The sequence below is a fragment of the Nonomuraea sp. NPDC004580 genome (assembly GCF_040609855.1).
GTDB lineage: Bacteria > Actinomycetota > Actinomycetes > Streptosporangiales > Streptosporangiaceae > Nonomuraea > Nonomuraea salmonea.
The window spans coordinates 1-55,350 of sequence record NZ_JBEXLH010000057.1 but is presented as its reverse complement, the minus strand read 5'-3'; the positions used below and the strand labels follow the sequence as shown (position 1 = coordinate 55,350).

The 55,350-nt window shown below is 71.0% G+C and carries 46 protein-coding genes and 1 tRNA gene; 26 read left to right on the top strand and 21 right to left on the bottom strand.

Annotation, left to right across the window (positions count from 1 at the left end; all coding sequences use genetic code 11):
* The 3 genes from ABZW11_RS37085 to ABZW11_RS37075 form a co-directional block, all read right to left on the bottom strand.
* On the bottom strand, window positions 1–311 hold a 311-nt coding region (locus ABZW11_RS37085), incomplete at its 3' end, for a site-specific integrase (protein WP_355427934.1).
* 15 nt (window positions 312–326) lie between these two features.
* The gene (locus tag ABZW11_RS37080; RefSeq protein ID WP_355427931.1) at window positions 327–986 is read right to left on the bottom strand and encodes an NUDIX hydrolase; all 660 of its coding nucleotides are present in this window, start codon (window positions 984–986) and stop codon (window positions 327–329) included.
* Window positions 983–2,650 carry a CTP synthase gene (locus ABZW11_RS37075; RefSeq protein WP_345401630.1) on the bottom strand — a complete coding sequence of 556 codons (1,668 nt, stop codon included), beginning with the start codon at window positions 2,648–2,650 and terminating at the stop codon, window positions 983–985. The genes ABZW11_RS37080 and ABZW11_RS37075 overlap by 4 nt, the downstream gene beginning before the upstream one ends.
* A 110-nt stretch (window positions 2,651–2,760) precedes the next feature.
* Here ABZW11_RS37075 and ABZW11_RS37070 point away from each other — a divergent pair, with 110 nt between their 5' ends.
* The 3 genes from ABZW11_RS37070 (at window position 2,761) to ABZW11_RS37060 (ending at window position 5,524) form a co-directional block, all read left to right on the top strand.
* Window positions 2,761–3,405 (top strand): DapH/DapD/GlmU-related protein, encoded by a 645-nt coding sequence (locus ABZW11_RS37070; RefSeq protein WP_355427928.1) that lies wholly within the window; start codon window positions 2,761–2,763, stop codon window positions 3,403–3,405.
* A 47-nt stretch (window positions 3,406–3,452) separates the two neighbouring features.
* The gene (locus ABZW11_RS37065) at window positions 3,453–4,580 is read left to right on the top strand and encodes a nitronate monooxygenase family protein (RefSeq protein ID WP_355427925.1); all 1,128 of its coding nucleotides are present in this window, start codon (window positions 3,453–3,455) and stop codon (window positions 4,578–4,580) included.
* 173 nt (window positions 4,581–4,753) lie between these two features.
* Window positions 4,754–5,524 carry a GntR family transcriptional regulator gene (locus ABZW11_RS37060; RefSeq protein ID WP_355427922.1) on the top strand — a complete coding sequence of 257 codons (771 nt, stop codon included), beginning with the start codon at window positions 4,754–4,756 and terminating at the stop codon, window positions 5,522–5,524.
* Here ABZW11_RS37060 and ABZW11_RS37055 read toward each other — a convergent pair.
* Window positions 5,502–7,871: an FAD-dependent oxidoreductase gene (locus tag ABZW11_RS37055; RefSeq protein ID WP_355427919.1), complete on the bottom strand. Its 2,370-nt coding sequence runs from the start codon at window positions 7,869–7,871 to the stop codon at window positions 5,502–5,504. The genes ABZW11_RS37060 and ABZW11_RS37055 overlap by 23 nt on opposite strands.
* A 68-nt stretch (window positions 7,872–7,939) precedes the next feature.
* On the opposite strand from ABZW11_RS37055, the gene ABZW11_RS37050 reads away from it, so the two are divergent.
* Window positions 7,940–8,845: a phosphotransferase gene (locus tag ABZW11_RS37050; protein ID WP_355427916.1), complete on the top strand. Its 906-nt coding sequence runs from the start codon at window positions 7,940–7,942 to the stop codon at window positions 8,843–8,845.
* Window positions 8,846–8,861: 16 nt separating this feature from the next.
* Window positions 8,862–9,467 carry a DUF4126 domain-containing protein gene (locus ABZW11_RS37045; RefSeq protein ID WP_355427913.1) on the top strand — a complete coding sequence of 202 codons (606 nt, stop codon included), beginning with the start codon at window positions 8,862–8,864 and terminating at the stop codon, window positions 9,465–9,467.
* A gap of 91 nt (window positions 9,468–9,558) precedes the next feature.
* Here the strand turns inward: ABZW11_RS37045 and ABZW11_RS37040 are convergent, their stop codons facing one another.
* Both ABZW11_RS37040 and ABZW11_RS37035 read right to left on the bottom strand, forming a co-directional pair.
* Window positions 9,559–10,359 carry an alpha/beta hydrolase gene (locus ABZW11_RS37040; RefSeq protein WP_355427910.1) on the bottom strand — a complete coding sequence of 267 codons (801 nt, stop codon included), beginning with the start codon at window positions 10,357–10,359 and terminating at the stop codon, window positions 9,559–9,561.
* The gene (locus ABZW11_RS37035; RefSeq protein ID WP_355427907.1) at window positions 10,360–11,154 is read right to left on the bottom strand and encodes a glucose 1-dehydrogenase; all 795 of its coding nucleotides are present in this window, start codon (window positions 11,152–11,154) and stop codon (window positions 10,360–10,362) included.
* Between the two features lie 102 nt (window positions 11,155–11,256).
* Here ABZW11_RS37035 and ABZW11_RS37030 point away from each other — a divergent pair, with 102 nt between their 5' ends.
* Window positions 11,257–11,862 carry a hypothetical protein gene (locus tag ABZW11_RS37030; protein WP_355427904.1) on the top strand — a complete coding sequence of 202 codons (606 nt, stop codon included), beginning with the start codon at window positions 11,257–11,259 and terminating at the stop codon, window positions 11,860–11,862.
* A 110-nt stretch (window positions 11,863–11,972) separates the two neighbouring features.
* Here the strand turns inward: ABZW11_RS37030 and ABZW11_RS37025 are convergent, their stop codons facing one another.
* On the bottom strand, window positions 11,973–12,737 hold the full coding sequence (locus tag ABZW11_RS37025) for an alpha/beta hydrolase (RefSeq protein ID WP_355427901.1): 765 nt from the start codon (window positions 12,735–12,737) through the stop codon (window positions 11,973–11,975).
* A 59-nt stretch (window positions 12,738–12,796) separates the two neighbouring features.
* Here ABZW11_RS37025 and ABZW11_RS37020 point away from each other — a divergent pair, with 59 nt between their 5' ends.
* Window positions 12,797–13,333: a PadR family transcriptional regulator gene (locus tag ABZW11_RS37020; RefSeq protein ID WP_355427898.1), complete on the top strand. Its 537-nt coding sequence runs from the start codon at window positions 12,797–12,799 to the stop codon at window positions 13,331–13,333.
* A gap of 204 nt (window positions 13,334–13,537) precedes the next feature.
* Here ABZW11_RS37020 and ABZW11_RS37015 read toward each other — a convergent pair whose 3' ends face one another.
* Both ABZW11_RS37015 and uvrB read right to left on the bottom strand, forming a co-directional pair.
* A complete protein-coding gene (locus tag ABZW11_RS37015; protein ID WP_355427895.1) occupies window positions 13,538–14,182 on the bottom strand; it encodes a PepSY domain-containing protein in 645 nt (214 codons plus the stop codon).
* Between the two features lie 443 nt (window positions 14,183–14,625).
* A complete protein-coding gene (uvrB, locus tag ABZW11_RS37010) occupies window positions 14,626–16,734 on the bottom strand; it encodes an excinuclease ABC subunit UvrB (protein WP_355427892.1) in 2,109 nt (702 codons plus the stop codon).
* A gap of 233 nt (window positions 16,735–16,967) precedes the next feature.
* On the opposite strand from uvrB, the gene ABZW11_RS37005 reads away from it, so the two are divergent.
* From ABZW11_RS37005 to ABZW11_RS36975, 7 genes are all read left to right on the top strand, one after another.
* Entirely contained in the window at window positions 16,968–18,614 is a 1,647-nt protein-coding gene (locus ABZW11_RS37005) for an SPFH domain-containing protein (RefSeq protein ID WP_355427889.1), read from the top strand.
* Entirely contained in the window at window positions 18,614–19,855 is a 1,242-nt protein-coding gene (locus ABZW11_RS37000) for an SPFH domain-containing protein (protein ID WP_355427886.1), read from the top strand. The genes ABZW11_RS37005 and ABZW11_RS37000 overlap by 1 nt, the downstream gene beginning before the upstream one ends.
* A gap of 9 nt (window positions 19,856–19,864) precedes the next feature.
* Window positions 19,865–20,638 (top strand): sporulation protein, encoded by a 774-nt coding sequence (locus ABZW11_RS36995; RefSeq protein WP_355427883.1) that lies wholly within the window; start codon window positions 19,865–19,867, stop codon window positions 20,636–20,638.
* A gap of 222 nt (window positions 20,639–20,860) precedes the next feature.
* On the top strand, window positions 20,861–21,877 hold the full coding sequence (locus ABZW11_RS36990; RefSeq protein ID WP_355427880.1) for a hypothetical protein: 1,017 nt from the start codon (window positions 20,861–20,863) through the stop codon (window positions 21,875–21,877).
* On the top strand, window positions 21,874–22,491 hold the full coding sequence (locus ABZW11_RS36985) for a hypothetical protein (RefSeq protein ID WP_355427877.1): 618 nt from the start codon (window positions 21,874–21,876) through the stop codon (window positions 22,489–22,491). Before ABZW11_RS36990 ends, ABZW11_RS36985 begins: the two co-directional genes overlap by 4 nt.
* Window positions 22,492–22,504: 13 nt before the next feature.
* On the top strand, window positions 22,505–23,305 hold the full coding sequence (locus tag ABZW11_RS36980; RefSeq protein ID WP_355427874.1) for an inositol monophosphatase family protein: 801 nt from the start codon (window positions 22,505–22,507) through the stop codon (window positions 23,303–23,305).
* A 106-nt stretch (window positions 23,306–23,411) separates the two neighbouring features.
* Window positions 23,412–23,654 carry a hypothetical protein gene (locus ABZW11_RS36975; protein WP_355427871.1) on the top strand — a complete coding sequence of 81 codons (243 nt, stop codon included), beginning with the start codon at window positions 23,412–23,414 and terminating at the stop codon, window positions 23,652–23,654.
* Between the two features lies 1 nt (window position 23,655).
* On the opposite strand, the gene ABZW11_RS36970 is transcribed toward ABZW11_RS36975, so the two are convergent.
* A complete protein-coding gene (locus tag ABZW11_RS36970; protein ID WP_355427868.1) occupies window positions 23,656–24,828 on the bottom strand; it encodes an SLC13 family permease in 1,173 nt (390 codons plus the stop codon).
* Window positions 24,829–24,885: 57 nt separating this feature from the next.
* On the opposite strand from ABZW11_RS36970, the gene ABZW11_RS36965 reads away from it, so the two are divergent.
* Window positions 24,886–30,453 (top strand): TIR domain-containing protein, encoded by a 5,568-nt coding sequence (locus tag ABZW11_RS36965; RefSeq protein ID WP_355427865.1) that lies wholly within the window; start codon window positions 24,886–24,888, stop codon window positions 30,451–30,453.
* On the opposite strand, the gene ABZW11_RS36960 is transcribed toward ABZW11_RS36965, so the two are convergent.
* From ABZW11_RS36960 to polA, 8 genes are all read right to left on the bottom strand, one after another.
* Window positions 30,450–31,856: a glycoside hydrolase family 43 protein gene (locus ABZW11_RS36960; RefSeq protein WP_355427862.1), complete on the bottom strand. Its 1,407-nt coding sequence runs from the start codon at window positions 31,854–31,856 to the stop codon at window positions 30,450–30,452. The two genes, ABZW11_RS36965 and ABZW11_RS36960, sit on opposite strands and share 4 nt — an antisense overlap.
* 53 nt (window positions 31,857–31,909) lie before the next feature.
* Window positions 31,910–32,512 (bottom strand): dephospho-CoA kinase, encoded by a 603-nt coding sequence (gene coaE / locus ABZW11_RS36955; protein WP_355427859.1) that lies wholly within the window; start codon window positions 32,510–32,512, stop codon window positions 31,910–31,912.
* 55 nt (window positions 32,513–32,567) lie between these two features.
* A complete protein-coding gene (locus tag ABZW11_RS36950; RefSeq protein ID WP_355427949.1) occupies window positions 32,568–33,035 on the bottom strand; it encodes a GNAT family N-acetyltransferase in 468 nt (155 codons plus the stop codon).
* Window positions 33,036–33,048: 13 nt separating this feature from the next.
* Window positions 33,049–35,121, bottom strand: coding sequence for an alpha/beta hydrolase (locus tag ABZW11_RS36945; RefSeq protein ID WP_355427946.1), 2,073 nt, complete (start codon window positions 35,119–35,121; stop codon window positions 33,049–33,051).
* Between the two features lie 92 nt (window positions 35,122–35,213).
* Window positions 35,214–36,368 carry an epoxide hydrolase family protein gene (locus tag ABZW11_RS36940; RefSeq protein WP_355427856.1) on the bottom strand — a complete coding sequence of 385 codons (1,155 nt, stop codon included), beginning with the start codon at window positions 36,366–36,368 and terminating at the stop codon, window positions 35,214–35,216.
* A gap of 350 nt (window positions 36,369–36,718) precedes the next feature.
* Window positions 36,719–38,200: a 30S ribosomal protein S1 gene (rpsA, locus tag ABZW11_RS36935; RefSeq protein ID WP_355427943.1), complete on the bottom strand. Its 1,482-nt coding sequence runs from the start codon at window positions 38,198–38,200 to the stop codon at window positions 36,719–36,721.
* Between the two features lie 192 nt (window positions 38,201–38,392).
* Window positions 38,393–39,487, bottom strand: a complete 1,095-nt coding sequence (locus ABZW11_RS36930; protein ID WP_355427853.1) for a polysaccharide deacetylase family protein — start codon at window positions 39,485–39,487, stop codon at window positions 38,393–38,395.
* Between the two features lie 72 nt (window positions 39,488–39,559).
* Window positions 39,560–42,250, bottom strand: a complete 2,691-nt coding sequence (gene polA, locus ABZW11_RS36925) for a DNA polymerase I (protein ID WP_355427850.1) — start codon at window positions 42,248–42,250, stop codon at window positions 39,560–39,562.
* 80 nt (window positions 42,251–42,330) lie between these two features.
* Here polA and ABZW11_RS36920 point away from each other — a divergent pair, with 80 nt between their 5' ends.
* The 6 genes from ABZW11_RS36920 to ABZW11_RS36895 all read left to right on the top strand — a co-directional run bounded on the left by ABZW11_RS36920 (window position 42,331) and on the right by ABZW11_RS36895 (window position 47,490).
* Window positions 42,331–42,726, top strand: coding sequence for a hotdog fold thioesterase (locus ABZW11_RS36920; RefSeq protein ID WP_355427847.1), 396 nt, complete (start codon window positions 42,331–42,333; stop codon window positions 42,724–42,726).
* A gap of 588 nt (window positions 42,727–43,314) precedes the next feature.
* A complete protein-coding gene (locus ABZW11_RS36915; protein WP_355427844.1) occupies window positions 43,315–44,457 on the top strand; it encodes a branched-chain amino acid ABC transporter permease in 1,143 nt (380 codons plus the stop codon).
* Window positions 44,458–44,473: 16 nt separating this feature from the next.
* Window positions 44,474–45,472, top strand: a complete 999-nt coding sequence (locus ABZW11_RS36910; protein ID WP_355427841.1) for a branched-chain amino acid ABC transporter permease — start codon at window positions 44,474–44,476, stop codon at window positions 45,470–45,472.
* Window positions 45,462–46,406 (top strand): ABC transporter ATP-binding protein, encoded by a 945-nt coding sequence (locus tag ABZW11_RS36905; protein WP_355427838.1) that lies wholly within the window; start codon window positions 45,462–45,464, stop codon window positions 46,404–46,406. The genes ABZW11_RS36910 and ABZW11_RS36905 overlap by 11 nt, the downstream gene beginning before the upstream one ends.
* Before the next feature lie 95 nt (window positions 46,407–46,501).
* The gene (locus ABZW11_RS36900; protein WP_355427940.1) at window positions 46,502–47,236 is read left to right on the top strand and encodes an ABC transporter ATP-binding protein; all 735 of its coding nucleotides are present in this window, start codon (window positions 46,502–46,504) and stop codon (window positions 47,234–47,236) included.
* Window positions 47,237–47,310: 74 nt separating this feature from the next.
* On the top strand, window positions 47,311–47,490 hold the full coding sequence (locus ABZW11_RS36895) for a hypothetical protein (protein ID WP_355427835.1): 180 nt from the start codon (window positions 47,311–47,313) through the stop codon (window positions 47,488–47,490).
* Between the two features lie 109 nt (window positions 47,491–47,599).
* Here the strand turns inward: ABZW11_RS36895 and ABZW11_RS36890 are convergent, their stop codons facing one another.
* On the bottom strand, window positions 47,600–48,892 hold the full coding sequence (locus ABZW11_RS36890; protein WP_355427832.1) for an ABC transporter substrate-binding protein: 1,293 nt from the start codon (window positions 48,890–48,892) through the stop codon (window positions 47,600–47,602).
* 179 nt (window positions 48,893–49,071) lie between these two features.
* Here ABZW11_RS36890 and ABZW11_RS36885 point away from each other — a divergent pair, with 179 nt between their 5' ends.
* Window positions 49,072–49,935 carry a hypothetical protein gene (locus ABZW11_RS36885; protein ID WP_355427829.1) on the top strand — a complete coding sequence of 288 codons (864 nt, stop codon included), beginning with the start codon at window positions 49,072–49,074 and terminating at the stop codon, window positions 49,933–49,935.
* A 104-nt stretch (window positions 49,936–50,039) separates the two neighbouring features.
* Here the strand turns inward: ABZW11_RS36885 and ABZW11_RS36880 are convergent, their stop codons facing one another.
* Together ABZW11_RS36880 and ABZW11_RS36875 are read right to left on the bottom strand one after the other, a co-directional pair.
* Window positions 50,040–51,341 carry an ABC transporter substrate-binding protein gene (locus tag ABZW11_RS36880; protein ID WP_355427826.1) on the bottom strand — a complete coding sequence of 434 codons (1,302 nt, stop codon included), beginning with the start codon at window positions 51,339–51,341 and terminating at the stop codon, window positions 50,040–50,042.
* 529 nt (window positions 51,342–51,870) lie between these two features.
* Window positions 51,871–52,434: a response regulator gene (locus ABZW11_RS36875; RefSeq protein ID WP_355427937.1), complete on the bottom strand. Its 564-nt coding sequence runs from the start codon at window positions 52,432–52,434 to the stop codon at window positions 51,871–51,873.
* A 129-nt stretch (window positions 52,435–52,563) separates the two neighbouring features.
* Here ABZW11_RS36875 and ABZW11_RS36870 point away from each other — a divergent pair.
* The 4 genes from ABZW11_RS36870 (at window position 52,564) to dapD (ending at window position 55,023) form a co-directional block, all read left to right on the top strand.
* A tRNA-Leu gene (locus tag ABZW11_RS36870) sits at window positions 52,564–52,646 on the top strand.
* Between the two features lie 67 nt (window positions 52,647–52,713).
* Window positions 52,714–53,475 carry a helix-turn-helix domain-containing protein gene (locus ABZW11_RS36865; protein WP_355427823.1) on the top strand — a complete coding sequence of 254 codons (762 nt, stop codon included), beginning with the start codon at window positions 52,714–52,716 and terminating at the stop codon, window positions 53,473–53,475.
* A 134-nt stretch (window positions 53,476–53,609) separates the two neighbouring features.
* A complete protein-coding gene (locus ABZW11_RS36860; protein WP_355427820.1) occupies window positions 53,610–54,032 on the top strand; it encodes a pyridoxamine 5'-phosphate oxidase family protein in 423 nt (140 codons plus the stop codon).
* A 25-nt stretch (window positions 54,033–54,057) separates the two neighbouring features.
* The gene (dapD, locus tag ABZW11_RS36855) at window positions 54,058–55,023 is read left to right on the top strand and encodes a 2,3,4,5-tetrahydropyridine-2,6-dicarboxylate N-succinyltransferase (RefSeq protein WP_355427818.1); all 966 of its coding nucleotides are present in this window, start codon (window positions 54,058–54,060) and stop codon (window positions 55,021–55,023) included.
* The last annotated feature ends 327 nt before the right edge of the window (window positions 55,024–55,350 follow it).

Here is a 55,350-nt window from a genome sequence, read left to right as displayed (position 1 = left end):
CGTACCTCGTGGGCGGGGTCGTGGGCCGTCACGCCTTCGCGCAGGGCGAAGCGGTGCAGCCCGCGCACGGCGGAGACGGCGCGGGCCGCGGAGCTGGCCACGAGGGCGGGGTGCTCGCCGTCGCCCTCGCGCAGCGCGGCGAGGAAGGCCTGGACGTCGGCCTCCCCCACCTGGTCGAGCTCCAGGCGCCCGCGCGCCCGGAGGTGGTCGACGTAGCGGCGCAGGTCACGGCGGTAGGACGCGAGCGTGTTGGCAGCCAGACCTCGTTCGACCGCGAGATGGGCGAGGTAGCTGGAGAGCACTGCCTCCACGAACAGGTCCTTCCGTCACGCCTCCGGAGCGTCGGCGGGGCGCAACAGGGCGAACCCCTCAACCGATGCCGCATATGCGGCGAGGATACCGGCCACGGCCGTGGAATTGTGGATCATTCCCATGAGGGCCTTCTCCACCGCGTCGGCCAGCGGCACCCATTCGATCGGCATGCCGATCTCCTCGTGCCGCTGGACGAAGTCGTTCTCCTCGTCGGGGATCCTGGTCAGGCCGCGGGCGAGGAACACCCTGACCCGCTCGTCGGTCATGCCGGGCGACGAGCGCAGGTCGGCCAGGGTGTACCAGGTCTCGGCGCGGTAGCCGGCCTCCTCGGCGAGCTCTCGCGCGGCGGTCTCGACCAGCGGTTCGCCCGCCACGTCGCGAATCCCTGCGGGCAGCTCCCACATCAGGTGGCGGGTGGGGTGGCGGTATTGCCTGATGAGCAGGACGCGGTCGTGCTCGTCGAGGGCGAGCGCGGCGACGGCTCCTGGATGGACGACGTAGTCGCGCTCGGCGACCTCGTCGCGGGGCATCCTGACCGTGTCGGTGACGACGTCGATGATGTGGCCCTTGAAGCGGTGGCGGGATTCGACGACGTCCCATGACTCGGGCGTGTCCGCGATCAGCCGCCCGCCCGCGGCGCCCTGCGGCGACGAGCCGTTGGGGTGGCCGTTCACGGGTGCACCTTGGCGCTGCCGACGCGGCTGTCGGCGTAGACGAGCGCGGCTCCGACGAGGCCCTTGAACATCGGGTTGGCCCTGGTGGGCCGGGAGCGGAACTCGGGGTGCGCCTGGGTGCCGATGAAGAACGGGTGGATCTCGGGGGGCAGCTCGGTGTACTCGACCAGCCGGCCGTCGGGCGACAGGCCGGAGAAGACCAGGCCGACCTGCTCGAGCCGCTCGCGGTAGGCGTTGTTGACCTCGTAGCGGTGGCGGTGGCGCTCGTCGGCCTTGGCCTTGCCGCCGTAGAGGTGCCTGGCCAGCGTGCCCTCGCCGAGCTTGGCGGTGTAGCTGCCGAGCCGCATGGTGCCGCCCATGTCGCGCTCGCCGGCGATGACGTCCTCCTGGTCGGCCATGGTGGAGATGACCGGGTGCTTGGTGTCGGGGTCGAACTCGGAGGAGTTGGCGTCCTCGATGCCGGCCATGTTGCGGGCGGCCTCGATGACCATGCCCTGCATGCCGAGGCAGATGCCGAGCAGCGGGATCTTGTTCTCGCGGGCGTGGCGGATGGCGCCGATCTTGCCCTCGATGCCGCGGACGCCGAAACCACCGGGGATCAGCACGCCGTCGACGCCGTCGAGCTCGCGCTCGGCGCCCTCGGGGGTCTCGCAGTCGTCGCTCTTGACCCAGCGGATGTTGACGCGGGCGTCGTTGGCGAAGCCGCCGGCGCGCAGCGCCTCGGTGACCGAGAGGTACGCGTCCGGCAAATCGATATATTTCCCGACGAGGGCGATCGTGACTTCCTTGGCCGGGCGGTGCACCCGGCGCAGGAGCTGCTCCCACTCGGTCCAGTCGACGTCGCGGAAGGGCAGGCCGAGCCGGCGCACGACGTACGCGTCGAGGCCCTCGGCGTGGAGCACCTTGGGGATGTCGTAGATGGAGGCCGCGTCGACGGCGGAGACGACGGCGTCCTCGTCGACGTCGCACATCAGGCTGATCTTGCGCTTGATGGCCGTCTGCACCGGCCGGTCGGAGCGCAGCACGATCGCGTCGGGCTGGATGCCGATGCTGCGCAGCGCGGCCACGCTGTGCTGGGTCGGCTTGGTCTTGAGCTCGCCCGACGGCCCGATGTACGGCAGCAGCGACACGTGCAGGAAGAACACGTTGTCGCGGCCCACCTCGTGCCTGATCTGGCGGACGGCCTCCAGGAACGGCTGCGACTCGATGTCGCCGACCGTGCCGCCCACCTCGGTGATGACCACGTCCACGTCAGGACCGGCCATGCCCCGGATGCGGTCCTTGATCTCGTTGGTGATGTGCGGGATGACCTGCACGGTGTCGCCCAGGTATTCGCCGCGGCGCTCCTTGGCGATGACGTTGGAGTAGACCTGCCCGGTGGTCACGTTGGCCGAGCCGAGCAGGCTGGTGTCGAGGAACCGCTCGTAGTGGCCGACGTCGAGGTCGGTCTCGGCACCGTCGTCGGTGACGAACACCTCGCCGTGCTGGAACGGGTTCATGGTGCCGGGGTCGACGTTGAGGTAAGGGTCGAGCTTCTGCATGGTGACCCTGAGACCGCGCCCCTTGAGAAGGCGACCGAGGCTGGATGCCGTGAGCCCCTTGCCGAGACTGGAGGCGACACCGCCGGTGACGAACAGATGCTTGGTTTGCGATGCGCTGCGCAAAGGGGCTCCCGTGGCTCGAGGTGTGGTCGAAGTGTCCACGGGCTCTCAGGATATCAAACAACGCCCCTCACATGCCCGAACGGCTTGACCTAGCGGTAACTTTGGTCCCTATGTCACTCGTTCGGCGGGCTTTGGGCGCGTTGATTCACCTTACGTACACGGCGGTCCGGCACGCCGGGGCGATCACTCCGTCCACTCCCGCGGGCTACCGATTCGCCCGGCTCGGCGACGGTGTCAGCATCGCCTTCCCCCCTGGCGCGATCTTCGGCGAGCAGTGGATGGAGATCGGCGAGCACACGCTCGTGGGCGAGCGGGTGTCGCTGTCGTGCGGCATGATGCCGGGGCACGACCTCGGCGACGGCCCCATCCTGCGCATCGGCGGCGGCTGCTCGATCGGCAGGGGCTCGCACATCGTCGCGCACCAGTCCATCGACATCGGTGACCACGTCTTCACCGGCCCGTACGTCTACATCACCGACCAGAACCACGTCTACGACGACCCCGAGGTGCCGATCGGCCGGCAGTGGCCGCGCAACAGCCCGGTCTCCATCGGCGCGGGCTCCTGGCTGGGCGCGGGCGCGATCATCCTGCCGGGCACCACGCTGGGCCGCCAGTGCGTGGTGGCGGGCGGCGCGGTGGTGCGCGGCGAGTTCCCCGACCACAGCGTGGTGGCCGGGGTGCCGGCCAGGCGGGTCCGCGGCTACACGCCCGAGCTGGGCTGGCACGCGCCCGTCACGTTCGACGCGACGACCTGAGCTCCAGGGGATGGACCGAACAACCTTCTGACCGTTAGCGTCGGTTCATGCGCACCGCGATAAGTGAGCGTTTGGGGATCGAGTTTCCGCTCTTCGCCTTCAGCCACTGCCGCGACGTGGTGGCCGCCGTCACGAACGCGGGCGGGTTCGGGGTGCTGGGCGCGGTCGCGTACTCGCCCGAGCAGCTCGACACCGAGCTGACGTGGCTGGACGAGCGGGTGGGCGGCCGGCCGTACGGAGTGGACGTTCTCGTCCCCGGCAAGATCGACTCATCGGCGCACGACCGGCGCGTGCACCTCATGGACGCCGTCCCCGACCGGCACCGCGACTTCGTCACCCACCTTCTGAACAAGTACGGCGTCAGCGCCCCTGGCCGGCCGATGAGCGCGACCGCCGACGAGATGGGCCGGCGGGTCACCGCGGCCGGCGCGACCGGGCTGATCGACGTTGCGCTGAAGCACCGGATCGGACTGATCGCCAGCGCCCTTGGCCCGCCGCCGCCCGAGATGGTGACGAAGGCCAGGGAGGCGGGCGTGCCGGTGGCGGCCCTGGTGGGCACCGTCGAGCACGCGCGCAGGCAGGTCGAGGCCGGCGCCGACCTCATCGTGGCGCAGGGCACGGAGGCGGGCGGCCACACCGGCGACGTCTCCACGATGGTGCTGGTGCCGCAGGTCGTGGACGCGGTCGCGCCGGTGCCCGTGCTGGCCGCGGGCGGCATCGCGTCAGGGCGGCAGATGGCTGCGGCCATGGCGCTCGGCGCGGAGGGCGTGTGGTGCGGCTCGCTCTGGCTGACGACCGAGGAGGCCGAGACCTCTCCGGCGGTCAAGCGGAAGCTGCTGGCGGCCTCGTCACTGGACACCGTACGGTCGCGCTCCCGAACGGGGAAGCCGGCCCGCCAGCTCAAGTCCGCCTGGACCGAGGAGTGGGACTCCGGGCAGGAGAGCCCCGGCCCGCTGGGCATGCCGCTGCAGCTGCTGCTGGCCGAGGGCGCGATGGCGCGGATCGGGGCGGCGGCGGAGAAGGGCGAGCCCGGCGCCGTGGAGCTGGTCAACTACTTCGTCGGGCAGGTCGTCGGCCAGCTCGACCAGGTACGCCCGGCCAGGGATGTCGTCTACGACCTGGTCAGCGAGTTCGGCGAGGCGGTCGAACGCCTGGGCCGCCTCACGGCGGACTGACGCGGCCGGGCGACGCGGCGGGACGGCCGGGCGACGCGGCTGGACGACGCGGCGGGACGACGCGGCGGGACGGCCGCACGGCTGAGTGACGGCGGGGGCGAACGCGGCTTCCCCGCCCTTTTCGCCCACCCCCAAGGCGTTGCCAAGCCGGCGGCAAGAGGTACCCTGCGCCTGTGGTCGGGACCCCGCCTGAGCTGGAGCGCGGCACCGGCGTCCCCGCGCACGTGCAGATCGAGCGCTGGCTGCTCGACTCGATCGCCGGCGGCGAGCTGGCGCCGGGTGACCGGCTGCCCGGCGAGCGGGAGCTGGCCGGGCGGCTCGGCGTGAGCAGGATGACGCTCAGGCAGGCGCTCTCCACCCTCGAACGCGACGGCGTGCTGCTGCGCGTGCCCGGCAGGTCGGGCGGCGCGTTCGTGGCGAAGCCGCCGCCGGGGCCGCGCATCGAGTGCGACCTGACGGGGCTGGCCGGGTTCACCGAGCAGATGCGCCGCGCCCACCTGCGGGCCGAGGCACGCGTCCTGCGGGCCGCCACCGTGCCCGCGCCGGCCGCCGCCGCGGTGGCGCTCGGCGTCCCGGCGGGCGAGCCGGTGCACGAGGTGGCGCGGGTGCGCTCGGCGGGCCGCTCCCCTGTCGCGCTGGAGCGCTCCTACTTCCCCGCCCTGCCAGGACTGCTCGACCAGGACCTGACCGGCTCCCTGTACGACCTGCTCGCCGCCCGCTACGACCTGCGCCCTCGCACGGCGGTCGAGCACCTCGACCCGGTGGTCGCCGAGCCGGCCGACGCGGCGGAGCTGGGCATCGAGGCGGGCGCGCCGCTCATGCTGATCGAGCGCACCGCCTACGCGGCGGGCGGCGTCCCCGTGGAGTACGCGCTCGACCTGTTCCGCCCCGACCGGGTGCGCATCTCCGTACGCAGCGGCGTCACGGCACCACCGGCCCCTTGACCACGGTGCCGGGCACCCACCGGCCCTCCACCTCGATCTCGACGGGCGCGCCCGGCGCGCTCTCGTCCGCGGGCAGGTAGGCGTGGGCGATGGAGGCGCGGGCGGTGTAGCCGTAGCCGCCGGAGGTGACGCGGGAGACGACGCGGCCGGCGAGGCGTACCGGCTCGTTGCCGAGGGCGACGGCGCGCGGGTCGTCCAGCGTCAGGCAGCGCAGCCGGCGCGCGGGCCGGGGGTCGAGCGCGTCCTTGCCGAGGAAGTCCTTGTCCGGTTTGACGCAGAAGCCGAGGCCCGCCTCGTACGGTGTCGTCTCGGGTCCGAGGTCGGCGCCCCACACCCGGTAGCCCTTCTCCAGGCGCAGGCTGTCGATGGCCCGGTAGCCGCCGGCCACCAGCCCGTGCGGCCGTCCCGCCGCCCAGAGCGCCTGCCAGAGCGCGAGCCCGTACTCGCTGGAGCAGTACAGCTCCCAGCCGTGCTCCCCCACGAACGTCACCCGCAGCGCCAGCACCGGCACGTCCGCCACGGTGAGCTCGCGCGCCGTCATGAACGGGAGGCCGGCGGGCTCGGGCGTCAGCCCGGCGAGCACGTCGCGGGCCCGCGGCCCCCACAGCGCGAAGCAGGCGTACTGGCCGGTGACGTCGGCGATCCTGACGTCCGCGCTCGTGCGGGCCGCCTGCTTGCGCAGCCAGCCGAGGTCGTGGGCGCCGAACGCGGTGCCGGTGACGACGAGGAACTCCCGCTCGCCGCGCCGGGTGACGGTGAAGTCGCACTCGATGCCGCCGCGCCGGTTGAGCGCCTGCGTGTACGTGACGGCGCCCACGTCGCGGGCGACCCGGTTGTCGCACACCCATTCCAGCAGCTCGGCGGCGTCGGGCCCGGTCACCTCGATCTTGGCGAACGAGCTCTCGTCGAACAGCCCGGCCGCCGTACGCGTGGCGCGGTGCTCGACCCCGATCGCCGACGACCAGGACCGCCCTGCCCATCCCGCGGGCCGCTCGTCCTCGCCCGGCAGCTCGTTCGCGGTGTAGTAGTTGACCCGCTCCCAGCCGGACTTCTCGCCGAAGGCGGCGCCATGGGCGGCGTGCCAGCCGTAGGCGGGCGAGACCCGCAGCGGCCGGCCCGCCGAGCGCTCGTGCCCGGGGTAGCGGATGTCGTAGTACGTCTCGTAGTTCTCGACCGCCCGCTTGAGCGTGTACGACGGCGAGCGGTAGTGGCGGCCGAAGCGGCGCACATCCATGTGCCACAGGTCCATGCCGGGCTCGCCCTCGACGATCCACTCGGCCATGACCTTGCCGATGCCGCCCGCGCCCGCGATGCCGTGCGCGCAGAACCCGGCCGCCACGAAGAACCCGCCGACCTCGGTCTCCCCCAGGCAGAACTCGTTGTCGGGGGTGAACGCCTCGGGCCCGTTGATCAGCTTGCGGATGCCGACGTCGGCCATCGCGGGCACGCGGACGCGCGAGTTGTCGGAGATCTCCTCGAACCTGGGCCAGTCCTCGGGCAGCAGGCGGCCGTTGAAGTCGGCGGGGATCGCGTCGTACGCGTCAGGCCCGGCGGTCCAGGGGGCGCAGCGGCGCTCGTAGCCGCCCATGACCAGGCCGCGCACCTCCTGCCGGTAGTAGACGAGCAGGTCGGGGTCGCGCAGCGTGGGCAGGTTCGCGTGGTCGTGGAAGGCGTCGGTCACCACGTACTGGTGCGACATGGGCACGATCGGGACGCGCACCCCGGCCATGCGGCCGATCTCGGCGGCGAACATGCCGCCGCAGTTGACCACGATCTCGCAGGCGATGTCGCCCTGGTCGGTGCGCACGCCGGTGACCCGGCCGCCGGTCACGTCGATGCCGAGCACGCGGGTGCCGGTGCGCAGCTTCGCGCCGCCCGCGCGGGCGCGCTCGGCCAGGGCGTAGCAGAGCTGCGACGGGTCGATCTGCCCGTCCGTCGGCAGGTACGCGGCTCCGACCACGCCCTCAGGGTCCATGAGCGGGAACAGCTCGGCCGCCTCGGCCACCGAGATCTCCTCAAGCGGCAGCCCGAACGTGCGCGCCCAGCCGATCTGGCGGCGGATCTCCTCCATGCGCTCGGGCGTGGAGGCCAGCTTGATGCCGCCGCACTCGGTCCAGCCGGCGTCGAGCGTGCGGTAGAGCTCGACGGAGTACTGGTTCATCCTGGTCAGCGTGGGGTCGGCGCGCAGCTGGCCGACGAGCCCCGCCGAGTGGAAGGTGGAGCCGCTGGTCAGCGCGTCGCGTTCGAGCAGCACCACATCGCGCTCGCCGAGCTGGGTGAGGTGGTAGGCGACGGACGCGCCGCCCACCCCGCCGCCGATGATCACGATGCGGGCCGAGTCGCTCATGGTCGCGAGGCTAACCCGCGTACCCTGAAAGGTCTAGACCGTTTAGGACGGCGGAGCTAGCATCGAGCATGGCCGCGCCAGAGGTGCTCGATCGCATCCCCTTGCTGTCCGGCGTGCCGCGCTCCGTGGAGGAGTTGCCCGGCGGGCTCACCAACCACAACTACAAGGTCACCACCCCGCGTGGCGCGTACGTCGTGCGCGTGCAGGCCAGCGACGGCGCGCTGCTGGCCATCGACAGGGACGCCGAGCACGCCAACTCGCTCGCCGCGGCCGCGGCGGGGGTCGGGGCGCCGGTGCACGACTACCTGCCCGACCTGGGCGTCCTGGTCGTGGGGTACGTCTCCGCGCGCACGTTCACCGAGACCGACCTGCACGACCCGGCCAACCTGCCCCGGGTGGCCGAGGCGTGCCGGCGGCTGCACGCGGGGCCGCGCTTCGTCCGCGACTTCGACATGTTCGACGTGCAGCGGCGCTATCTGGCGATCGTCCGCGAGCGCGGCTTCCGGCTGCCGCCCCGCTACCTCGACTTCATGCCCGTCGTCGCCCAGATCAGGGCGTGCCTGGCGGTCAGGGACGAGGGCACCGTGCCGTGCAACAACGACCTGCTGCCCGGCAACATCCTCGACGACGGCGAACGCCTGTGGTTGATCGACTACGAGTACTCCGGCAACAACGACGCCTGCTTCGAGCTGGGCAACGTCTGGAGCGAGTCCGACCTGCCGCCCGGCCACCTGGAGGAGCTGGTCACCGCCTACTACGGCCGCCGCCTGCGCCACAAGATCGCCCGCGCCCGGCTGCTCGGCCTGATGTCCAAGTACGGCTGGACGCTGTGGGCCTCCATCCAGGACGGCGCCAACGACACCATCGACTTCGACTTCTGGTCGTGGGGCATGGAGAAGTACGACCGGGCGCTGAGCGAGTTCACCGATCGCGCGCTCGGCGATTTCATGGACGAGGCGGCCAGACCGGACTAAGAGGCAGACTAAAGGGATGCTCGCCGCTCTGACCGGTCTGGGCCTGTCCACGGCCGCCGGCCTCAACGCCTACATCCCCCTCCTGGTCGTGGGCGTGCTCGCCAACGTCACCGACGCCGTACGCCTGCCCGACGGCTACACCTGGCTGTCGCACTGGGGCGTGCTCGCGATCATCGCCGTGCTGCTGGCCGCCGAGCTGGTGCTGGACAAGGTGCCCGCGATCGACAGCGTCAACGACATCATCCAGACCGTGGTCCGCCCGGCCTCCGGCGGCGTGGTCTTCTCCGCCACCGCGGCCGCCGCCGAGTTCGAGCGCTCCGCGTGGATGACCGAGAACCCGTGGGCGGGGTGGCTGATCGGCATCGTGGCGGCGCTCGCCGTCCACGCGGTCAAGTCCCTCGTGCGCCCGGTGGTCAACGCGGGCACGGCCGGGTTCGGCGCGCCGGTGCTGAGCACCGCCGAGGACGCCGGATCTGTCGGGATGAGCCTGGTCGCGGTGTTCGCGCCCGTGCTGGTGATCGTCGCGCTGCTCGTGCTGGCCGTGGTCGCCTGGCTGCTGATCCGCCGGGTGCGCCGGGCCCGCGCCCGCCGCAGAGAGGTCCACCCGCCTCGGCGGGTCTAGAGGCGGGTCCAGAGCCGGTTTCAGAGGCGGCTCTTACAGCGGCTTTTCAGCGGCTTTTCGAGCGGCTTTACATATGGCTTCATAGGCGGCTTCATAGGCGGCGCAGCCAGCCCTCCACGGCGGATACGAAGTCCTCGGGACGTTCCTCGTGCAGCCGGTGGCTCGCGCCCTTCCAGCACAGCACCGCCGACGCCGGGTCCTTGAGCAGCCCGCTCTCCCACTGCGCGCGCCCCGGATCGGCCCAGATCGACAACACCGGGCACCGCCTGCGCGCCAGGTAGTCGTCGCTGGCCGGGCGCACGCCGATGGCGTCCCCGGTGACGAACATGGCCTCGAACGCCTCCGCCAGCACGTGCGGCGGCATGCCGTACAGGCGGCGTTTGTGCCAGCGCCTGATGAGGGCGGGGGTGGCGGCGTTCGTGCACCACTCGTCGATGCGCTCGGCGGCCTCGTGCGGCCGCTCGCCGCGCAGGCCCGCGATCATCCGAGGGAAGCCGGCGGCGATCTCGGCGCTCATGCCGTAGCCGGGGTCGAGGGTGACGAGCGCCCGCACCCGCCGGGGATGCTCGACGGCCAGGATCGAGACCACCTGGCCGCCCATGGAGTGGCCGACGGCCACGACCTGCGGGATGCCGAGCCGGTCGAGCAGGGCGTCGAGGTCGGCGGCCATCGCGCGCGGCGTGTTACCGGTCTCGGGGACCGACGAGTAGCCGTGGCCGCGCAGGTCGACCGCGATGACGCGGTGCCGTTCCGCGAGGGCGTCGATGTGCCAGGACCACTGGTGGGAGTCGGTGCCCCAGCCGTGCACGAGCAGCAGCGGCGGCGCGCTCATGGTGTCGCCGTCGTCGGTGTAGAAGAGACTGACGTCGGGTTCGACCTGCGCGTACGGCACCTAGCCTCCGTTCTTCGGCGCCAGCGCGGCCTCGCCCGCCGTCCAGCCGCCGTCCACGGCCAGCTCGGCGCCCGTGACGTACGAGGCGGCGTCGGACAGCAGGAACGCGATCGCCTCCGCGACCTCCTCGGGCTCTCCCCACCGCCCGGCCGGGGCCAGCGCTAACGTGCCCTCCCCCGACACCGCGCCCAGCGGCAGGGTCATGGGGGTGACGATCATCCCGGGATGGACGGAGTTGACGCGGATGCGGTCCTTGGCGAACTCCACCGCCGCGATCTTGGTGAGCCCGCGTACGCCCCACTTCGACGCCCCGTACCCGCCGGTGCCCGGCAGCGCGAACAGCCCCGCGACCGACGACAGGTTGACGATCGCGCCGCCGCCCGACGCCCGCATGGCGCCGAGCACCGCCTTGAGCCCGAGGAAGGTGCCGGTCAGGTTGACCCGGATGACCCGCTCGAAGTCGGCCAGTGACTGCTGTTCGATGAGCTGGGCGGTGGCGATGCCGGCGTTGTTGACCAGGCCGTCGAGCCGCCCGTACGCGTCCACCGTCTCCTCCACCACGGCCGCCCAGGCGTCCTCACTCGTCACGTCGTGGGCGACGAACCTGGCGTCCAGCTCCTTGGCGGTGGCCGCGCCCTCCTCGGCGAGCACGTCGGTGAGCACGAGACGGGCGCCTGCCGCCGCACACCTCCGGGCGGTCGCCGCTCCCATGCCCCTCGCCCCGCCGGTGATGATGACGACCTTGCCGTCCAGCACGCCTGCCCCGCCCTTCGTGAGCGTGATCCCTGCCGCCATGTCAGCACAGCGCCCGCTCCCGATCAAGGGCTTGCTAGGGACGCTCATCGCGCGGCGCGCCCGATCGGCACTATCCTTCAAAGCAGCAGCACCGAGCAGGAGGTGGCGGAGATCAGCGAGTTCCTAGTCGTCGTCCTTGTGGTCCTGGCGTTCCTCCTGCTTCTGGGCGGGCTGGGCATCTGGCTGCTGGTCAAGCTGGGCAAGAAGGCCGCGGTCAAGGCCAGGGAGGCCACCTCCCGCATCACGACCCACGTCAACGCCATGGGCACCGGCGACGCCGCCGAGGTCGAGCGGCTCCGGCTCGACCTGCGCCGCGAGGTCGCTCTCACCCGGCAGGCCGTCGAGCAGGCCCAGCGTCAGGGCTGGGGGCTCGGTGAGCTGCCCCGGCTGCTCGCCGACCTCACCGCCCAGGCCGACGTGCACGACCAGCAGCTCGGCATGTACGCCCAGCAGCGCCGCCTGTCCCCCTACGTCGACCACGCCACCCTCGACCGGCTGCGCCAGCACCAGGCCACGCTGACCGCCATGTGCGCCCGCCTGCGCGCCGACCTGCTGAGCGACCAGGTGCACCACACCGGGGCCGGCATCGCCGACCTCGGCCAGCGCACCGACCTCGAGATCGAGGCCCGCCGCCAGGCTCCCGACCCCCTCGACGAGATCGACGACCTCTACCGCCGCACGATGCAGGAGCGCAAAGACCTCCCCTGATGTGGCGGCGACGGCCGCCGGCCCGCTCAATCCCGCCGGATCCCGCCGCCTCACGCGAGGAGGTCCCGCTGGATGCCGCACCTCACGCAAGGAGCCCGCTGGATCCTGCCTCACGCGGGGAGGAGAGTCTTGAGGGTGCGCGCGAACGCTTCGGGGTTGTCGAGCATGATGGTGTGCCCCGACTCCGGGATGCCCAGCACCCGCACACCGGCCGCCCGCAGCTCCTCGGCCCCGGCCGGCTCGTCACCCTCGGGGAACAGGAAGGCGCGCGGGATCGTCAGCCCGGCCAGCAGCTCCCGCATCGCCGGTGTGGTGCCGCGGGCCAGGCTGACCGCCGTACGGTGCAGGGCGCGCAGATCGGCCAGGCGCATCGTGGACCACCAGTGCGGCCCCACCCGGTCGCGCACCTCCTTCCAGCCGCCCGACACGAACTCCTCCTCGCCGTAGGCGGCGATGCCGCTGGTGCCCGGGCGTACGGGTGTCGCCGGGTAGGGGTCGAGGTTGGCGTCCACCAGGACCAGGTCGGCCACCAGGCCGGGGTGGCGGGCGGCCAGCACGACGGCGACCGCCCCGCCCATGCTGTGCGCGATCATCGACGCGCCCTCCACCCCCGCCTTGTGCAACGCCTCCGCGAGGGCGTCGGCGTGGGCCTCCAGCGTGTACGAGAAGTCCTGCGGCCGGTCGCTGATGCCGAACCCGAGCAGGTCGATGAGGAGGGAACGGTGGCGCGGCAGCAGCGGGTGGGCCGCGACCTCCGCGTAGTAGGGGGCAGAGGTGGCGCCGAGGCCGTGAACGTAGACACGGGCCGGCTCCGCGCCCGGCAGCTCGACCCAGCGGATGCGGGCGCCGCCGGGGTGGACGATGGCATCGTGCATGAAGGCTCTCCTCGTGTATCGGTCTCAATATATATCGATGCCGAGGTATGATCGGAAGCATGCTGGAGCTGGCCATCCTGGGTTTTCTCAGGGATCAGCCGTTGCACGGTTACGACCTGCGTACGCGGGTGGCCGCCCTGATGGGCCACGTACGCCCGGTCGCCGACGGCACCCTCTACCCCGCGATCAAACGCCTGGCCGCGGCCGGCCGGCTGCTCAGAAAGGACGAGCCAGGCGCCGCCGCGGCCCCCCGCCGCATGCTCTATCTGACTCAGGAGGGCCAGGAGGAGCTCGAACGCCGCCTCCGCGACCCGGCCGACCTCGACATCAGCGACGAAAACCGCTGGTTCACGCTCTTGGCCTTCCTCCGCCACCTGACCGACCCAGAGGACCAGGCGAACGTCCTCAGGCGACGTCTGGCCTTCCTGGAACAACCAACGAGCTTCTTCTACGACGGCCCCCGCCCCATGGCCGCCGAGGAGTTCCCCGACCCCTTCCGTCAGGGCCTCCTCACCATCGCCCGCGCCACCACCCAAGCCGAGCTGACCTGGCTCCACACCACCCTCGCCGCCTTGGACTCCCCCACCAGAACCTGACCGCCCCTTGGCAGGCATGTGCGCTCTCAGCAGGACCGCTCACGGGGCCCGCGCACCCCGCCCATCTCCAGTCCCGCCGTCCCCACGTCAGGCAGCCTCCGTGACGGACGGACTCAGCGGTAAAGAGGATGGTCCTCGGGCTGCGGTCCTGCGGGCGGTGTCCTGCGGGATGAGGGGTTGGGGGGTTGGTCTCGGGGGCCGTGGTCAGGAGGTGTAGCCGCTCTTGCGGGTGATCTCGCCGGTTGCGGCGTCGATGGCGACTTCCTGCTTGGTGCCGTTGGGTGTGATCACGTCGGACTCCCAGACGGTCTTGTCCTGCTCGTCGTCCAGGTTCAGCTCGGTGATGCGCCCCTCGGGGACCGCGGCGACGATCTTGTCGGCGGCCTGGGCGTAGTCGAGCTTGGCCGCGGCCAACCGCTCGCGGTGCTTGGCCTTGTCGTCGGCGTCGTCCTCCTCGGTGGTGGGACCGTTGACGACCTTGCCGCCCTCGACGTCGAGCTGGTGCTCGGTGCCGTCCTCGCCGACGATCTGGACCTCCCAGCGGCGGCCGTTCTCCTCGCTCTCCATGGAGATGACCTTGGAGCCGGGCACTGCCGCGATCGCGGCCTGCCCGGCCTGCTTGAGACCTTCCAAGCTGGCCTGGGCGTCGGCCGGCGCAGGACTGCCGGTCCCCTCACCGGTCGGTGTGCCGGTCGGGCTGTCAGCCGGGCTGTCGGTGGGAACGGCGGTGGGCGTGCCGAGGGTCGGCGAGGAACGTACGGTCAGTCGCTCCGCCTCGCTCGTCACGGCGCCGCAGCCTCCCGCGAGCACCGTGGCACCGACCACGGCACCGATGATCGACTTGTTCATACCCTGGACGCTGCCCCCCAGTAGGTAAAGCATTCCCCCAGGTCACACGCCACCTCACAGCCGCTCCCTCACCTCACGCGAGCCTGCCGGAGCCGCCTGCCACACACAAGCCTCGCGCCACGGCACCCTGCGTTACAGGTACCCGCCACGCAGGGCAGGGAGCCAGCCGCACGACGGGGCCGCCGCGCCGGGGCCGCCTCACGGCATCCTTGGCGCGGGTACCGCCGCACGGTCGCCCTTCGTGGCGCGAACCGCCGCAAGGAGACTCCGCCGCACGGTCGCCCTTCGTGGCGGGAACCGCCGCAAGGAGACTCCGCCGCACGGGAACACCGCCGCACGGCGACGCCGCTGCTGGTGGGCCGCCGCATCCCAGCGGGGTCGCTTCACGGGATACGCCTCGCGTGAGGCTCACCCCGTGCAGGGGCGCCTCACGCTTGGTTTTCCTACTGGACGCCTGCTTCGCGCATGTCGCGGAGTTCGCGCTTCAGTTCCTTGATCTCGTCGCGGAGGCGGGCGGCCACCTCGAACTGGAGGTCGGCGGCGGCCTGGTGCATCTGCTCGGTCAGCGACTCGATCAGGGATTCCATCTGGGCGCGTGGCATCTCACCGGCGATCGCCTTGGCGTGCTGGCCGGCCTGGCGGGCGGCGAAGCCGGGGACCGGGGCCTTGCCTCGGGACTGCTGGCGGCCGCCGCCCATGAGCTGCTGGGTGTCGGCGTCTTCGCGCTGCAGCGAGTCGAGGATGTCGGCGATCTTCTTGCGCAGCGGCTGCGGGTCGATGCCGTTGGCCTCGTTGTAGGCGATCTGCTTGGCGCGGCGCCGGTTGGTCTCGTCGATGGCCCGCTCCATGGAGGGGGTGACCTTGTCGGCGTACATGTGGACCTGGCCCGACACGTTACGGGCGGCCCGGCCGATGGTCTGGATCAGCGACGTCTCCGAGCGCAGGAAGCCCTCCTTGTCGGCGTCGAGGATGGCCACCAGCGACACCTCGGGCAGGTCGAGGCCCTCGCGCAGCAGGTTGATGCCGACCAGCACGTCGTACTCGCCGACGCGCAGCTCGCGCAGCAGCTCGATGCGGCGCAGCGTGTCGACCTCGCTGTGCAGGTAGCGGACCCGGATGCCGAGCTCGAGAAGGTAGTCGGTGAGGTCTTCGGCCATCTTCTTGGTCAGCGTGGTGACCAGCACGCGCTCGTCGCGCTCGGCCCGCTCGCGGATCTCGTGGACCAGGTCGTCGATCTGGCCCTTGGTGGGCTTGACCACGATCTCGGGGTCGACCAGGCCGGTCGGGCGGATGACCTGCTCGACCACCTCGCCCTTGACCCGCCCCAGCTCGTAGGGGCCGGGCGTGGCCGACAGGTAGACGGTCTGGCCGATGCGCTCCAGGAACTCCTCCCACTTCAGCGGCCGGTTGTCGAGCGCCGACGGCAGCCGGAACCCGTGCTCGACCAGCGTGCGCTTGCGGGAGGCGTCGCCTTCGTACATGGCGCCGATCTGCGGGACGGTCTGGTGGGACTCGTCGAGGACCAGCAGGAAGTCTTCGGGGAAGTAGTCGAGCAGCGTGTTGGGCGCGCTGCCCGGCTCGCGGCCGTCCATGTGGCGCGAGTAGTTCTCGATGCCGGAGCAGGTGCCGATCTGCCGCATCATCTCGATGTCGTACGTCGTGCGCATCCGCAGCCGCTGTGCCTCCAGCAGCTTGCCCTGCCGCTCGAGCTCGGACAGCCGCTCGGCCAGCTCGGCCTCGATGCCGGCCACGGCCGCCGCCATGCGCTGCTCGCCCGCGACGTAGTGGGAGGCGGGGAAGATGTAGAGCTCTTCGTCCTCGGTGATGACCTCGCCGGTGAGCGGATGCATGGTCGAGAGCTTCTCGATCTCGTCGCCGAACATCTCGATGCGCACGGCCAGCTCTTCGTACTTCGGGATGATCTCGATGGTGTCGCCGCGCACCCGGAACGTGCCGCGGGTGAAGGCCAGGTCGTTGCGGGTGTACTGCATGTCGACCAGGCGGCGCAGGAGCTGGTCGCGGTCGATGTCCATGCCGACGCGCAGGCGGGCCATGCGGTCGACGTATTCCTGCGGCGTGCCCAGGCCGTAGATGCACGACACCGACGCGACCACGATGGTGTCGCGGCGGGTGAGCAGCGAGTTGGTGGCCGAGTGGCGCAGCCGCTCGACCTCGTCGTTGATCGACGAGTCCTTCTCGATATAGGTGTCGCTCTGCGGGACGTACGCCTCAGGCTGGTAGTAGTCGTAGTAGGAGACGAAGTATTCGACCGCGTTGTTGGGCAGCATCTCGCGCAGCTCGTTGGCGAACTGCGCGGCGAGCGTCTTGTTGGGCTGCATGACCAGGGCGGGCCGCTGCAGCCGCTCGATCAGCCACGCGATGGTGGCGGTCTTGCCGGTGCCGGTGGCGCCCAGCAGCACGCTGTCCTTCTCCCCGGCCTTGACGCGGCGCTCCAGCTCGGCGATGGCCGTCGGCTGGTCGCCCGATGGAGTCATCTCGGTGACGACCTCGAAGGGCGCCACCTTCCGCTGCAAATCAGTGACCGGTCGCATGTTGCCACTGTAGGCGGCCCCACCGACAGAAACGGTCAGGGCGGCCGCTCCTCCCGAACGGGCGGGGCAGGGCATCGCCGCGAAGGCCCGGGCCGGCCGGGGAAGGCGCCGGTGATCGCCGATCGTCGCGCTCTCGCTACAGCCAGCAATACCCATATGGCATCACATTGCAAGCGAACCGTAAGCAGTAGCCGATACGGTCGAATCCGCCTGTAGCGGAAAAGGAAGGTTTCATGTCACGACCCAGAGAGGCACTGATCCAGGCAGGACGGGGCGTAGCCCAGGCGGTGGCCCAAGGGGGTGACGTACGCCAGGCCGTCGGCCAGGCCGTCGGGCAGTACACCGGCCAGGCCGGGCCGGGTGGTCAAGGCGGCCAGAGCGGTCAGGGCGGTCAGGGCTTCGCGCTGAACCCGCACGACTTCGCCGCGGCCCGCGACGGCGGCCCCTCGCTGGGGACCGTCATCGAAGCCAGGACGGCCTCGCTCAACGAGGCCGGCGAGATCGTCAACCGCAGCTTCACCGAAGACGGGATGCACGTCATCTCCCCGGTGGTGATCCCCAAGGGCAGCACCGCCAAGGTGATCGTGCCGCTGGGCATCCTCGTGCTGCTCGGCCTCATCGGCGCGCTCGGCAACATCGTCCCGAACGCCGACATACTCTTCGGCCCCCACTACTGGGTGGTGCTGGTGCTGGCCGCCGCGTTCCTGTGGTGGCGGCGCAGCGTGGTGATGGTGCCCGAGGGCTGCAAGGCGCTCATCACGCAGTTCGGCAAGCTGGTGCACATCGCCGACCCCGGGCGGGTGACGCTGTTCAACCCGTGGAAGCGGGTCAGCTACATCGTCAACACCACGCGCGAGTACCCGTTCAACGCCCCGATCAGCGAGGCGCCCACCCAGCAGGGCGTCAAGGCGAGCGTGGACCTGTTCCTGCAGTTCAGGATCGAGAACCCGGCGGAGTTCATCTTCGTGCTCGGCTCGGTCAGCGGCTTCCAGTCCAAGCTGCAGAACGCCATCAGCGAGGTCACCCGCTCGCTCATCTACGCCCAGCGGGCCGAGGAGATCTACGACCTCGTCGGCGAGAGCACGCTCGGCATGCTGGAGAGCCTCAACCAGCAGTTCCTGCCCGCAGTGCGGCTGACCGACGTGAACATCACGCACGCCGAGCCGTCCAGCCAGGAGTACCGCATGGACCTGGCCGCGCCCGAGATGGTGCGCGTCGCCAAGGAGGCCTACACCTACGAGTACGAGCTCCAGCTGCGCAAGGAGCAGAACGAGGGTGACCTGGTCAAGGAGCTGGCCGGGCTGCAGGAGACGCTGAGCGCCATCCAGGCGGAGATCGCCGGCTACCAGGCCCGCATGGACACCGCGCTCGAACGCGCCACCCACCAGGCGACCGCGCAGGCCAGGCAGCGCCTGGTCGAGGCGGAGTCCACGGCCAACGCCAACGCCGCACTCCTGGAGGCGCAGGCGCTGGACATCAGGGCGCTGTCGGCCGCCGAGGCGCCCGAGATCCTCGACTACCGCTTCCAGCAGGACCTGCTGGCCAAGCTGGAGTCCGTCGCGACCCGGCTGCCGCAGGTGGTGCAGGTGGGCGACGAGACCGACATCGACTTCCTGGTCCTCGCCCAGCAGCTCGTGGGCGGCAAGGACGCGGCGCTGTTCTCCGCCGAGGACATGGCCGCCATCCGGGGCAGGCTCGACGAGATCGCGGCCCGCGTACGCGACCGCGAGCGGGAGATCTCCGGCCTGCTGCAGAAGGCCGCGGCCGGGGTGGAGGAGCCGCCGCACACGCCGGAGCCGGACACCGACCTCGAGCGCACCGTCGAGCGGCTGCTGCCGGGCGGTAAGCACCACGGAGAGCAGCCTGGGAGTGGCATCTGATGAGCAGGGAATTCTCGAAGATCAAGGAGTCGCTGGCCTCCTGGAGTGAGATCCGCCAGCTCCTGCGCGGCGGCGAGCAGGGCCAGCTCGTGCCGGTCGTCATCCCGAAGGACCGGCGCGGCTTCGCGTGGATGACGCTGGTGTTCCTGGCGATCTACTTCGCCGGCATGGCCGTGATGACCGACTTCACGCTGATCGCGGCGTTCGCGGCGCTGGTGTTCCTGCTGCTCGCGCTGCTCACGATGTGGCGCAAGGCCATCATCGAGATCGAAGAGGGCACCACCGGCGTGCGCAGCCGCTGGGGCGCCATCACCGGCACCCTCCCGCCCGGCCGCCACTACCTGTGGCTGCCGTGGGACCGGGTGGACGCCGTGGTGGACACCTCGACGGAGATCCCGTACTCGGCGCCGATCGTGGCCTGCCCCACGGCCGAGAACGTGCCGCTGAAGTCGATCGAGTTCTTCCTGAAGTTCAGGATCGTGGACCCGGTCGCGTTCGTCCGCACGATCGGTGCGGGCAACTTCGACCTGGTGCTGTCCAGCGCCGTGCAGGACGCCATCAGGCAGCGCAGCCGCCGCGTCAACACCGAGCGCGCGTACGACCTGCGCGGCTCCGACGTCGGCGACATGCAGGACGCGCTCAACCGCCAGCTCGGCCGCTACGGCGTGCGCATCACCGGCGCGAACATCCCCGACGTGCAGCTGCCCGACCAGTACCAGCAGCACCTGGCCACCCGCGAGAAGGTCGCCAAGGAGATGTCGGCCTACGAGCGCGAGTGGGAGCTGACCCGCAAGCGCCGCATCGACACGCTGCTGATGGAGATCGAGCGCTCCAAGAAGACCCGTGACGCCCGCGTGGTCGAGGTCAAGGCCGCCTACAACACCGCGCGCAAGGACGTGGCGCGCATGCTGGAGGAGCAGGAGACCGAGGCGCAGCGCGTGACGTGGGAGATCGAGGCGCGCGGCAGGGCCGAGCTGACCGCCGCCGAGAACGAGGCCAAGGCGCTGCGGCGGCTGGCCGAGTCGTACCGGGACAACCGGGCCGTGCTGCAGTACGAGCTGGCCCGCAGGCGCCTCGACGTCGGCGCCAAGCTCGCGGAGAACGCGCCGCAGCCGCTGGTCGTCAGGACCCAGCAGGGCCAGTCGGACTCCGCGCTCAGCACCCTCCTGCTCGCCCAGCTGCTCCCCCGCATCTCGGGGACGGGGGCGGGAAACGTGAATGGCAACTCACCTTCCGCTTAGGAGAACCCCATGGTGTTCCGCAAACTGATGGCCGCCTTCGGCGCGGGCGTCGAGGTCGACACGGTGCTGACCGACACGAGTGTGAGGCCGGGCGGGCCGCTGCGCGGCGTCGTCCACTTCCGTGGCGGCAACTCCGACTACAAGGTCGAGGGCATCCACATCGACCTGACCGCCGTGGTCGAGGTGGAGTCGGGCGACAACGAGTACAAGACGAGCTACAGCTTCCTGCGCCAGCAGGTGGCCGGGACGTTCCAGCTCGCGGCGGGCGCGCAGCACCAGCAGCCGTTCGAGATCGCGATGCCGTGGGAGACGCCGATCAGCGCGGTCGCCGGGCATCCGCTGCACGGCATGAAGCTGGGCGTGCAGACGGAGCTGGCGCTCGCGGGCGCCCTCGACAAGGGCGACCTCGACCCGCTGTGCGTCGGCCCGCTGCCGGCCCAGGACCACGTGCTCGGGGCACTCGACCGGCTGGGCTTCCAGTTCAAGAAGGCCGACCTGGAGCGCGGCACGCTGTACGGCTCGACGATGCCGTTCTTCCAGGAGATCGAGTATTACGCGGGCGGGCAGTGGCGGCGCCACTTCAACGAGCTGGAGCTGACGTTCATCGCCGGGCCGCGGCAGATGGACGTCATCCTGGAGGCCGACAAGCGGGGCGGCTTCCTGACCTCCAGCCATGACGCGTACAACCGGTTCACCGTGCGCTACGACGAGCCGCCGCAGGCGGCGAACGCGGCGCTGCAGCGCGGACTGGAGCAGATGGCCCGCCGCCGCGGCTGGTTCTAGCGTCAGAGCCGGGTCCCACCGGGCGGGCGGCGTCGAGCAGCGGCTCGCGCCGCCCGCCACGGGCGCTCTCGCGGGGGAAGCGAGGAGATATCGCCGTGCGGCCAGGGGTTTCCGCCTTTGCGTGAGCTGGCAGTCACCTGGCGCGGTCGTTACCATGACGACGGGCACTGACTGATCGTTCGGGACGGCGGGGCGGGGCGCATGGGACGGTTGAAGGCGGCTTTGCGACGGACCGCCCCGTGGGCGGCGCGCAACGCCGACGGCGCCATCGCGCTCGCGCTCGCCTTCGTGGTCGGCGTGCTCGGCATCATGCCGCCGGAGATCTTCGGCAGCGAGGGCGACAAGATCCAGACGCAGCTGGTGAACTCGTCGTCCCTGGTCATCATGGCGCTGGTGGCCACCGCGCTGCTGCGCGACCGCGCCCGCCAGGCCCCCGTCGAGCGGACGATCACCTCGGGCGCGCTGGCCGAGCTGCCGGTGCGCCTCGCCCGCCTGGAGGAGATCGAGACGCTGGCCCACAGCACCCGCCACGCGCTCGACGCGCTGCAGCTCGTCCGCGTGCTGGGCAGCAGGCAGGAGATCGCCCAGTGCCACGCCGAGGCCAGGCGCGACACCACGCGCTGGCTGTTCAAGGGCGGCACCGGCACCTACCTGCGGGCCGTGACGCTGCCGCAGTGCGTGGCCGCGGCCCGCAGGGACAAGCGCCACCTCACCGTGCGCGTCGAGGTCATCGACCCGTCCGACCTGGAGGTGTGCGAGACGTACGCCCACTACCGCCGCTCGCTGTCCGACACGCCCGACGGCACCGGCGAGACGTGGACGACCGACCGGGTCAGGAAGGAGTCGTACGCGACCGTCCTGACCGCCTTCTGGCACCGCCAGCGCTACGGCCTGCTCGACATCGGGGTCGGCCTGTCGTCCACGATGACCACGTTCCGCTGGGACCTGTCCTCCAGCCGCCTCATCATGACGGTCGAGGACCCCAACAAGGCCATGACGGCGCTCGCCGACACCTTCTACTACGAGAACTGCGACACCGAGCTGCGGCTGAGCTTCGAGCAGGCGCGGCGGGTGCCGCTGGAGATGTACAGGAAGGTGCCGCTGAGCGACGAGCCCACGATCGAGGAGGTGCAGGAGTTGTTCGAGCGTGTGGGGCTGCCCCTGCCCAAGTCCTACAACGGGCACGACGTCGTCGACATCGCCCGTAAGGCGCTGCGCGCCGTGGACCCGTACACATGAGCCGCCACCTCGTCCGGCGGGCGGTGGCCGAGGGGCGCGCCAGGTCGTGGGCCCTGGCGGAGCTGGCGCGGCCCGGCCTGACCGCGGTGCGCCACCCGCTCGGCTTCGTCTGCCTGCCGCTGGAGCGCGACGGCGGCGACGGCGTGTGCCTGCACGTGTGGTCGAAAGCGCTGGCCCGCGCCGAGACCACCACCTCGCAGATCCACTGCCACAGCTGGGACCTGGAGAGCCATGTGCTCTACGGCCAGGTGCGCAACGTGCACGCGGTCGTCGCCGACGCGGGCGCCGGCGCCACCCACCGCGTCTACGAGGTGGTCAGCGGGGCCGACGGCGACCGGATCTCGCCCACCGGCCGCACCGTGCGGCACGCGACGGGGCTGGTGGAGGTCTTCGGGCCGGGCGAGACGTACACGCTGGCCGCCGACCGCTTCCACAGCAGCGTCGTGCCGGAGGACGGCGAGGCGGCCACCATCGCGCTCGGCAGAGGCCGGCCAGGTGGCCGCGACCTGTCGCTCGGCCCGCTCAGCGGCGGCGCGCACCACGTGGCCAGGCAGCCGCTCGACGCCGACGAGACGGCGCTGGCCGTCCGGCTGATCACCGCGCATCTCACCTGAGAGGGCAACGCCGATGGACCTGGATCACGCTCGCACGGTCGCCGTCGAAGCCGCCGAGGCCGCGGGGGCGCTGATCAGGGAGGGCACCAGGCGCGCGCTGCGCGTGCACGCCAAGGGCACGGCCGGCGACGTGGTGACCGACCTCGACCTGGCCTCGGAGAAGCTGCTGCTGGAGCGGATTCTGACGGCCTTCCCCTCGCACGCGGTGATCGCCGAGGAGTCGGGGCTGAACGGCTCCGGGGGCGGCGAGTGGACGTGGCTGGTCGATCCGCTCGACGGCACCAACAACGTGGCGATCGGGCTGCCCGCGTACGTGGTGGGCGTGGCGCTGTGCCGGGCCGGGCTGCCGCAGCTCGGCGTGGTGCACGACCCCGTCTCGGGACAGACGTGGTCGGCCGTCAGGGGCGGGGGCGCGCTGGCCTCGTCAGGCGGGCGGCTGTCGGCCCCGTACGCACCGAGTCCCCACGGCCCGCTGCTGGCCTGGATCCAGGGCTACGGCATCGCCAGGGAGGACCCGACCGTGCTCAGGCTGAAGGCGGCGCTCGACCTCAACGCCCGCAGGGTGCTGCAGCTGTGGACGCCGCTGCTGTCGTGGGCGATGCTGGCCCGCGGCGACATCGACGGCATCGTGGGCTACCGCACCGGCGTGGTCGACCTGCCGGCGGGCGCGCTGCTCGCGCAGGAGGCGGGCATCGAGATCAGGGCGCTCGACGGCGGCCCGTACGACGAGTGCGTCAGGGGCGCCTCCGACGTGCGCAGCTACGTGGCGGCCCACCCGCGCGCCCTGCCAGGGCTGCTCGCGCTCCTGCAATGAGGACAAGTGCGCGCACGCAGTGTGTCGTTCTGCGATGAGTTCCGCCGCTCCGCGCGGTCTACTCAAGTGACGCCGGAACCCGGCGCACCGCGGAGAGGAGCCCGACATGATCACCACCACCGAGCTGGCGCAGGTGCTCTTCGTCACCCCCCTGCAGCCCTCCGACGAGCTGTCGCCCGCCCAGATCCGCTCGGCCGTGGACGAGCGGCTGTGCGCGTGCGGCGGCGACCCGTCGTGGTGCGCCGCGTACGTGGCGCAGGAGGCCGGCGACCACCCCGAGACGTACGCCCCGCGCATGCGGTGGGCGCTGGCCGCGGTGGCCGGCGCCTACGAGCCCGTCGCCGCGTGAGTCAGCCGAACGTGACCAGCGCCCACACCGTCGCCGCCGTGCCCACGACGGCCAGGCCGGCGCCGATGAGCAAGAAGCGCCGCATGGGCACGGCCACGTCGTGCCGGCGGCACGACTCGAACCACAGAAGCGTCGCCAGCGACGCCCACGGCGTGATGACCGGCCCGACGTTGGTGCCGGCCAGCAGCGCCAGCAGGTGGTCCTGCTCGGCGGCCGGGATGACGGTCTCGACCGCCTTGTACGCCGGCAGGTTGTTGATCAGGTTGGACAGCCCGGCCCCGACGGCGGCGGTGCGGTAGGGGTCGCTCTCTGCGCCGATCAGCCAGGTCATCAGCGCCGACAGGCCGTGCCCGCTGAGCGTCGGCACCACCAGGAAGAGCCCGGTCACGAAGATCACGAGCTGCCACGGGATGAGATGCCAGGTCAGGCGCTCGCGGGCGCGCAGCACGAAGGCGGCCACGACGACGACGGCCGCGGCGCAGGCGGCCACCGCGACGTGCGCGCCGACCAGCAGCAGCACGATGAACAGCAGGCAGCCGGCCGCGGCCGCCCCGAACAGCACCCGGTCGCCGACGGGCTCCAGCACCGGCGGGGTGTAGCGCAGGTCGCGGCGTTCGCCGCGGCGCCAGAAGAACACCCACAGGAACACCATCGTCACCGCGATCGCGGCGATCTGCGGGGCCCACATGCGGGCCGCGAACTCCTGCGTGCTGAGGCCGATCTTGCTCATGCCGAGCAGGTTGGTGAGGTTGGAGACCGGCAGCAGCAGGCTGGCGGTGTTGGCCAGCCAGATCGTGGTCATCGCCAGGGGCAGCGCGGCGATGCGGGCGCGGGGGGCGAGGGCGAGCATGACGGGGGTGAGCAGGACGGCCGTCGTGTCGAGGTTGAGGAAGATCGTGACGAAGGACGCGAAGGCCGTACAGAGGAAGAAGAGCGCGGCGTAGTTGCCGCGGCCCAGCACCGCCATCCGCGCCGCGATCGCGTCGAAGACCTGCGCCTCCTTGGTCAGCTCGGCCACCACGATGATCGCCACCAGGAAGATCAGCAGCGGGCCGATCTCGCTCAGGCTCTCGACGGCCGCGTGCCAGGGCAGCAGCCCGGTGGCCACGAAGACCAGCCCCAGGATCAGGAGCCCGATCCTGATCCAGTCGAGTACGCCAAGACGCCGCAACACCCGATGATGATCGCACATGGACTGCACATCGCCGATGCCACAGGGGATACTGAGGAGATGGCACGTGACGGCAGGCCGACCGACATCTTCGTCAGCTACTCCCCCGCCGACACGGCCTGGGCGACCTGGATCGCCTGGGAGCTCGAGGCGGCGGGCTACAAGACCATGATCCAGGCGTGGGACTTCGTGCCGGGCACCAACTTCATCGACTTCATGGACCGCGGCGTCAGCGAGGCGCGGCTCGTCGTCGCCGTGCTCTCGCGCAACTACCTCGGCTCCCGCTACGGGCGCATGGAGTGGCAGGCCGCGCTGCGCGCCGACCCCGACAACCCGTCCAACAAGCTCGTCACCATCCGTCTGGAGGACGTGCCGCTCGAAGGGCTGCTGTCCACGATCACCTGGGTCGACCTGCTCGGCGTCACCGACCCTGGCCAGGCCAGGGCGCTGCTGCTGGGCCGGGTCAGAGAGGCGCTGGCCGGCCGCGCCAAGCCCGAGGCCGCGCCCGCCTTCCCCGACGGCACCAGCGGGCCGGTCCCCGTGCCGACGCTGCCGGCGCCCGCCGAGCGGACGAGGGCCAGGCGCACGCCGGTCACCGCGCCCACGTTCCCCCCGTCCGCCGCGGGCGGGCGGGGGCGCGAGACGATCAGCGTGCTGCACATCGGCGGGCCCCGCTTCGGGCGGGGGCTGCCCGAGCCCGGCGACCCGTTCACGCCCGAGGACATGCAGGCCCGCATCTGGGCCGACCTGACCGCCATGTACGACCGCGGCATGCCACGCCCCGACCTCATGGTCGTCGCGGGCGACCTCACCGAGTCGGGCACGCTCGGCCAGTTCGGCCAGGCCACCAGGTTCGTCACCGACCTGCGGCTGCTGCTCGGGCTCGAGCCGCACCGGCTCGTCCTGCTGCCCGGCCCGCGCGACGTCACCAAGGCCGCCGCCAGCGCCTACTTCATGACCTGCGAGGCCGACGACGTCAGCCCGCAGCCGCCTTACTGGCCCAAGTGGCGCCACTTCGCCACCCTGTTCGGCGAGGTCTACCAGGGCCTTGACGACCGGGTGTTCGACGGCGGGCAGCCGTGGAGCCTGTTCGAGGTGCCCGACCTGCGCGTGGTCGTGGCCGGGCTCAACTCGACGATGGCGATGAGCCACCTGGAGCGCGACGCGTACGCGCTGATCGGGGAGGCGCAGGCGGCGTGGTTCGCCGAGCGGCTGCGGCCGTACGAGGAGCGCGGATGGCTGCGGCTCGGCGCGATCGGCCACCCGCCGGCCGAGCTGCGCGACGCCGCCACGTACGAGCGGCTGCTCGGCCGCCGGCTCAACCTGCTCTTCCACGGCGGCGCCGGCACCGCGGCCGAGGGCCGGGTGGCCGCGCCGCGCGCCGGCCGCCACCAGGTGATCGAGATCCGCCCCGACGGGCTGCGCACCTGGCTGCCCGACGAGGGCACGCCCGAGCGGGTCAGGGCCAGGTGGCGGGCCGCGCGGACCACGTTCACCGGGCAGACGCCGCCCGCGCCGCCACCTGGCCCTGAGCCGGAGCAGCGCGCGCCCAGCCCCGTCGAGCTGCTGCTCGACCGCATAGCCGAGGTGTGCGAGGCCCGCCACGAGCGGGCCAGGATCCGCAGGTTCGACGCCCACCTCGTGGTCACCCACCCCGAGGACGGGTTCGTCCGGCAGACCATGATCGGCGCGTACGTCGGCGAGCCCACCGTGGAGAGCGCCGACGGCTTCGTCCGCGCCGCCCACGCCGCCGGGCTCGCGGCCGAGCTGGTCTACCAGGGCCCGCCCGCGCCGCGCGCGGTCCGCGACGAGCTGATGCGCAAGGGCGTGCGGCTGCGCAGCTTCACCGAGTTCCAGGGCCTGCTCGACCTCAGCGGCTACGTCACCGAGCAGACCGCGCGGCTCGCCTCCGACCGCCGCTACCCGCCCGGCCTGTACGTCCCCCAGCGCTACCGCGAGCTCGACCGCCCCGGCAGCGCCGTCAGGGCCGGGCTGACCGACGAGATGATGCGGCTGCTGTCGGCCGACCACGGCCGCTTCCTGCTGCTGCTCGGCGACTTCGGCCACGGCAAGACGTTCGCGCTGCGCGAGCTGGCCCGCCGCATCCCGGCCGAACTGCCCCACCTGACCCCGATCCTCATCGAGCTGCGCGCGCTCGACAAGGCGCACTCGGTCGACGCGCTGGTGGCGGCGCACCTGGCGAGTCACGGCGAGGAGGTCATCGACCTCAAGGCGTTCCGCTACCTGCTCCGGCAGGGACGCATCGTGCTGCTGTTCGACGGGTTCGACGAGCTGGTGACCAGGCTGACCTACGACCGGGCGGCCGACCACCTGGCCACGCTGCTCTCCTCGGCCGAGGACAAGGCGAAGATCGTGGTGGCCAGCCGCACCCAGCACTTCAAGTCGCACAGCCAGGTGCTGACCTCGCTGGGCGAGATGGTGGGCGTGCTGCCGCAGCGGCGGGTGCTCGGCGTGGAGAACTTCGCGCCCGACCAGATCAGCTCCTACCTCGCCAACAGGTTCGGCGACGACGCCGAGGCCGGTGCCCGCATGGCGTTGATGCGGGAGATGGAGGACCTGCTCGCGCTGGCCCAGAACCCGCGCATGCTGAGCTTCATCGCCGACCTCGACGGCGACCGCCTGCGCACGGTCGCCGAGGCCCGCCACACGATCAGCCCGGCCCTGCTGTACGAGGAGATCCTCACCTCCTGGCTGGCCTTCGAGGAGCGGCGGGCCAAGGTGCCGGGCTCGACCGGCGGGCTCAGCGTCGAGGAGCTGTGGCGGGCGGTGACCGCGCTGGCGGTGCGCCTGTGGGAGTCGGGCGACGCGCTGCTCGGCATGGACGAGCTGACCGAGATCGGCGAGACGCTGACCGACCTGGCCGACGGGCAGCTGTCGGCCGCGCACGCCGCGTTCCGCATGGGGTCGGGCAGCCTGCTCGTACGCACGGAAGAGGGCATGTTCGGGTTCATCCACACCTCGGTGATGGAGTGGCTGATCGCCCGCCGCATCGCCGCCACCATGGACGACCCGGTCCTGTTGTCGCGCCGGCCGCTGTCGGCGCTGACCGTCGAGTTCCTGTGCGACCTCGCCGACGTACGCGCGCTGCGCGCCTGGGTGAACCACCCGCCGGCCGACGACGTCTCCCGCGGCAACGCCGTCAAGATCTCCGCGCGGCTGCGCACGCCCGCCCGCGCCGACCTGCGCGGCGCCAACCTCAAGGGCGAGGACCTGTCGGCCAGGGACCTGCGCGAGGTCGACCTGACCGGCGCCGACCTGTCCGAGGCGACGCTGGTCGGCACCAACCTGTCCAGGGCCGTGCTCAAGGACGCCCGCCTGACCGGCGCCAGGCTCGACGCCGCCCAGCTCACCGGGGCCGACCTGCGCGGCGCCGACCTGTCGGGGGCGCGGCTGGCGCAGGTGGACCTGAGCGACGCGGCCGTCGAGGGCGCCCGCTGGCACCGCGCCACGCTGATCGACGTCACCGGCACGCTGCCGCACCTGCCGGGCGCGGCCGTGGTGCCGGGACAGCCGGTCGAGGTGGCGTTCGCGCCCGCCGGCATCGGCGTCCCGTACGGCTACCACTTCCAGACCAGCCGCCTGCCCGAGCCGATCGCCTACAGCCCCGACGGGTCCACCCTCGCGGTCGGCAACGAGGACGGCGGCGTGCTGCTGTGCGTGGGGGGCGCGCCCGTGCGCACCCTGCAGGGTCACCGGGGCCGCGTCTACGCCGTGGCGTTCGCCGGCGAGCTGATGGCCACCGGCGCCAGCGACGGTGTCGTGCTGCTGTGGGACGCGCTGACCGGCGAGCCGCTGCGCCGCCTGGAGGGCCACCCCGACGGCAACGGGACGCTGCGGCGCAGCGCCGCGCCCGACCTGGTGGCGGCGGGCGGCGGCGACGGCGTCGTCCGCGTCTGGGAGAGCGCCACCGGCCGCCTCGTGCACGAGCTGGCCGGGCACCGGGCGCCCGTCTACACGGCCTCCTTCGGCCGCTCCACCCTGGTGACCGGCGACGCGGCCGGCACCGTCCGCGTGTGGGACCTCGGCTCCGGGCAGATGAAGGAGACGCTCGGCGCGCACCGCGGCAGCGTCTTCCGCGCCGTGCACAGCCCCGACGGCCGGCTGCTGGCCACCGGCGACGAGGCGGGCACCGTACGCCTGTGGGACACCGCGACCTGGACCCGCCTGCACGAGCTGACCGGCCACACCGGCAGCATCTACTCGCTGGCGTTCGCGCCCGACGGCTCGCTGCTGGCCAGCGGCGACACCGCCGGCGCCGTACGCCTGTGGTCGCCGGCGGGCGAGGAGCGCGGCGTGCACACCACCCACGCGACCAGCGTCTACCAGGTCGCCTTCAGCCCCGGCGGGCAGATCCTGGCCAGCGGCGACGCCAACGGCGTCGTACGCCTGCAGCGGCTCGGCGACGGCAACAGGGTCGAGCTGACCGGGCACCGCAGCTCGGTGTGGCCGTTCGTGTTCAGCCCCGACGGCCAGGAGCTCGCCACCAGCAGCAACGACGGCACCGTACGCCTGTGGGACCCGCACAGCGGCCAGTGCCGGCGGGTGCTGCGCGGCCACGGCCGCCGCATCTCCTCGGTCGCCTTCAGCGCCGACGGCTCGCTGCTGGCCACCAGCGGCAACGACGGCACCGTACGCCTGTGGGAGCCCCGCACCGGCCGCCGGCTGCGCGAGTTCACCGGCCACGCCGACCGGCTCATCTCGGCCTCCTTCTCCCCCGCGGGGCCGGTGCTGGCCACCGCCAGCAACGACGGCGGCGTGCACTTCTGGAACGCCTCGACCGGCGACTACGAGCGCGAGCTCAACGCCGAGACCGACCACGTGTGGGCCGAGGCGTTCAGCCCCGGCGGCGACCTGCTGGCCACGGCCAACGACGACGACACCGTCCGCCTGTGGTACCGGCCGACCGGGCGGCTGGCGGGCAACCTGACCGAGCATCGCGGGCGGGTGCGCTCGATCGCGTTCAGCCCTGACGGCGACCACGTGGCCACCGGCTGCGACGACACGCTCGTCAGGGTCTGGCACCTGCCCACCGGCCGCCGGGTGGCCGTCCTGGAGGGGCACAGCGACCGGGTCTACTCCGTCTCCTACTCCCCCGACGGACGTTTCCTGGTCAGCGCCGGCAACGACGGGCGCGCCCTGGTGTGGGAGCTGCTCCCCGGCCACGCGCCGCGCCTGGTGCACACGCTGCGGCACGAGGGGCGGCTGTGGAGCGCGGCGTTCGGCGCGGCGGGCGCGCTGCTGGCCACCGGCGGCGACGACACGCTCGTCCGCGTCTACGACGCCGCCACCGGCGACCTGCGCCACACCCTGTCAGGCCACAACCGCCGCGTCTGGTCCGTCGCCTTCAGCCCGGCGCCCGGCTCCGGGCTGCTGGCCAGCGCGGGCGACGACGGCATGGTGATCCTCTGGGAGGGCGGCGGGCGGCGGGCGACCCTGCTGGGGCTGTCCGAGGGGTGGGCGGCCCTGGCGCCCGACGGCCGCTACAAGCTGCAGGGCGATCCCGGCGGGCAGTTCTGGCACGTGGTCGGGATGTCGCGGTTCGAGCTGGGCGAGCTGGACGCGTACCTGCCGGGGGTGCGGCAGGTGCCGCTCGACGCGCCCTTCTAGAACACCTCGATGCGGTCCATGCTGATCACCGTGCTGCCCGAGGCCGGGTTGCGCTCGCCGGTCACCCGCACCCGCAGCGTGTGCGTCCCGGCGGGCAGCACCGGGCTCAGGTAGTTGAGCTGCTCGCCCGCCCTGATCCCGCTGTAGTAGTCGACGCGCTGCTCGGGGCCGCCGTCGACGGAGATGGCGGCGATGCCGTTGCCGCGGTCGCGCACGCTCAGCAGGGCCACCCTGGTGCCGGTGAACCTCACCGTCGCCGTCGCGCCCGCCTGCCCGCTCCAGTGGTCGTCGCCCCAGAAGCACTGGTTGCCGCAGCCGGAGCCGGACTGCCAGGAGCCGGCGTAGGTGACCTGCGGGTCGAAGTCGTTGATCACCGACGTCTCCGCGCCCGGATCGCCGGACGGCAGCCGCTGGGTGGCCCCCGCCGCCAGGGGGCGGCCGAAGTTCGGGGTGCCGTCGGCGTTCCAGGTGAAGCGCTGCACCCTCGTCGTGCGGAAGTCGTAGGTGTAGGCGGTGGTGTTCTTGGCGTGGTAGGCGATCCAGTCCTCGGTGCCGTCGGGCGAGCGGAAGAACGAGTGGTGCCCCGGCCCCCACACGCCGGTCGCGTCGTTCCTGGCGAACACCGGGCCCGGGTGCTGCCGCCAGTTCGCGGCCACCATGGGGTCGGCGCCGTCGGCGATGCTCTTCATCCACAGCTGGTAGTCCGGCTTGCCGGTGTCGCAGGTGGAGTAGGTCAGGAACGTGCGGCCGTTGCGGTGGAGCGGCGTCGGCCCCTCGCGCACCTCCGTGCAGCCGCCGTCCGCCGGGATCGCGACCCGGCCGCCGGTGACCGTCCACGGGTTGCTCATGCGGGCGATGTAGAGCTGCGCGGGGCCGCCCATGCCGCGTCCCGGGCCCGCCCAGACGAAGTACTGCCGCCCGTTGTGGGTGATCGGCTCGCCGTCGATGGCGTACTCGCCGAAGTCGGCGATCTTCGCCTTGAACGTGTACGGGCCCATGGGATCGTCGCCGGCCGACTCCAGGACGTACATGCGGTGGTTGGCGTCCACGCCGTCCGAGGCGGTGTAGTAGACGTACCAGCGGGATCCGACGTGCCGGAAGGCCGGCGCCCACAGCTGCTTGTCACGGCTCCCGTCCGAGTCCCGCCACACCACCCGCTCGGGCTCGGCCGGCAGTGTGGCGAGGCTCCGCGACCGCCAGACGCCGATCCTGTCGCCCCTGGTCGTGGCCACGTAGTAGGAGCCGTTGTGGTGGATCAGGCTGGGGTCGGCGGACGGATTGACCGGGTTACGGAACGAGTCCGCCGCCGCGGCGGCCGGGCCCCCGGGGATGAGCACGGTCAGGGCGGTGACGAGTGCGGCGAGGGTTGCTCGGGCGGCCTGCCAGGGGGACGTGCGCGGCATCGGCGATCCTTCCACGACGATCTTTCTGATCGTCAAGGAAGGATGTCATGTCGTCAACCCACGGCGGCGCGGCGCAGGAGGTCGTCCCAGACCTCGGTGACGCGGGCGTCGAGCTCCTCGAGTGAGCCGTCGTTGGGGATCACGATGTCGGCCACGGCCAGCCGTTCGTCCCTGCTCGCCTGGGCGGCGATGCGGGCCCTGGCGTCGGCCTCCGCCATGCCGCGGTGTTCGGCCAGGCGGCGGATGCGCAGCTCGTCGGGGGCGTCGACGACGATCACGACGTCGTACATGGGGGCCAGGTTGTTCTCCACGAGCAGCGGCACGTCGTACACCATGATCGTGCCGTAGCCGGCGCCCCGCTGCAGCTCCGCGACCCGCTCCCCCACCAGCGGATGCACGATCGCGTTGAGCGCGGCCAGCTTCTCTGAGTCGGTGAAGACGATGGAGCCGAGCTTCTCCCTGTCGAGCGAGCCGTCGGGGCGCAGCACCCCGCCGCCGAACGTCTCCGCCACCCGCGCCAGCCCCGGCGTGCCCGGCTCGACCACCTCACGGGCGATCAGGTCGGCGTCGATCACCATCGCGCCCCTGGCCGAGAGGCGCTTGGACACCTCGCTCTTGCCGGAGCCGATGCCGCCGGTGAGCCCGATCTTCAACACGTCGGAAAGCCTATCGCCCGGATGTCACGCCGCCGGCTCCGGCGTCACGCCGAGCTCACTCCCCGCCGGCCGGCTCCGGTGTCATGCGGAGGTGGATGAGGGTCAGGTGGTCGTCCATGCGCTCGCGGTGGGTCTCGCGGTAGCCGAGCCGGCGGTAGAGCCGCAGGTTCCCCTCGGACAGGTGGCCGGTGAACAGGTCGAACGCCTTCGCCTCCGGCATCTGCTCGTGCAGGGCGCGCAGCAGGGCCGTGCCGATGCCCCTGCCCTGCAGGTCAGGGGCCACGACGAGGCGGCCGACCAGGCAGGTGGCGCCGGAGAGCCGCCCGCGTACGGCGCCGACGACGCGCCCCGACTCGACCGCCTTGAGCACGAGCGCGCCCTCGATGACCTTGCGCATCTGCTCCAGCGACTCGACCAGCGGCGGGATGTAGGGGTCGCCGTAGAGCTGCGCCTCGCTGAGGTAGGCCGCCCGCTGGAGGGTCAGGACCTCGCCCGCGTCATCGGGCACCGCCCGCTCGATCACCACCCGCCGCAGCCTACTCCCCGCGCCCGGCCCCCGCCGTCAGCTCGCCGGGACACGACGTGCGCGCCTTGGGCGGCCTTCCGCGTACGAGGAAGTCGTGCACCCGGGCACGCAGGCAGGCGGCCCGCAGTTTCCCGGCACCCTGCAGCAGATAGGCGTCATGCCCGTCCCCGTGCCACAACACCACCGCACCGGGGATGCGCCGCCCCGATCGCGCCGCCGCGGCAGGCGGACTGACCACATCCAGCCGCCCCACTCCGACCAGCACCGACGCCCGATCATCGGCTCCTTCGCCACCGGTGTCACTCGGCGTCAGGGCGCCTGCCGCACCGCGCTCAAGGCGGCCGCCTCCGCCGGCACGAGGCACCGCAGGACCGGTGGCGCCGGCCTCCTGGCCGCCGCCGGCCCTGGGCCCGAGGTCGCCGTCGGTCCGCGCCGGCCGGTCACCGGAGTGTCCCGGGGAGGGCCGGCCCTCGCCTCCGGACGGCGCGGACGCCTCGGCGCCGGTCAGGCGAGAGCGGTCAAGTCGCGGGGTGTGGGGCGGCCAGCTCGGACGGGCGCGCAGCCCCAGGCATCTGCCGACCTCGTAGCGGCCGGTCAGCCAGCCCACCCGGGGCGCCACCTCACGCAGCCTGGCCTCCATGCGCAGGAAGGTCCGGTAGCCGGGCACCGCGGGCATGAAGTCGTGGCAGTGCATCGCGCGGGAGACCGTGGCGGGCGCGTCGGCCCGCCGTACGCCGGCGAGCGCCAGCAGCGCCCGCGCGTCCCCCTCCTCGGCGGCGGCCAGCGCCCTGGCCAGCTCGGGCCACCGCTTCGGATCGAGCCCGGCGAGCACGGCGGCGACGACGCGCCGCTCGTCCGCCGCCCGCTTGCCGGGAACGACGCCTGACCCCGCCTTGGGCGATCGCCCGCCCGCCGGACCGCCGGCGACGACCGACGGTCCTCCGCCGAGCAGCTCGCCGAGCCCGGGACCCGCCTTGAGCGGCGTCTCGCCGAGCAGAGCGTCCAGCCCGGGACCGTCGGGCGAGCCTGCCATCAGCTCACGCGGGCCGGAGGTCGGGCCCGGGTTCGCGGGCAGGAGCAGTTCGGCGGGCGAAGCGGTGCGTTGTGTGCCGCCGCCCGGATCGGCAGCGCCGACCCCGTGGGCGAGCAGGTCGTCCAGCACCTCGATGGCGTCGCCGTCCAGGGGGCAGGCCAAGTGGTTGACGCACCAGTCGCGGAAGTAGCGCAGCTGGCGCTCGGCCGCCCTGGCGTGGGCGATGAGGCGGCGGCCCAGGCCGGGCTGGAAGTGGTCGGGGACGCCCTCCAGGTAGATCCGACCGGCCCGGCCGGGGAACAGCTCGAGGTACGCCTGCCCGTACACCGCCCCGTACCCGTTGCCGAAGTAGCGCAGCCGACGCCGGCCGAGTGCGTCGCGCAGGGCGTCGAGGTCGTGTGCCACCTGCCAGGCCGTCAGGCCGTCGTAGGCGGGCCCGGCCGCGATCCGGCAGCTTCTGTCGTAGGCGGCGTTGTTACGGGCGTAGGAGCGCCATGCGGCCTCTCCAGAGGCGATCTGGAGCCGCCGGGGGTCGGGCGGCGGCACCGAGCAGCGGACCATGGCCGCGCTCCCCCTGTCACCGATCCCCCGCGGCTCCACCAGCACCACGTCGAACCACCGGGCCAGCTCGCTCACGGTGTCGGGCCTGGCGCGCACGTCCTGGACGGTGGAGCCCGTCCCGGTGTTGACGACCAGCGGGCCGAGGCTGCGTGCGGGGTCGCGGGCGGGCAGCCAGGCGAGGTCGATCTCCGTACGCGTCCCGGATGGCCGCTTCCAGTCCACGGGGACCGACAGCTTCCCGCATCTCAGCCCGTCGCCGCACTCCCGCCACCGCACCCGCCCGAGCGCCGGCCCGTCCGGCTCGCCGGACCGGTCCGCCCAGAAGCCGCCGCCCCGCTCGTCCACCGGATCCAGCGCGCCGGCCGCGCCGGCCATGGCGGCGGCGGCCGCCCCGGACGCGGACGGTACGGCGGTGACGAGGACGGCGGTGACGAGGACGGCGGCGGCGGTCGTGAGGCCCGCCGCCGCCCTGATGACCGGCTGAACCATGCCCACGCAGATCGCTCCCGAGAGTCGCAGCCACCAAGCGCCGCCCAGTCTCCCAGCGCCCACCGGCGCAGGTCACAGGCTTGCAAAGACCCTCAGGTAAAATCTCCGTCCCGCCGCTGCAGGATACGGAAAAACTCCCTTATACCGTCCACGAGCGAGGCGGGCGACGCCATGGCGACCATGTGGCTGGGGCTCTCGCCGCGCCCCCAGTAGACGATGTCGTTCCCCCGCTCGGCGATCCGCCGCAGCACCTCGGGCCCGCCGTGGGTGACCCCGGTGGGCACCGCCTTCTGGTCGGCGGGCAGCCCGGCCGCCCCCTCGTAGTACGGCCACGAGGACGACCCGCCTGTGCCGGTCAGCCAGTACAGGCTGGCGTTGGTGAGCAGCAGGTCCCTGTCGATGGGCTCGGCCCCCGGCTCCCACCCGTCGAACTCCCTGAACCGCTCCACCAGGTACGCCAGCTGCGCCACCGGCGAGTCCACGAACCCGTACGCCAGGGTCTGCGGCCGGGCGGCCAGGTAGGGCCCGTAGCCGCTGCCGCCCGCCATGCGCCGCCCCATCTCCTCCAGCAGGGCAAGGTCCTGAGGGTCGGCCCCGTCCAGCTCGCCCGGCTCGCCCGTGGGGACGCCGAGCCCGGCCGTGATCACCGCGCCCGTCACGTGCTCGCTGTCGAGGGCGGCCAGGCGCGGCGTGACGAGCGCTCCCGCGTCGTTGCCGTGCGCGACGTACCGGTCGTAGCCGAGCCGCCGCATCAGCTCGGCCCACGTGCGCGCCACCCGGTCAATGCTCCACGGCCGCGGGTCGGCGGGCTCGGGGAACGGCGAGAACGCGAACCCGGGCAGCGACGGGGCCACGACGTGGAAGGCGGCCGAGGGTTCGAGCCCGTGGGCGCCGGGGTCGGTGAGCGGGCCGATGACGTGGAGGAACTCGGCGACGGAGTTCGGCCAGCTGTGCGTCATGATCAGCGGCACGGCGCCCGGCTCAGGCGAGCGCACGTGCAGGAAATGCACCCGCTGCCGGTCGATGACGGTGGTGTACTGCGCGAACGCGTTCAGCCTGGCCTCCTGGGCCCGCCAGTCGAACCCGCCGCCCCAGTACGCGGCCAGCTCCCGCAGGTGGTCCACAGGGACGCCCCGGTCCCACCCGCCCGGCAGCGCTCCCGCCCACCGGGTCCTGCGCACCCGCTCGCGCAGCTCGTCCAGGTCGGCCTGCGGGACGTCGATACGAAAAGCGGTGATCTCATCCATGCTCGGCACGCTAACGACGAACGCGGCAAGGACCGTTCCGCAATGGCGCAGCCACGGAAACAGACCCGCGAGGGCGCCGCGGAACGAGCCGCGACCGGCCGCCACCGGAGCCGGCGCGCGCGCAGGCACCGGCGAGCCGCCCGTGAGCGGAGGCGCCCGGCGAGCGGCCGTGACCGGAGGCGCCCGGCGAGCGCCCGTGACCGGAGGCGCCGCCCGACGGACCCGGCCGGGAAGGGCCGGGGCACGCGGAAGGCCCCGCACGGAGAACCGTGCGGGGCCTTCCCCACTGCTGATGGCCGCCACCCGGCGTGAAGGTCACGCCTCAGGCGGCCGGCGCCCGGTGCGGGGCGTCAGCTCTGGCCGCCCGCGAGCTTCTCACGGAGCGCGGCGAGCGCCTCGTCAGAGGCGAGCGCGCCGCTGGCCGGAGCCGACGAGGAGCCGCCCTGCTGGGGCTGGGTCTCGCCGCTGTAGGACGAGGGAGCGGCCTCGCCGGCCTCCGCCTCGGCCTTGCGGGCCTCCTCGATCTGCTTCCTGTGAGCCTCGAAGCGCTGCTGGGCCTCGGCGTACTGCCGCTCCCACTCCTCACGCTGCTTGTCGAAGCCCTCGAGCCACTCCCCGGTCTCCGGGTCGAAGCCCTCGGGGTAGATGTAGTTGCCCTGATCGTCGTACGTGGCCGCCATGCCGTAGAGGGTCGGGTCGAACTCGACCTCGGCGCCGACACCCTCGTTGGCCTGCTTCAGCGAGAGGCTGATGCGGCGACGGTCGAGGTCGATGTCGATGATCTTCACGAAGATCTCGTCGCCGACCTGGACGACCTGCTCCGGGATCTCCACATGGCGCTCGGCCAGCTCGGAGATGTGGACCAGGCCCTCGATGCCCTCCTCGACCCGGACGAACGCACCGAACGGCACCAGCTTGGTGACGCGACCCGGCACGACCTGGCCGATCTGGTGGGTGCGGGCGAACTGCTGCCACGGGTCTTCCTGGGTGGCCTTGAGCGACAGGGAGACGCGCTCGCGCTCCATGTCGACGTCGAGGACCTCGACCGTGACCTCCTGGCCCACCTCGACGACCTCGGACGGGTGGTCGATGTGCTTCCAGGACAGCTCGGACACGTGGACCAGACCGTCGACGCCGCCGAGGTCCACGAACGCACCGAAGTTGACGATCGAGGACACGACGCCCTTGCGGACCTGGCCCTTCTGGAGGGTGTTGAGGAACGTCTGCCGAACCTCGGACTGCGTCTGCTCGAGCCACGCACGGCGCGAGAGGACGACGTTGTTGCGGTTCTTGTCGAGCTCGATGATCTTGGCCTCGAGCTCGCGACCGACGTACGGCTGCAGGTCGCGGACACGGCGCATCTCGACCAGGGACGCCGGGAGGAAGCCACGCAGGCCGATGTCGAGGATGAGACCACCCTTGACGACCTCGATGACCGTGCCGGTGACGATGCCGTCCTCGTCCTTGATCTTCTCGATCGTGCCCCAGGCGCGCTCGTACTGAGCACGCTTCTTGGACAGGATCAGGCGGCCCTCCTTGTCCTCCTTCTGGAGAACGAGGGCCTCGACGTGTTCGCCGACCTCCACGACGTCAGCGGGATCGACATCGTGCTTGATCGAAAGCTCGCGCGAGGGGATGACACCCTCGGTCTTGTAGCCGATATCGAGAAGAACCTCGTCTCGATCGACCTTGACGACGGTGCCCTCGACGATGTCGCCGTCGTTGAAGTACTTGATGGTCTCGTCGATCGCCGCGAGGAAGGCTTCCTCGGACCCGATGTCGTTGACCGCTACCTGCGGGGTGCTCGAGGTGGCCTCAGTGCTGGACGTCATGTGTGGAATTGCTCCGAACGCGGACAGGATGTCGATGTGGCGGATGCGCGGCAGGCCCTCTTCCGCATCAAGCCGAGGAATTACGACATCGACGTGACCGAGCGCGAGCCCGCTCCGTCTGAGGCGCGCGCGAGCCCACAGCGCAGCGATCAGCATATGAGACCAACGCCACGGGGTCAATCCGGCGGGACGTCAATAGGCGATGACCTGGAGCCCTCGCTTGGCGATGATATTACCTCGAACCTTCTCCGGGATGGAGATGCGGCCGGGGTCGCCATCACTGACGTAGCGCTTGCCGGGATGCCGGTCCAGCCAATCGAGCCAGTATTGGGAGCACCACTTGCGGCACTCGCCCTTCTTGCCGTTGCTCTGGATGCGCTGGATCGCCCCGCGGTCGAACTTTTTCGCGTACGGCGAAAGCGAGGGCTCGGCCCCGGCGAGGAACACGCCCGCGAAATCATAACCCGTGCCGTCCCAGGAGCCGGTCCTGGCGGGCTTCTTCCCCTTGGGCAGGGACCCGTACGGCAAAGCCATGGTCCGGGACGGCGGCGCGCCGAGCTTCTTCAGCAGCCGCTCCAGCCGGACGATCTGCTCCTTGACCTTCTTGCGCTTGAGCGTGCGCAGGTCGGGATGGCTCCAGGTGTGGTTGGCCACCTCGTAGCCGTGGTCGGTCAGCCACCGTACGGCCGCCGCCTGCGCGTCGTGCTCGCGCAGCCCGAACGGCTCCTTGTTGATCCAGAACGTGGCCACAGGACGGAAGCCCGGGTGCCGGGCGGCGACGTCCTGGATGACGCCCACGGCGGTGTCCGGCAGCGGCCGGCCGTCGGCGCCCAGCCCGAAGTGGCTGGGATGCCCGTCGTCGAACGTCAGCACCACGGGGAACTTGCCGGCCGGCACCCTGATCTCGCCCCTGACGAACTCGGCCGCGGTGATCGGCACATAGCCCCGCTTGGCCAGCTTCTCCAGCTCCTTCCTGAGCTGGGCCGGCGTGCGGTCGAGCGAGGCGCGCCGCTTGGCGAGGATGCGGTGGTACATCAGCACCGGCACCAGCCCCGCCTCGTTGGCGCGCACCTGCTCGGCGAACTCGGGCGTGGACACCACCCCGGGCGGCTGCCCGACCGGGGTGGGCGCGGGCGGCTCGGCGCTGTCCTGGACGGTGGCGCCGGCCTGCGGCCTGGCGTGCGGGCGCGGCTCGCCCGGCATGAGGGCGAGCCCGATGACGGCGATCGTGATCACCACCGCGTTCGCGACGACGATGATCCGCGTGAGGGACGCTGATGACCGCACGAAACTCCCGGCCGCTCGGTGATGACGGCTCCACAGATTAATGCAGAACCGCCCACAGCGCGGCTTTCGCGGCTAGTGGCCCGCGTCCTCCCAGGTGCGGCCGACGCCCACCGAGACCTCCAGCGGGACCCGCAGCCGGTAGGCGGCGTTCATCTGGTCGCGCACCAGCCGGGTGAGCTGGTCGAGCTCGCCGGGCGCCACCTCGAACACCAGCTCGTCGTGGACCTGGAGCAGCATCCGCGAGGCCAGCTCCTCCTCGCGGATCGCCTGCCGCACGTTGAGCATGGCGACCTTGATGATGTCGGCGGCCGAGCCCTGGATGGGCGCGTTGAGCGCCATGCGCTCGGCCATCTCGCGGCGCTGGCGGTTGTCGCTGGTGAGGTCGGGCAGGTAGCGCCGGCGGCCCATGATCGTCTCGGTGTAGCCGTCGGTGCGGGCCTGCGCGACGATGGCGTGCAGGAAGTCGCGGACGCCGCCGAACTCCTGGAAGTATTCCTCCTTCAGCGCCCGCGCCTCGGCCACCGGGATGTTGAGCTGCCCGGCGAGCCCGAAGTCGGACAGCCCGTAGGCCAGGCCGTAGTTCATCGCCTTGATGCGGGCCCGCAGCTCGCCGTCGATCTGCTCGGGCGGCAGGTCGAAGACGCGCGCGGCGGTGGCCTGGTGGAAGTCGTGGCCCGACTCGAACGCCTCGATCAGCGACTCGTCGCCCGACAGGTGGGCCATGATGCGCAGCTCGATCTGGCTGTAGTCGGCGGTCAGCAGCGTCTCGTAGCCCTCGCCGACCGTGAAGCCCTGCCGGATGCGGCGGCCCTCGGCGGTGCGGATCGGGATGTTCTGGAGGTTGGGCTTCTCCGACGACAGCCGGCCGGTGGCGGCGATGATCTGGTTGAAGGTGGTGTGGATGCGCCCGTCGTCGGCGATCTCCTTGATGAGGCCCTCGACGGTGGTGCGCAGCTTCTGCTGGTCGCGGTGGCGCAGCATGATCGTGGGCAGCTCGTGCTCGGTCTGGGTGGCGAGCCAGGCGAGCTGGTCGGCGTCGGTGCTGTAGCCGGTCTTGATCTTCTTCGTCTTGGGCAGGTTGAGCCGGACGAAGAGGATCTCCTGCAGCTGCTTGGGCGAGCCGAGGTTGAACTGCTCGCCGACCGAGCGGTGGGCCTCTTCGACGGCGTGCTTGACCGCGGCACCGAACTCGGCCTCGAGGGCGGCGAAGTATTCGCTGTCGACGGCGATGCCGGCCCGCTCCATCTCGGCGAGCACGGTCAGCAGCGGCAGCTCGACGTCGCCGAGCAGCTGGGTGCCGCCGCGGCCGGCCAGGAAGGTCTCGAGGGAGTCGGCCAGCTCGCGCACGGCGCCGGCGCGCAGCGCGAGGTCCTTGGCGGGGGCGTCCTCGTCGTCGCCGAACAGCGCGGCCTGCCCGTTGTCCTCGTGCTCGGCGCGCAGGTCGCGGTGGAGGTAGCGGCGGGCGAGGTCTTCGAGCGCGAACGTGCGCTGGCCCGGCATCGCGAGGTAGGCGGCCAGCGCGGTGTCGCAGCTGAGGCCGCGCAGCTCCATGCCCTGCGCCCACAGGGCCAGGATGGGCCCCTTGGCGTCGTGGACGGCCTTGGGCCTGGTCTCGTCGCCCAGCCAGGCGCGCAGGGCCGCCTCGTCGCCCTCGGTGAGCTTGACGGGGTCGATGTAGGCGGCGGTGCCGTCGGGCGAGGCGATGGCGACGGCGTCGATGCGGCCGGTGCCGCGGCCGTAGGCGCCCTTGAAGGCGAGCCCGGCGCGGCCCTCGGGCAGCGCGGCGAGCCAGCCGGCCACCCGGTCGGGGCCGAGCAGCACGGTCTCGACCTCGAAGCCCTGCTCGGGCTCCTGCTCGCCGGTGCCGAGCACCTTGAACACCCGCTCGCGCAGCTCGCCGCGGATCTGCAGGGTGTCGAACAGCTTGTTGATCTCCTCGCGGTCCCACGCGCCCTGCTCGAGCTCGCCCGGCTCGGCCTCGATGGGGACGTCGCGCAGCAGCTCGGTGAGCCGGCGGTTCATCAGCACCTGGGCGACGTGCTCGCGCAGTTTGTCGCCGACCTTGCCCTTGACCTCGTCGACCCGGTCGACCAGCGCGGTCAGCGAGCCGAACTCGCGCACCCACTTGGCGGCGGTCTTCTCCCCCACGCTCGGGATGCTCAGCAGGTTGTCGCTGGGGTCGCCGCGCAGCGCGGCGAAGTCGGGGTATTGCTGCGGGGTCAGGCCGTATTTCTCCTGGACCGCCTCGGGGGTGAAGCGGGTCATGTCGCTGATGCCGCGCCGGGTCATCAGGACGGTGACGTGCTCGTCGACCAGCTGCAGCGCGTCGCGGTCGCCGGTGACGATCAGGACGTCCATGTCCTGCTCGCGGGCGCGGGTGGCGAGGGTGGCGATGATGTCGTCGGCCTCGAAGCCCGCCTTGGACAGGTGCGGGATGCGCAGCGTGTCGAGCAGCTCGTAGATGAGCTGCATCTGACCGCGGAAGTCCTCGGGCGTCTCGCTCCTGTTGGCCTTGTACTCGGCGTATTCCTCGTGGCGGAACGTCGGCTCCGACCGGTCGAAGGCCACCGCGACGTGGGTGGGCTGCTCGTCGCGCAGGATGTTGGTCAGCATCGAGGTGAACCCGTAGACCGCCTCGGTGTGCTGACCGTCGGTGGTCATGAGGTTGGCGTCTTTGAGCGCGTAGAACGCGCGATAGGCCAGCGAATGCCCGTCGAGCAGCAGCAGGCACGGGCGGCTGGGGGTCACTTCACTCTTCGGCACACAGGCAGCCTAGTCTGCGTCTCCGACAGAAAACCCGAGCTCGGAAGAGTGGAGGCGTCACTTTGACGCAGACCGACCCTATGGACGTCTCGATATTCGGTGACCTGCACGAAGGAACGCTCGCCGACCGGCTGGGCATCGAGTTCCTCGAGGTCTCGCCTGAGCGGGTGGTGGGCCGCATGCCGGTCGAGGGCAACACGCAGCCGTACGGGCTGCTGCACGGCGGAGCGTCGGCGGTGCTGGCCGAGACGCTGGGCTCGGTGGGGGCGGCCGTGCACGCCGGGGCCGGGCGGATCGCCGTGGGCATCGAGATCAACGCCACCCATCACCGCTCGGCCCGCTCGGGCTGGGTGACGGGGGTCGCGACCCGGCTGCACGGGGGCAGGACGCTGGCGACGTACGACATCGAGATCACCGATGAGCAGGGCAGGAGGGTGTGCACCTCGCGGCTCACCTGCATGCTGCGTGACGCCTGACCGTAGTGCCCCATACGTCACTTCGTCCGACCCTTTGCGCATGCCCCCCGCGGGTCGCTACGGTTGTTTCACCAGAGCCCGCGGGGAGGCCAAGTAGAAAACGTGTCCGGCCCCGCGTATGCGGGGTGCTCCCGTGTACGGCCGGGGATGCCTGACATGGCCCCAACGGCCTCCCCCGCGGGCTCGTCCACCTTCATCTTTCGATCGTTACGAGATCGTTTCCTCAAGATGCCAGGCGTCTCCCGCAATTTAGCCCCTGACCTGCCGTGTTGTTTGCTCACATCACTGACACACACATGTCACTAATTGGTGACGAACGATACTGAACCGGGCGTCTCCGCAATAAGCTCCCGCCATTGCATCCCAGTTGTGCCTGCGATGCGCGCGTGTCGAGATGGAGGGGCACAACCCCGCCTTGACCTACTTGAGGGAGCACCATTGCGCAGAGCCGTGATCGCGTTCACGGCCTTTCTGAGCGGACTCATCTTCCTGCTCGCCGGCCCCGCGCACGCGGATCCGACGGATTGCCAGGGATTGAGGGGAACGCTCAAACTCCAAGGCCAGCCAGTGAACGGCGTGAAAATCGCCGTGACCACCGAAAGCGGGCAACCCGTCGAGGAGGTCACCACCAATCCCGAGGGCACGTGGGAAGTTCAGGTCGAGGAGCCGGGTAAATACAAGGTCACCCTCGACCCCGGCACGCTCCCGCAGAACGCGGAGGTGCGCGGCGGCAACAACACCCGTACGCCGACCGTCTACGAGGGCAACTGCTCGGCCGTCCTGTTCGCGCTCCAGCCCAAGGGCGCGGCCGGCCAGGAGCAGCAGGAGGGCGCCGGCGGCGGCAGCACGTTCTGGGCCCAGGCCGCGCAGCTCACGTTCGAAGGCCTCAACCTCGGCCTGATCATCGCCCTGGCGGCGCTCGGCCTGTCGCTGATCTACGGCACCACCGGCCTGACCAACTTCGCCCACGGTGAGCTGGTCACCCTAGGGGCCCTGCTGGCCTACGGCTTCAACGTCGGTTTGGGACTGCACCTCATCCCCGCCGCGCTCATCGCCGTCATCGCGGCGGCGGTCCTCGGCTACTTCCAGGACCGCCTGTTCTGGGGCCAGCTGCGCAGGCGCGGCACCGGCATCATCGCCATGATGATCATCTCGATCGGCGTCGCGCTCTTCATGCGCTACGTCTTCCTGATCTTCTTCGGCGGCCAGACCGAGTCCTACGCCCAGTACACCGCCCAGCCCGGCATCGAGATCGGGCCCATCTCCGCCGCGCCCAAGAACCTGGTCGCGATGGGCATCGAGCTCGTCGTCCTGATCATCGTCGGGTTCGCGCTGCTGCGCACCCGCACCGGCAAGGCGGCCCGCGCCGTGGCCGACAACCCGGCGCTCGCGGCCTCCTCCGGCATCAACGTCGACCGGGTCATCAGGATCATCTGGACCGGCGGCGGCGCCATCGCCGCCCTCGCCGGCATCATGCTCGCGCTCTCCCAGAACCTGAAGTACACGATGGGCCAGGAGATCCTGCTGCTCATCTTCGCGGGCGTCACGCTCGGCGGGCTCGGCACCGCGTTCGGCGCCCTGGTCGGCTCGCTCGTGGTCGGCCTGTTCATCCAGGTCTCCACGCTGTGGGTGCCGCCGGAGCTCAAGAACGTCGGCGCGCTGGCAGTGCTCATCATCGTGCTCCTCGTCCGGCCGCAGGGCATCCTCGGCCGCCGCGAGCGGATCGGCTGATCGGGGGAGGATCAGAATGGACTGGATCACGATCTTCAGCACCACCATCAAGTCCGCGGTCAACGTGGAGACGGTGCTGTACGGCCTCGCCGCCATCGGCCTGAACATCCACTTCGGCTACACCGGCCTGCTCAACTTCGGCCAGGCGGCGTTCATGGGCGTGGCCGGCTACGGCCTGGCCGTCACGGTCACCGTCATGGGCCTGCCGTTCTGGATCGGCATCGGCGTCGGACTCATCGGGGCGGTCATCCTGGCGATCCTGCTGGGCATCCCGACCCTGCAACTGCGGGCCGACTACCTGGCCATCGTCACCATCGCCGCCGCCGAGATCGTCCGGCTCGTCTTCCGCTCGGTGACGTTCAAGGACGTCTTCGGCGGCTCCGACGGCCAGCGCGGCTTCAGCGACGGCTTCTACGCGCTCAACCCGTACCCCGAGGGTGACTACGGCTTCAACCTCGGGCCCGTGCCGCTGTTCTTCAACAACCGCTCGATGTGGGTGCTGACCGTCGGCTGGCTGCTCATCGTGCTGTGCTGCTTCATCGTCTTCCTGCTGATGAAGAGCCCGTGGGGCCGCGTGCTCAAGGCCATCCGCGAGGACGAGGACGCGGTGCGCAGCCTGGGCAAGAGCGTGTTCTCGTACAAGATGCAGGCGCTCATCCTCGGTGGCGTCATCGGCTCGCTGGGCGGCTTCATCTACGGCCTGGCGTACGGCTCCGTGCAGCCGGACGTGTTCGGCACGGAGACGACGTTCTACCTCTACACGATGATCATCCTGGGTGGCGCCGCGCGCGTGCTCGGCCCTGTCGTCGGCGCGGCGCTGTTCTGGGTGCTGCTCGTCCTGTTGAACGGCACGCTCAGCGAGGCCGTCGCCGCGGGCTACATCACCGTCATCGACACCAACCAGGTCGGTGCCCTGCGCTACGTCCTCGTCGGTCTCGGACTCATCCTGTTGCTCGTCTTCCGGCCACAGGGCATCTTCGGTGACAAGAGGGAGATAGCAATCGATGCACGCTGAGACCCAGACGACGCCAGGCGACCGCAAGGCCGCCGCCCTGGCCGCGTTCAAGGACCTGGCCCGCGATCCCGGCGTGCCCAAGCCGGACCCCATCCTCGTGGTCGACAAGGTGGTGCGCCGCTTCGGCGGTCTCACCGCCGTGGACGTCGAGCACGTCGAGATCCAGCGCGGCTCCATCACCGCGCTGATCGGCCCCAACGGGGCGGGCAAGACGACGTTCTTCAACCAGCTCACCGGCTTCGACACGGCCGACGCGGGCTCGTGGACGTTCAACGGGCGGCCGATGAACGGCGTGCCCGCGCACAAGGTCGCGCGGGCCGGCATGGTGCGCACGTTCCAGCTCACCAAGGCGCTCTCCCGGCTGACCGTCATGGAGAACATGCGCCTGGGCGCCCAGCACCAGAAGGGCGAGAGCTTCTGGCGCGCCATGATCCCGGCCTTCTGGCGCGGCCAGGAGGAGGAGATCACCGAGCGGGCGGAGGAGCTGCTGGCCCGGTTCAAGCTCGACGCCAAGCGCGACGACTTCGCCGGATCCCTGTCGGGCGGCCAGCGCAAGCTGCTGGAGATGGCCCGAGCGCTCATGGTCCGGCCGGAGCTGGTCATGCTGGACGAGCCGATGGCCGGCGTGAACCCGGCGCTGACGCAGTCGCTGCTCGGCCACGTCAAGGACCTGCGCGAGCAGGGCATGACGGTGCTGTTCGTCGAGCACGACATGGACATGGTCCGTGACATCAGCGACTGGGTGATCGTCATGGCGCAGGGCGCGGTGATCGCCGAGGGGCCGCCCTCGACGATCATGTCCGACGAGCGCGTGATCGACGCCTACCTGGGCGCCCACCACGACGCGCCGCTCTCGGACAGCGACCTTGAGACGCAGCTCCACGAGGCCGAGGCGGCTCTGGAGGCCGAGATCGAAGAGGAGACGCAGAAGTGAGCGCCGACGAAGCGCCCCAGGGACGGGCCGAGGGACAGGCCGAGGAGCAGGCCCCGGCGGGCTCCGAGCGGGCCGTCACCGACCGCAGTGACCACCTGGCGGGCGCCGAGAACGCGGTGCTGCGCTGCGACGAGCTCATCGCGGGCTACCTGCCGGGCGTCAACATCCTCAACGGCGCCGACCTGTACGTCCAGCAGGGCGAGCTGATCGGCATCATCGGCCCCAACGGCGCCGGCAAGTCGACGCTGCTGAAGGCCATGTTCGGGCTGGTCAACATCCGCAGCGGCACGGTCCTGCTCAAGGGCGAGGACATCACGAACATGAAGGCCCACTCGCTGGTCTCGCGGGGCGTCGGCTACGTCCCGCAGACCAACAACGTCTTCCCCAGCCTCACCATCGAGGAGAACCTCGAGATGGGCGCCTTCCAGGTGCCGGGGAAGTTCAAGGAGCGCTTCGAGTTCGTGGCCGAGCTGTTCCCCGCGCTCAAGGAGCGGCGCAAGCAGCGCGCCGGCTCCCTGTCAGGCGGTGAGCGGCAGATGGTGGCGATGGCCAGGGCCCTCATGACCGAGCCGTCCGTGCTGCTGCTGGACGAGCCGTCGGCCGGCCTGTCGCCCAAGCTGCAGGACCTGGTCTTCATCCAGGCCCAGCAGATCAACAAGGCGGGCGTGACCGTGATCATGGTGGAGCAGAACGCGCGGCGCTGCCTGCAGATCTGCCACCGCGGCTACGTCCTCGACCAGGGCCGCAACGCCTACACCGGTACCGGGCGGCAGCTCGCCGACGACCCGAAGGTCATCGAGCTGTACCTCGGAACGCTCGCGAGGGCGTAACGGATCACTTTCGAGACGGGGAAGGGACTCCCACGGGAGCCCTTCCCCGTCTTTTACTGTGCCGTGCGAACCGTTTGGCGACAGTCGCGCTCGTCCTGCCCCTCGTCCTCGTCGGCTGCCAGGAGTCGGCGTCCTCCTCGGCCAAGTACAGCACCGGCGGCGACCCCACCGACGACCCGTGCGCGCGCGAAGCTCACCACGGCCCGCCTGTCCAAGAGCGACGTCCCCAGGGCAACGCCAGGTGGCGCTGCTGAAGCAGTACAGCGCCGCCTCCGGCCAGATCGTGGCCCGCTGCACGTGAGCGCACGCGAAAGGGCCCGGCCGTGACGGCCGGGCCCTCTTCTGACGAGTGCCGGGTGGTGCTCAGCCCTCGATGTTGCCGGTACGGTACTCCAGCGCCTTCACCGGGTACTTGTTGTTGTTGCCGTACTGGTAGATGCCGATCGTGGCGACGGCCGGGTCACCGGCGTCGTTGAACTCGACCGGGCCGCTGACGCCCTCGTAGTCGATGTCCTTGCCGGCCTTCAGCAGGTCCACGCACTCCTTGAAGTTCGTGCACTTCTCGCCGCCCTTGCTGACCTCGGCCAGCTTCGCGGCGATGTCCACGCCGGCGTCGCTCTTGGCGGCCTCGGCGGCCAGCGCGATCAGGTTCGCCGCGTCGTACGACTCGGGGGCGTAGGTGTAGTCCTCGAGCTTCGGGTTGACGGCGAGCAGCTTGTCACGGAACTCGTCGGGAGCGGCGGCGCCGGGGTAGGTGCCCTTGACGCCGGTCAGCGTGCCCTTGGGCATCTTCTCGTAGTTGGTGTTCGACATGTTGCCGTCCACCATGTACCACTTGTGCTTGCTGGCCGGCATGCCCTGCTTGACCAGCTCCTGGACGACCTTGGCGGTCTCCTCGAACCCGATGAGCACGATGCCCTTGGGGTTCTTGGCCTTGAGCTTGGCGACGTCCGCCGAGAAGTCGGCCGCCTTCGGGTCGTAGTCGACGCGCTCGACGACCTCGCCGCCGCCGTCGGTGACGGTCTTCTGGACCTGGTCGGCCAGGCCGGTGCCGTACGAGTCCTGCATCGCCATGATGCCGACGGTGTCGTTGCCGTCGGAGATGATCAGGTCACCGAGGACGCGGCCCTGCAGCTTGTCCGGCGGAGCCGTACGGAAGTACAGGCCGTTGTCCTGGATGGTGGTGAACTTGTCCGAGGTGTTGGCCGGCGAGAAGTGCACCACGCCCGCACCCGTGATCTTGTCGATGACCGACTCGGACACCGACGAGGACGCGGCGCCGATGATGGCGTCGGCCTTCTGGGCAAGCAGCTTGTCAACCGACTGCGAGGCGATGTTCGTGGTCGTGTCGCCGGAGTCGGTGTCGAACTTGGTGACGGGCTTGCCGAGCACGCCACCCGCCTCGTTGATCTCCTTCACCGCCGCGTCGACACCTGCGAACTCAGGCGGGCCGAGGAACGCCAGCGAACCGGTCTGGGGCAGCAGCGTGCCGAGGGTGAGCGTGCCATCGCCCTTCGCCGCGGGAGCGGAAGAGGCCGGTGCGGCACTCTCGGAAGTCTGCGTGGCGGTGTCACCGCCACCACCGCAGGCTGTCAGGGCCAGGCTGGTGGCGGCCACGACAGCCAGCGCCCGTCCCACGGGAGCAATGCGGATCATGAAGTGTCTCCTTCATTCCAGGCCGGGATCCGTCAGCACCGCCGAGCGTTCCCGATCGAATGCAGGAAACGTACAAAATCGTCGCATGCTCCAACCAGATGCGCTGAGGAACTGTCGGCACTTGGATGCGGAGTCGTAATCACTCCTCAACTTACGGGACCTGCGTAAGGATGCTTAATGTGCCTCTGGTGAAGCGCATAACCCCCGCCCTCGTGACGGCGCTCCTCGCGGCGGGCTGCACCGGCGCCGCGCCGGCTTCCCCGCGGCCGGCCGCACCGCCGCCGGGGGTCACGGTCTCGCTGGCCCAATACCGTTCGGACGAGCCGGTGCACGTCCTTCAAGTGGCCGTCCGAAATATTCATGAAACACCGGTTTATTTTGCTGATGTCCAACTTGTCACGGCGTCCTTCACGACCCTGCCGCCGCAACGCGCCGACGCCACCATCCGCAAGACCGCACGCACCGATCTGCCCCTCACCTACGGCCCCGCCAACTGCCCGCCCACGGGCCTGCCCGAGGTGGCGCCCGCCACCGTCGTCGCCCGCGTCGGCACCGGCGGCGAGCCGCCGCGCGCCGTCGCCTTCCCCGTGCCCCACCCCGACCCCCTCCTGGCCAGGCTGCTGCGCGACGAATGCTCCGAACATCTGGTCAAGCAGGCCGTGACCATTGAGTTCGGTCCCGAGTGGAAACAGACCGGATCAGGCTCGGACGCGGTCATGCGCGGCGACCTCGTCGTCACCCGGCGCGGACCCGGCGTCGTCCGCCTCACCTCCATGGGCGGCACCACCCACTACATCGCCGAACACCCGGAGCCGCTCGGCACGCTCGACGCGGAGGAGCGGCAGGTGCGGCTGCCGATCCGCCTCACCCCTGGCCGCTGCGACGCCCACGCCTTCGCCGAGGCCAAGAAGGCGTTCCTGTTCCCCATACGCGTCACCCTCGACGGCGGCGACGAACGCGTCGTCATCGTCACACCGCCCAAACCCCTCCAGGACAGCCTCATCCAGTACGCCGCCCGCACCTGCGGACTGCCCCAGCAGTGAAAACCGGCTGTGAAGACCGGCTGTGAAAAACGGGAGTGAAAAAGCGGCAGTGAAAAACCGCCCCTCCCGCGGGCGCGACGCGGGAGAGGCGGTCAACCGGGGGGTCAGCCCGCGATGTTGCCCGTACGGTACTCGATCGCCTTGCTCGGGTACTTGTTGTCGTCCCCGTACTGGTAGACGCCGATCGTGGCCACCTGCGGGTCACCGTTGTCGTCGAACTCGACGGGACCGCTGACGCCGTCGTAGTCGATGTCCTTGCCGGCCTTAAGCAGCTCGACGCACTCCTTGAAGCTCTTGCACTTCTCGCCGCCCTTGCTGACCTCGGCCAGCTTCGAGGCGATGGAGCGGCCGCTGTCGTCCTTGGCGGCCTCCGCGGCCAGGGCGATCAGGGTCGCGGCGTCGTACGACTCGGCGGCGTAGGTGAAGTCGTCGAGATCCTTGTTGATCTCCTTGAGCTTGTCCCTGAACGCGTCCGGCGCCTCGGCGCCAGGGATCGTGCCCTTGACGCCCTTCAGCGTGCCCTTCGGCATCTTCTCGTAGTTGGTGTTCGACATGTTGCCGTCCACCATGTACCACTTCACCTTGTCCGCGGTCAGGCCCTGCTTGACCAGCTCCGCGACGACCTTGGCGCCCTCCTCGAAGCCGATCAGCACGACCGCCTTCGGGTTCTTCGCCTTGATCTTGGCGACGTCGGCCGAGAAGTCCGCGGCCTTCGGGTCGTAGTCGACCCGCTCCACCACGCTCGCGCCCGCCGCCTCGGCCGTCGCCGTCACCTGGTCGGCCAGGCCCGAGCCGTACGAGTCCTGCATCGCGAGGATGCCCACCGTGTCGTTGCCGTCGGCCGCGATCAGGTCACCGAGCACCCGGCCCTGCAGCTTGTCCGGCGGCGCCGTACGGAAGTACAGGCCGTCGTCCTTGATCGTGGTGAACTTGTCCGAGGTGTTGGCCGGCGAGAACTGCACCATGCCCGCACCCGTGATCTTGTCGATGATCGACTCCGACACCGACGAGGAAGCGGCGCCGATGATGGCGTCCGCCTTCTGGGCGATCAGCTTGTCCACCGACTGCGAGGCGATGTTCGTGCTGGTGTCGCCCGAGTCGGTGTGCACCACGTCGATCGGCTTGCCGAGCACCCCACCGGCCTCGTTGATCTCCTTCGCCGCCGCGTCCACGCCCGCGAACTCGGGCGGGCCGAGGAAGGCCAGCGAACCGGTCTGGGGCAGGACCGTGCCGAGCGTCAGCGTGCCGTCGCCCTTCGCCGCCGGCGCCGAGGAGGCCGCCGAGGTCGCGGGGGCGGCGGACTCCTGCGCGGCCGTTTCGCCGCCGTCACTGCCACACGCCGTCAGTGCCAGGCTCGCCGCGGCGGCGACCGCCAGGACGCGGCCGGCCGGAGCAATGCGGTTCATCAAGATGAGACTCCCCCTATCTCAACGAAGGGACGATCGCCTTCGCTGGGTTTACCGGGCTCAGCATGCCCGTTGTGGGGTGAAATGGGGAGTTCTTCCGATACTTTTATGCCGATTCGTAATGTCGTAAACACTGATAGTAATGGTTTGTTTCAGGAGAGTTACGGACATGACCCACTAGGCAGGTCTGAGCGACGATATTTCCGGACGCAGACCAAAAACACCCCACGAGCCCCTTACATCCCAATTTCCGGGCGCCCCGCTTCACCCCAGCCGAAACCCACCCGGAAGCACCCCGAAACCCACATGGAACACCCCCACCGGGCACCCGGTAGGGACCTCGCGCGCTCCGGCTTCAGGAACGCGTGGAACCGGACACGCGGAAGACCCGGACCTCCTGGACGCTCGGAAGACCCGGACCTTCTGGTCGCTCGGGACCAGGAAACCCCGTCTCAGGAACGCCGGAGCCCGGCCGACGCCCGCCTCAGGAGCTCCCGTCTCAAGAGCTCCGGCCTCAGGAGCTCAGGCCTCAGGAGCGGTCCGCCGCGTCCGCGATGACGATCTGAGCGACCTCACGCATGCTCAGCCGCCGATCCATCGACGCCTTCTGGATCCACCGGAACGCCTGCGGCTCCGTCCAGCCGTGCTGCGCCATCAACTGACCTTTGGCCCGCTCGACCAGCTTGCGCGTCTCCAGCCGCTCGGACAGGCTCGACACCTCGGCCGCCAGCGCCACCATCTCGTCATGCCTGCTGACCGCCATCTCGATCGCCGGCACCAGATCCGCCTTCGTGAACGGCTTGACCAGATAGGCCATCGCCCCCGCGTCCCTGGCCCGCTCCACCAGATCACGCTGGGAGAACGCGGTCAGGATGAGACAGGGGGCGATGCGCATCTCGGTGATCCGCTCGGCCGCCGAGATGCCGTCGAGCACGGGCATCTTCACGTCGAGGATGACGAGGTCGGGTTTCAGCTCGGCGGCCAGCCGGATCGCCTGCTCACCGTCACCGGCCTCGCCCACGACGACGTAGCCGTCCTCCTGGAGCATCTCCTTGAGGTCGAGGCGGATCAGGGCCTCGTCTTCCGCGATCACTACTCGCCGCTGCGTACTCACGAGCAGAAGAGTACAGACGTCCGGTAGATTAGATCCACGCTGGCGCCCCTCGACCGATCGCATCGGCGGTAAGGTACGTCACGGATCCGGACAAGTCCGGATATACCAGCCGGAATGATGGAATGGCAGACATGGACGCCTCAAAAGCGTCTGCTCGCAAGGGCGTGCGGGTTCGAATCCCGCTTCCGGCACCCCGGCCCTCCCAGCCGCCACCGTAGCAGCACCGGAACTGTCGGTGACGTTCGCCACACTGACCGTGTGCATCCTCGCGAAACCGTTGACCGTGCCCTGCGCCTGTCGGCCAGAGGGCTGCCCGACCGTCAGGTGGCGGAGTCGTGCGGCGTGTCGATCGGAGCCGTCCAGAAGTGGCGCACCGGAGCACGCCGCGCCCGCGACGACGACTTCCCGAGTGGTCACGGCTGTCCCCGCTGCCATGGCCGTGAGCTCGACGCCCTCGCCTACGCCCACCTCCTGGGCCTCTATCTCGGCGACGGGCACATCGTGCGCGTCGGGTCGGTGCACCGGCTCTCTATCTTCTGCGACGACACCTGGCCAGGGCTGATCGAGGAAGCCGCCCGTTCGATGGCGCACACCATGCCGGCCTCCAAGGTAGGCAGGCGACAGCGCCCGGGATGCACGGAGGTGACCAGCTACTCCCTGCACTGGCCGTGTCTCTTCCCGCAGCACGGCCCGGGCAGGAAGCACGAGCGCGAGATCAGGCTGGCCGACTGGCAGGAGGAGATCGTGCGGGCACATCCGGGCCGGTTCGTGCGCGGGCTCATCCACTCCGACGGCTGCCGCGGCCTCAACCGGGTGCGGCGCCAGCTCCCCAGCGGCGTCCGCTGGTACGAATACCCCCGCTATCACTTCAAGAACGAGTCCCCCGACATCCTGGCCCTCTGCTGCCAGGCACTCGACCTGCTCGGCGTGGCCTGGCGATTCAACAATCGCAACGAGCTGTCGGTCGCGCGGCGGGAGGCGGTGGAGGTGCTCGATCGGTACGTCGGGCCCAAATACTGATCGTTCCTGTGGGGCTGGTGGGGTGGGAGGCGTCAGGGAGGGAAGGGTGAAGGATGGTGGGGTCGGGACTTTTCGGGATCCCGCCCAGCGGGAATAGCCGTTGCACGATCGATGAGACACGGGGGTGGGGTGGGATGCCGTTGAGCCTGGCGGATCGGGAGGCGTTCCTGGCGGAGCCGCACATCGCGAGCCTGGCTGTCGAGTCGGGTGACGGGCGGGGGCCGCTGACGGTGCCCGTCTGGTACGACTACCTTCCGGGCGGCGAGGTCAGGTTCCTGACCGACGGCGACTCGATCAAGGCCAGGCTGATCGCGAAGGCGGGGCGGTTCTCGCTGCTGGTGCAGCGGTCGAGCCCGACCTACCGGTACGTGTCGGTGGAGGGGCCTGTGGTGCGGTCGGGGCCGACGACGCTGGAGGATCTGACCCGCATCTCCTCCCGTTATCTGCCCCCCGACGCCGTGTCGGGATATGTGCAGGGTTCCGATCTCAATGTGCTGGTGACGTTCAGGATGCGGCCCGAACATTGGCTGTCGGCCGACCTGGGCGCTCTGGGCTGAGCTCGAGAACGGTATTTTTGGGCCCGTGACTGCTATCGACCCGACCTCGATCGGTGCCTTCGGCACCGGCCTGGCGACCATCGCCGCTGACGGCACCGTACTCGACACCTGGTTTCCCGCTCCCGAGCTGGGCGACGCGCCGGCCGCGGGGACGCGGCGGCTGTCCGGCGATGAGGCCGGGGAGCTGGCCGAGCTGACCGGCCCCGACGCGGCGCGCGGCGTGGAGGTGGTGGCGGTGCGCACCGGCATCGCCAAGCTCTCCGAGCCGCCGGCCGACGCGCACGACGTCTACCTGCGCCTGCATCTGCTGTCCGCGCGCCTGGTGCGCCCTCATGGGGTGAACCTCGACGGCGTGTTCGGTCTGCTGGCGAACGTGGTGTGGACCAACTTCGGGCCGTGTCCGGTGGCGGACTTCGAGCGGACGCGGCTGCGGTTGCGCGGGCGGGGGCCGGTGACGGTGTACGGCGTGGACAAATTCCCGCGGATGGTCGACTACGTGCTGCCTTCCGGGGTGCGCATCGCCGACGCCGACCGGGTGCGGCTGGGTGCGCATCTGGCGTCCGGCACGACGGTGATGCACGAGGGCTTCGTGAACTTCAACGCCGGCACGCTGGGCGCGTCGATGATCGAGGGCCGGGTGTCGGCCGGCGTGGTGGTCGGTGACGGCTCCGACGTGGGCGGCGGCGCCTCGATCATGGGGACGCTGTCGGGCGGCGGCAAGCAGGTCATCTCGATCGGTGAGCGCTGCCTGCTGGGCGCGAACGCCGGGCTCGGCATCTCGCTGGGCGACGACTGCGTGGTGGAGGCCGGCCTCTACGTCACGGCGGGCACGCGGGTGACCCTGCCCGACGGCACCGTGGTGAAGGCGGCCGAGCTGTCGGGCTCCAACGGCATCCTGCTGCGGCGCAACTCGCAGACGGGCGCGGTGGAGGCGCTGCCGCGCCAGGGCGGCAAGGTCGAGCTCAACGCGGCCCTGCACGCCAACGACTGACATCCTGACCTATGCCTGGTGGGCCGCCGAAGGGGCGGCCCACCACCATGCATGACGGCGACGGCCTCACGCGGGCCTGGTGGGGCTGGCTGGGCGGGCTCGCGGGGCAGGCATCCAGGCTCCGGTACGGCCGTCAGGGGCAGGCCGCCCTGGGGCTGGCGCGAAGGCGCCGGCCGATCCGCCGCCGGCCCGCCGTACACCCCGGGCGGTATGCCCGGTGCCTGGGCGGGTGGGGGATGCTCCTATTGATGTCAAGCGCTGGTTTCATGATCGGTTCTGGTGATGATCTGGTAGAGCTCGCGGGCGATGTAGCGTTTGAGGCAGCGG

Excerpts from the sequence above, each read along its gene's own strand:
- ABZW11_RS37050 (WP_355427916.1), top strand. The coding sequence starts at position 7,940 with ATGGCCGCGCCAGAGGTGCTCGATCGCATCCCCTTGCTGTCCGGCGTG.
- ABZW11_RS37070 (WP_355427928.1), top strand. The coding sequence starts at position 2,761 with ATGTCACTCGTTCGGCGGGCTTTGGGCGCGTTGATTCACCTTACGTAC.
- ABZW11_RS36985 (WP_355427877.1), top strand. The coding sequence starts at position 21,874 with ATGAGCCGCCACCTCGTCCGGCGGGCGGTGGCCGAGGGGCGCGCCAGG.
- ABZW11_RS36920 (WP_355427847.1), top strand. The coding sequence starts at position 42,331 with ATGGACGTCTCGATATTCGGTGACCTGCACGAAGGAACGCTCGCCGAC.
- ABZW11_RS36910 (WP_355427841.1), top strand. The coding sequence starts at position 44,474 with ATGGACTGGATCACGATCTTCAGCACCACCATCAAGTCCGCGGTCAAC.
- ABZW11_RS36880 (WP_355427826.1), bottom strand. The coding sequence starts at position 51,341 with ATGAACCGCATTGCTCCGGCCGGCCGCGTCCTGGCGGTCGCCGCCGCG.
- rpsA (WP_355427943.1), bottom strand. The coding sequence starts at position 38,200 with ATGACGTCCAGCACTGAGGCCACCTCGAGCACCCCGCAGGTAGCGGTC.
- ABZW11_RS37005 (WP_355427889.1), top strand. The coding sequence starts at position 16,968 with ATGTCACGACCCAGAGAGGCACTGATCCAGGCAGGACGGGGCGTAGCC.
- uvrB (WP_355427892.1), bottom strand. The coding sequence starts at position 16,734 with ATGCGACCGGTCACTGATTTGCAGCGGAAGGTGGCGCCCTTCGAGGTC.
- ABZW11_RS37025 (WP_355427901.1), bottom strand. The coding sequence starts at position 12,737 with ATGCACGATGCCATCGTCCACCCCGGCGGCGCCCGCATCCGCTGGGTC.
- ABZW11_RS37020 (WP_355427898.1), top strand. The coding sequence starts at position 12,797 with ATGCTGGAGCTGGCCATCCTGGGTTTTCTCAGGGATCAGCCGTTGCAC.
- ABZW11_RS36905 (WP_355427838.1), top strand. The coding sequence starts at position 45,462 with ATGCACGCTGAGACCCAGACGACGCCAGGCGACCGCAAGGCCGCCGCC.
- ABZW11_RS37035 (WP_355427907.1), bottom strand. The coding sequence starts at position 11,154 with ATGGCGGCAGGGATCACGCTCACGAAGGGCGGGGCAGGCGTGCTGGAC.
- ABZW11_RS37015 (WP_355427895.1), bottom strand. The coding sequence starts at position 14,182 with ATGAACAAGTCGATCATCGGTGCCGTGGTCGGTGCCACGGTGCTCGCG.
- ABZW11_RS37045 (WP_355427913.1), top strand. The coding sequence starts at position 8,862 with ATGCTCGCCGCTCTGACCGGTCTGGGCCTGTCCACGGCCGCCGGCCTC.
- ABZW11_RS37000 (WP_355427886.1), top strand. The coding sequence starts at position 18,614 with ATGAGCAGGGAATTCTCGAAGATCAAGGAGTCGCTGGCCTCCTGGAGT.
- ABZW11_RS36965 (WP_355427865.1), top strand. The coding sequence starts at position 24,886 with ATGGCACGTGACGGCAGGCCGACCGACATCTTCGTCAGCTACTCCCCC.
- ABZW11_RS37065 (WP_355427925.1), top strand. The coding sequence starts at position 3,453 with ATGCGCACCGCGATAAGTGAGCGTTTGGGGATCGAGTTTCCGCTCTTC.
- ABZW11_RS36995 (WP_355427883.1), top strand. The coding sequence starts at position 19,865 with ATGGTGTTCCGCAAACTGATGGCCGCCTTCGGCGCGGGCGTCGAGGTC.
- ABZW11_RS36860 (WP_355427820.1), top strand. The coding sequence starts at position 53,610 with ATGCCGTTGAGCCTGGCGGATCGGGAGGCGTTCCTGGCGGAGCCGCAC.
- ABZW11_RS36975 (WP_355427871.1), top strand. The coding sequence starts at position 23,412 with ATGATCACCACCACCGAGCTGGCGCAGGTGCTCTTCGTCACCCCCCTG.
- ABZW11_RS36890 (WP_355427832.1), bottom strand. The coding sequence starts at position 48,892 with ATGATCCGCATTGCTCCCGTGGGACGGGCGCTGGCTGTCGTGGCCGCC.
- ABZW11_RS36945 (WP_355427946.1), bottom strand. The coding sequence starts at position 35,121 with ATGGTTCAGCCGGTCATCAGGGCGGCGGCGGGCCTCACGACCGCCGCC.
- ABZW11_RS36960 (WP_355427862.1), bottom strand. The coding sequence starts at position 31,856 with ATGCCGCGCACGTCCCCCTGGCAGGCCGCCCGAGCAACCCTCGCCGCA.
- ABZW11_RS37055 (WP_355427919.1), bottom strand. The coding sequence starts at position 7,871 with ATGAGCGACTCGGCCCGCATCGTGATCATCGGCGGCGGGGTGGGCGGC.
- ABZW11_RS36940 (WP_355427856.1), bottom strand. The coding sequence starts at position 36,368 with ATGGATGAGATCACCGCTTTTCGTATCGACGTCCCGCAGGCCGACCTG.
- ABZW11_RS36980 (WP_355427874.1), top strand. The coding sequence starts at position 22,505 with ATGGACCTGGATCACGCTCGCACGGTCGCCGTCGAAGCCGCCGAGGCC.